The sequence below is a fragment of the Dongia sp. genome, from assembly GCF_041910485.1.
GTDB lineage: Bacteria > Pseudomonadota > Alphaproteobacteria > Dongiales > Dongiaceae > Dongia.
On record NZ_JAYRQR010000044.1, the window covers coordinates 57,672 to 102,298 of the forward strand.

Below are 44,627 nucleotides of genomic sequence, written 5' to 3' on the forward strand. Positions count from 1 at the left end.
AGAGTGATATCCTTGTCCGGGCCGAGCGCAATGAAATAGGGCTGAGCGTACTGATAGCCGGCTCGCCCCGACGACACTGAAAAGCGCGGCTCCAGCAAACCCGTCATTCGCTCGACACCTGGCGCCGGATGCTGGAAATAGGGCGTCCAGAACATCGGCAGCCCCCACATTTCCATCCACGCATTGTGATACGTGATGGTCTGGGCGGTGTCGTCCTGGATAACGTCGCGCGCCTTGACCTGCCAGATCGGCTGGCGGCTGGGGTCGGTCCGACAAGGCAAGCAGGGCGTATAGACGGCGTTCTTGAGCACCATCTTGTTGCCGCCGATACGCTGAGCGGATTGGGCGGCGAGACGCGACTGATCCTTGAAGAGCGCCTTGAACTCCTGAACGATGCCGTCGTTGAAGTCCTCACTGACATCCGCGTAATTGCCGAACATCGTATCGCCGTTCGGCATCAGCATGGCGACATTGCCGTTGGCAGTGACCGTCTTTGAACGCTCGTTATAGGTCAGGGTATCGGCCATGATGATCTTGTCACCGCGCTGCGCCTCAACATGACCGCGCGCGACATAAATGCCGAAATCCTCGTCGTAGCCGACTTCGTCCGCCACCAAGTGAACCGTACCGTCCGCTTTGGCAGGGCTTGAAACCCCAACGGTCACAAGGAGACCGAAGAGGACAGCACCCAGGGCCGAACCCAACAAATCAAACCGCGCCAAAGTCTCTACCCCCAAACGCCCCTGCTGCATGGTCTTTGCCCCGGCTCTTGTTCGGCCGGGAAAACAGGCCGCTAAAGTAGCATGCCGCGCCCATTCGTCCACTTTTTTCAGTAGGTTGGCGCATATTGCCAAGGTTTTGCCAGCCTTGGCGAGGCAATTCCGTTTATGCTAAGGCTTCACGTCACAGCAGCCGCCGACTCGCCCAAATCGCGGGTCCGACGTGTCGCACCCAGACTATTCCGGACCAGCAACCAGGCCCCGCGCCAGCCTGCGCGGAAGCACTGGAAACACGCGAAAAAGCAGGAGAAATCAAGATGAAGGTCACGTTTGCGAAGCCCGAAGTGCCGACGCAGGGCGCCTATATCGTCGGCGTGATGGAAGGTCGCAAGCTGACGGCTGCCGCAACCCAAGCGGAAAAGGCGACCAAGGGGGCCATCTCCCGCAGCCTGAATGCCAGCCGGTTCAAGGGCGGCCACGATGAACAATTGTTGATCTTGGCGCCCCAGGGATTGGAGGTGAGTCGCCTGATCCTTGCCGGTCTCGGCAATCCGGCGAAACTCGATGGCTTTGCCGTGGAGGCCATCGGCGGCCGGCTGATTGCCGCCCTCAATGGCGCCGGCGAAAGAGAGGCGACTATTGCCGTCGAAGCCCTGGCCGGCTGCCCGCTCAACGAGGCGGAGATTGCGGCGCGGCTCGCGACCGGTGCCCGGCTGCGCGCCTATCGTTTCGACAAGTACCGGACCAAGGAAAAGCCCGAACACAAGCCCACCCTGAAGAAGCTCACCATAACGCTCGGCGATCCCAACGCGGCCAAGAAGGCATTCGATCCGCTCGACAAGATTGCTGACTCGGTGATGATGACGCGCAATCTGGTGTCCGAGCCAGCGAACGTCATCTATCCGGCGACCCTCGCCAAGGAAGCGGCAACGCTCGCCGAGCTCGGCGTCAAGATCGAGGTGCTGGGCGAGAAGGAAATGAAGAAGCTTGGCATGGGCGCCCTCCTCGGTGTCGGCCAGGGCTCGGAACGCGAAAGCCAGCTCGTCACCATGCAGTGGAACGGCGCCTCGGACTCAAAGGCCAAACCGATCTGCTTCGTGGGCAAGGGCGTCACGTTCGACACGGGCGGCATTTCCATCAAGCCGGCTGCCGGCATGGAAGACATGAAATGGGACATGGGCGGCTCCGGTGTCGTCATCGGTCTCATGCGTGCCCTCGCCGCGCGCAAGGCCAAGGTGAACGCGGTCGGCGTCATCGGCTTGGTTGAGAACATGCCGTCCGGCACCGCGCAGCGCCCGGGCGACATCGTCACCTCCATGTCGGGCCAGACCATCGAGGTCCTCAATACCGATGCCGAAGGCCGCCTGGTCCTGGCTGATGCCCTATGGTACGCGCAGGAGAACTTCCGCCCCAAGGCGATCGTCGACCTTGCGACACTCACCGGCGCCATCATGGTCGCCCTCGGAACCGACCATGCCGGCCTCTTCTCGAATGACGATACGCTGTCCGATCAGCTGGTCGCAGCCGGCAAGGCGACCGGCGAATTGCTGTGGCGTATGCCGCTTGCCCCCTCCTATGACCGCCTCATCGACTCACCTGCTGCCGACATGAAGAACATCGGCGGCCGCTACGGCGGCTCGATCACGGCGGCTCAGTTCCTGCAGCGGTTCATTCAGAAGGGGACGCCCTGGGCGCATCTCGACATCGCCGGTGTCACCTGGAGCGAGAAGGACAAGCCGACGACACCGAAGGGCGCCACGGCCTTTGGCGTGCGCCTTCTGGAGCAGTTGGTGGCCCGCGAATACGAAGACAAGTAAGCGTCGCCGCCGATGGCGGAGATCCGCTTCTATCACCTGACCAAATCGCGACTGGAGGAGGCGCTCACCCGCCTCCTCCGCCGCATCATCGACCGACAGGACCGGGCCGTCATCCTTGCCGGCTCGACCGAGAGGGTCGAAGCCCTCAATGCGCATCTGTGGACGTTCGACCCGGCAAGCTTTCTGCCACATGGATCGGCAAAGGACGGCAATGCTGCCGAGCAGCCGATCTACCTGACCGCCGCCTTCGAGAACCCGAACAAGGCCAAGATCCTGCTGCTATGCGACGGCGCGGAGCCGCCCAAGGCACCCGATCTCGGCAGCGCCGGTTTCGACATGGCTTGCATCCTCTTTGACGGCCAGGACGAGACGGCCGTCGCCGCCACCCGGACGCAATGGCGCGACTTCAAGGCGGCGGGCCAGCAACTGGTCTACTACCAGCAGGATGAAAGCGGCAGCTGGATCGAGAAAGCACGCCAATAGCGTGCAATACACCTAAAAAGCCGCACACTCCTCACATCATGATGCAGGCACATACGTTCTGCTGACACTCTCGCTGGACTTCGATCAGCGTGAGCGTATTTTTAACGAGTCATGGAATAAATTCGAGATCGCACTTTCTTTTAATATTCCATGCTGTCATCGAGAAAATGAACTGAGTGTGCCGCCATGCGGTTTGCCCTCAACATGCATAAAATTCGGCCCCTTGTGGCCCGCTTTCGGCGTGGCTTTGGCGCTGATGATCGCGGCGTCGCTGCGATCGAGTTCGCCTTCGTTTTTCCAGTGCTGCTGCTGATGACCTTCGGGAGCATCGAAATCGGGTTGATAATGGCGACCCTGACAACGCTTGAAGGCGGGCTGAAGGAAGCGTCGCGCTACGGCATCACCGGCCAGCAACCCAGTGATCTAAGTCGCCAAGAGAAGATCCGCGCCATATTGAAAGAACACACCATCGGTCTGGTCGATTTTGATGAAGCGACTTTCACCGTAAAGACCTACCCGAGTTTTTCGGGCGTCGGGCAGCCGGAACCTTTTGTCGACAGCGCTCCCGGCGACCCGGACGATCCCAATCCCTGCCACAACGACAAATATGACGATCCGAGTACAGGCTGTGTAGAGACCTTCACGGACCTGGATGCTGACGGCGTCTGGGACGAGGACATCGGCAAGGAAGGCGCCGGCATGGGCGGCGAGGTCGTCTCCTATTCCGTCGAAGTGCCGTGGCACATCATGACCCCCATCGTTCCACTTTTGATCGCATCAAAAGACGGGACCTTGCCGCTTCGCGCCACCATCGTCGTGCGCAATGAGCCGAACCTCTATTCACAGCCCAGTTCGGGCGGTGGATCCGGTAGTTGAGCGCTGGTCAATGTCCGCTCTCTCCCTTCGCAGAATGCTTCCGCTTCGCTCCCATCAAGAGCGTGGCTCCGTCGCGGTCGAAATGGCGCTATTCCTCCTTTTCTTTTCGACACTTTTCCTCGGGACATTCGAGGTGCCGCGATACCTCCTGATCGGACAGAAAATGGAGCGCGCGTCCGCCTCGATGGCTGATCTGGTGGCACAGATCGACCCTGCGCTTGGCAACGAACAGGCTAAGATCGACGACCTCTTCCAAGCCGCGTATGGGTTGATGGAACCTTATGATCTGTCGACAAACGGCCGGGTCATCATTACTTCGCTCTCCAATCCGACGGGCACTGCAGAGAAGATCGCATGGCAGGTCATAAGCCCCGGCGACTTTCCAGCTCAAAGCAAGATTGGCGAGACTGGCGGCACGCCGACCCTGCCTGGCGGCCTTGTCATTCGCGAAGGTGAGAACATCATCGCGGCTGAGATCATATTCAAATACGAGCCGCTCTTCGGGAACATCATTTACGACGAGCAGACACTTTATACGCAGTCATTTACGCGACCGCGATTTACCAACCTAACCGACACGCCTGACTGAGGTGAGGGAATAAGATGGCGAAGAAAACACCTATTAAGTCGGCAGGGCGAATGTCATTGGCGAATAGATTCGTGAATGATGAGCGCGGTGTCGTGGCCGTCTGGGTTGGCATAGCCCTGACTGTCTTCATCGGTTGCGCCGGCATGGCAGTCGACACTGCGCGTGGCTACATGATGAAGGCGCGGCTGTCACAGGCTCTCGATGCGGCCGCTCTTGCCGGCGCGAAGTCACTCGGCTCGGACAATGTCGAGGCCGATATCAATATGTTCTTCAACGCGAATTTCCCGGCCGAACAGCTGGATGCGATACTCGACGGCCCCCACATCACGCTCGACGCCAATAGCAACACGGTAGAGGTCAGCGCCAAAGCAACGATCGATTCAACTCTGATGTCTGTCCTCGGCTTTTCAACCATCACCGTTGGCGCATCGGCGACCGCTGTGCGCGGCCTGAATGGGCTTGATGTCGTTATTGCCATCGACATGTCGGGATCGATGTGCTCGCCATGCACGAAGATAGAAGCGGCGGAAACCGCGGCAAAGACCCTGGTTGAAACGCTCTACAGCGATCCAAACTCGAAGACTGTGACCATCAACGGAGTCAATTGGGATCTGCTCAATATAGGCATGGTGCCGTGGAATGCGAAGGTCAATGTCATCTTGAACAAGAAAGTCAACAATCAGACTTTCGATCGAACCAAGACGACTGCACTGACGGTCTTCCCCCCGTTCAACAATCCAGTGACCGGTGTTCTGCAGGACAAGGTCTATGTTACCAATGTCTCTCCCGTGCGGCTTTTAGACAATCCACCTGCTGGATGGACAGGTAGCGTCTATGCCCGCTACATCGACGACTATCGTACAAGTCCGGCAACGCCCAACAATGAAAGCAATGATGCGGACCTGAAGCTGGGTTACGGCCGCTTCGGCAACAAGGATTGGCTTGCCTTCGAGCCGATCCCGCCGCAGGAGGGCGAGCCTGTCAATACGGGCAATTACCCCAATGACAACACTTACAATACCTATGGATCGTGGAAGAATACGGCCAAGAACTGCAGCCAAGCCTATTGGAATGACAATGTGGCTGAACCCAATCGCCCTTGGAACCCTGCTGACAATGGGAATCCGCCAAGCATTCCGGTGCAACCCGCCTATTGGGTAACGGCCAATCCAACCCAGGGCAGCGCGTCGAGCAATGACTGCACGCCAAGTTTGACGCACGGCATTTTACCCTTACATCCGGTTACGGATGCAACCAGCAAGCAATTGGTCTTGGATGCCATCAACGATCTCTACAATCCACCGAACTCAAAACCCAACGGTAACACCAACGCACCACAAGGCCTCTTTTGGGCTTGGGAAGTGCTGATGTCCGGCGCACCGTTCGATGAAGCCAAGGCGTCCACGCCCTTCACTCGTACCCAGGCGATTGTCCTTCTGACCGACGGCCAGATCACGGGTGAGAATGGTGACGCCTATAAAGGTGTGTTCGGCCCCGACAATGGCGCGGGCACGACAAATAAGCACGGCATAATCTCGACCGGCGTGAACAACAACCTCAACAATCGTCTGAAGAAGCTGGCCGCCAACATCAAGGGCGCAGATCCGGCCAAAGGGGTAAAGATCTATGTCGTGCAATATGACGAGCCAAGCGACACCCTGAAGACCTTGCTTCAGTCGGTCGCAACCGAACCCAATGCGCCTTACTACTATCAGGCCAATGACGCAGCTGCTCTGCAGACCGCGTTCAAGAAAATTGCGGCAAGCCTCTCGGTTCTGCGGCTCTCCAAGTAGCGATGCACGTTGGGTGCAATTCAACGCAAATAGAAGGGCAGCCTAAGATTCTGCCCAACGTGCCGATACTCGCAAAACAAAAGGAAAGCAGGCGGCGTCAGTAAGGCGCGACCAACCCCGTCTGACCGGCGACACCGCCAGCGCCTTGAGACGTCGCTTTATTCATATTGCTGACATCCTGAGCGGTTTGGCCTGCAGCAGCGGCTGCAGCAGCGGAGGCATCACCACTGGCACCTCCGGCACCGGCATCAGCCCCTGGCGCCGCACTCGACCCACCGCCCGCCGGACGCACGGATGAATATCGGATGCTGCCCGGACCCAATACCTGGACACAGCGTGACAGGCAATTCCAACTGCGCTCCGTTACCACCGCATCACCGGGCGAGATGATGGAGACGTGACGGTCATCTTCGGGCATGACGACGATAGGCGCATCGAACAAAACGGAATTGTCCGCTCCCAAAACCATCATGTTGGTTTCACCGGGAACCTTGCCGAATACGACGATCTGCCCCGACCCTTCGAGCGTGACATCAATGACCGACGGATCGCCGATAATGATCCCGCTGACACCAGGACCAAAGGACATGATCTGGGCTTTCCGCCATGTGACCTGAACGGCATCATTCGCCGTTGCAAACTTTGATCCGACACCAACAAGCGCCAGAGTAAGCGCTGTGAAGGTCGCCAGCACGAGCGCGCGTCGCATTAAAAGCCCCTATCGTCATTGGTATCGGTATGCTAGCGCCTTTCATCTTAACGCTCAATTAAATTCCCCATGTAATACTAGGATTTAGCACGGATTTGTGAGAAACTTCTTAGCTAGCACTGGATCAGGGGTCGGTTATGTCTTCAATCGAGTTTGCACTTGCCGGCAGGGCCAATCGGACAATGTCCAAGCTTGCCTTGGTCGCCTGCCTCGCCAGCGTGCTTGCCGCCTGCAATGGCCTTCCCGGGACCAGCGATACAGCTAAGTCGGCCGATGGGACATCGGCCCCGGCGGCGGCCAAACCGTCGCAGCTCGATCCTCAGATCAAGATGGCGGCCCTGCAGGCAGAGGCGCAGAACAATTACCTGGAAGCTGCCCAGCACTATCAGTCGCTGCTGACGCGCGACCCGGACAATCTGGACCTGGCTCTGGCCCTGGTGCGCAACCTTCGCTTTGCCGGCAGCACGCCCCAGGACATCGATATCCTCAACTCGCTCATCGCCAAGCATGGCAAGACCCCACAGCTTCTGACCGAGCTGGGCAAGTCTTACATCGCCAGTGACAAGATGAATCTTGCCATTCCCATTCTGCAGGAAGTCACGGCGACGCCTGGCGCGACCTGGGATGCTTTTTCGGCCCTTGGCGTGGCGTACGATTATCAGAATGATTTCGCCCGCGCGCGGGAGGTTTACACCCAGGCGCTGCTGCTATCACCACGCAATCCGGAAGTGCTCAACAATCTTGCTTTGTCTCAAGCGCAGTCGGGCGATCTTGATGGCGCCATTGAGACCTTGGGACAGGCGGTCGATCAGGTCAGCGCCTCACCCCAAGTACGTCAGAATCTCGCCCTTTTGCTCGCCCTGCGTGGTGACACGGCCGGGGCCGAGCGGCTTGCCCGGAAGGATCTGCCCAAGGAAATGGCGGACGAAAATTCAGCCTACTACCAGTACTTGGCCGGCGGCGACTGAAGTGGACTTAACCCAGGCCGTCACTTGAAGGTTGACGAAACCTTGATGACGATCGGCACGATGATGACGATAAACAGAACCGGCAAAAAGAACATGATCATCGGCACGGTGAGCTTCGCCGGCAATGCAGCGGCCTTCTTTTCTGCCGCCATCATTCGTTCGTCGCGGTTTTCCTGAGCGATCGTGCGCAGGCCGACCGCGATCGGCGTACCGTACTTCTCGGCCTGAACGAGCGTCGTCGACAGTGACTTGAAGTTGCGCATGCCGGTGCGCGTCGCCAGATTTTCGAACGCCAGCCGCCTGTCACCGAGAAACGCCAACTCGGCCGCCGTGATGCCTATCTCCTCGGCCAATTCAGGCGCGCTTTCCGCCATTTCTTCGGTGACTTTCTGGAAAGCGGCCTCGATCGACATGCCTGCTTCGACGCAAATCACCATCAGATCAAGCGTGTCTGGAAATGCCCTCCGCAAGGCGGCTTGACGCTTCTGGATCGTGTTCTTCAGCCACAGGTTGGGTGCGAAATATCCGAAAGCCGCGGCGAATAAAGAAATCGCGATATGCATCTCGGTTGAGCTCTTCGGCATCGCCACGCTGACGTAGAGATAGCCGCCGATGAGAAGAACAATCGGCCCCGCAATGCGCGCAAAGATGAAACGCGTCGGCGTCGACGGGTGCCGCCAACCGGCTTGCGTCAATTGGAGACGCAGCTCTTTGGCCTTCAGCAGATTGTCCATCTTGAACAGATTGATGACGGCTCGCATGGCGCCTTCATGCTTACCCGGCATCAAGCGCTTGCGCTGCTGGAACTGCTCCTGCTGCTTGACGCGCAATTCCTCGCGCTTTGCCGCCACAGCCTTCAATCGATTGGAAAAGCTATCGCGTGTGATGAAAGGTAGCGCTACGGCCAATACAGAAGCGAAGGCCGCGACGAACGAGATGACGATGATCAATGAGGGTAGATTGAGACCCAGTTCGATCCCTTGCATGGCGCCCTCAGATATCGAAATGGATCATCTGGCGCATGACCAGACTGCCAATGATCATCATCACGATGCCGATGCCGATCCACAGATTGCCGACATCCGTCGTGAAAAGCAGGCTGATGATATGCGGCTGCAGGACCGCGAGCGCGCCGCTCAAGATGAAAGGCAGAGAGCCGATGATGGCAGCCGACGCCTTGGCTTCGCTCGACATGGCGGTCACCTTGTCGCGCATCCTCTTACGGGAACGCAGGACATCAGAGAGTTTCGCCAGTGTTTCGGCAAGGTTACCGCCGGTCGACTGCTGGGTTATCAACACGATGGTGAAAAAGCGCACTTCCGGGGTCGGTACACGATCGGACATGCGCTGAAGCACCTCGGCCGTCGTCATGCCAAGCTTGATACCTTCGTTGACCAGAGTGAATTCGGGTCCGATCGGCGCAGGTAACTCGCGCGCCACGATGTTCAAACATTCCCCGACCGTCAGGCCCGATCGGACACCGCGAACAATGATGTCGATTGCGTCGGCAAAATACGAGGTAAACTGCTGGATCCGGCGCTTCTTCAACCATGACAAAACGAGCTTTGGGATGCCGAAGAGTCCGATCGGCAGCGCTACGAGCCATAAGAGCGGCGTCGCTCCGAGCGCCCAGGCCAATAGAACGCAGAGTAGGCCTGGTATCAAGGAAAGCAGCATGAACTGCTGCGGTGTTATCTGCAGACCGGCATGAACCAAGGCCTGCCGCAGACGCGCACCCCGCCGTTGCTGGCTGAGCTCTTCTGCCTCTTTCAGCTTCGCGGCAACCTGCTTTTTACGCCCGGAAAGCTGCTGCTCTTTTCCATCAGCCTTCGCAATGCGGGCGCCAGCGGCCCCATCGCCCACGACGGCGGCAATCCGCCTTTCCAGCCGCGCGCGCGGAACCCGCAGAACCGCAATGACAGCCGCAAGAATCAGGACCAACGCCACGCCCGCTGTCAATGCGAGCAACAGAATCTGCGGGAGCAATGCGGCCATCTGGCTAGACACTGCTCTCCTCCATGACGTCCGCCAGCTCGCGCTCCTTGCCGAAATAGCGCACGCGCTCGTAGAAGGCGGGACGTAGACCGGTCGACCGGTGCCGACCGACGATGCGCCCCTGCGCATCTTCACCTTGAACTTCGTATATAAAGAGATCCTGCAAGGTCACGACATCACCTTCCATGCCGACGATCTCGCTGACATGCGTGATCTTGCGGGATCCATCTCGTAAGCGTGAAGCCTGGACAATGACGTTGACGGCACCGGCAATCTGTTCGCGTACTGTCTTGGCAGGCAGAGTGTACCCGCCCATCGCGATCATATTCTCGATACGCGAGATGCATTCGCGCGGGTTGTTGGCGTGAATGGTGCCCATGGAACCATCGTGGCCGGTATTCATGGCCTGCAGCAGATCGAACGCCTCTGGTCCGCGGACTTCGCCGACGATGATGCGCTCGGGCCGCATACGCAAGCAATTGCGAACGAGATCGCGCATCGTTACCTGGCCGACACCTTCAAGGTTTGGCGGACGGGTTTCCAAGCGAACCACGTGCGGCTGCTGCAATTGGAGCTCCGCCGCGTCTTCGCAAGTGATGACGCGCTCATTGCGGTCGATATAGTTGGTAAGACAGTTGAGGAGCGTCGTCTTACCCGAACCGGTACCGCCCGAGATGATGACGTTCAATCGGCAATGCCCGATAATCTCGAGCAGGCGGCCACCAGCCGGCGTAATGGTCCCGAACTTCACCAGCTTGTCGAGCGTCAGGCGGTCGCGCTTGAATTTTCGGATGGTCAATGCAGGGCCGTCGATGGCGAGCGGCGGCGCAATGACGTTGACGCGCGAACCGTCCTGCAATCGCGCGTCGCAAATTGGACTTGATTCATCAACGCGGCGGCCCACCGCCTGCACGATGCGCTGGCAGATATTCATCAGCTGCTGATTGTCGCGGAACTTGACATCGGTCAGCTGGATAATGCCGTTTGTCTCGATATAGACCTTGTCGTAGCCGTTGACCATGATGTCCGCGATATCATCGCGCGCCAGCAACGGCTCCAGTGGGCCCAAACCGAGAATATCGTTGCAGATATCCGTGATCAGCGTCTGTTGCTCCGCAGCCGAGAGCATCAGGTTCCGCATATTGATGATTTCGCCGACGATCTCACTGATCGCCTCGCGGACGGCCTTGTGATCGAGCTTGGCGAATTCACCGAGATCGACAGTCGCCATCAGGTCGTTGAAGACGCTGATCTTCACTTCACTGAGGCGATGGTCCATTTCCGCCGAACGGGTGTTCGGAGCAACATTGACTGCGCCGGCCGATGAGGTGGCCGTGGCGACCGGAAGTTGCGCCGGTTTCTCGGCAACATCGGTCCGCGGCGACGGTTTGTCGCCTGGTGTACCGATGGGAGTATTGCGTTTGCCGAACATGCCAGCTTCGAGGCTCGCTTCTCAAATCAGACTGACTTCAGGTCATTTCGACTTGGCCGGTCGCTTTAACCAGCCAAGCAACTTCGGTGATTGTTTCGGGCCGATGTTTCCGCCCTTGCGGCCACCAAGCACCTGCGCAAACTGGCGCAGCTGCTCATTGAGCTTGTGCGATTTGGCGCCCTCGCCGACCATCTGCCCGTTATTCGCCAACTGGGCGAATAGGCCGGGGTCGAACCCGATGGTCAGGCTGGCCGGAACCCCCAACGTATCTTGGAAATCCTTACCGGACAATTGGTTCCGCTTGGCAATGTCCGCCTTGTTGAGAACCAGGCGATTGAGCAACCCGCCACGCCGAGCCTTCAGCCAGTCGAACAGCAGCTTGGTATCGCGCAGGCTGGCCAGGTCCGGGTTGGCGGTGACAACGATTTCATCCGCCTGAACGAGAACACTATTCACCCAGCCATTCCATTGGCGGGGCAAGTCGACCACTACATACTGTGCCATCGAACGAGTGATATCGATGAGCCGGTCGACAGCCTCGATCGTCGGCTCGGCCATATCCTTCAATGACCCGCTTGTCGACAGGACCGAAAAGTTCGGCCCATGCTCGGTCAAGAATCGCTCGACCAGTACGGGATCGATGCGCTCTGCATCGGTCAGCGCTTCCAAGACCGGCTGTTTCGGATCAAGATTCAGCGACAGAGCCATTGTTCCAAAATTGAAATCGAGATCGATTCCAATCACTTCTTCCTGCAGATTGCTGGCAAGCGTCCAGCCGATATTGGCAGCCAGCGTCGAACTGCCGACACCGCCACGACCGCCGATGAAGGCAATGACGCGCCCCTTCGGGGCGGCACTGGCATCTTTGACGCAACTGTTAATCGCCGCTGCGATGTCAGCCGTCGTAACCGGGCCTACCAGATATTCACTGACGCCCTGGCTAATGAGCTGCCGATAGGCCTGTACATCATTGACCGTGCCGATGACTATGACCTTACGCCCCGGCTCCACCACCTCGGCCAACGCCTCAAGGCCACGATGGATGTCGTCTGAACTGCCGTTTTCCTCAACAATGATGAATTGCGGGCTCGGATTGTCGACATAATGCTTGGCAGCGCGCGGCATGCCGCCGAAATGGATTGTGAGCTTCGATTTGACGAATTCGCGATCGCTGGTCAGCGCTGCAAGCGCTGCTTCAGTCTCTTTCGTTTGCGGAAACGCCTCGATGCTGAAGCGGTGAATCACTTATAGGCCTCCGGTGGTTGTCATCGGAGAGATTGCCGGCGTTTCGGAGGAGGCGCCGATCTTGCCGCCGACAATGTACTTCCCGACAACATTGTCACCGCGCGCAGCCAAGCGCCCGGTCGAGGCTTCAGCGTCGACAAGATCACGTGGGTTCACGACCATGGCGGCAATATTGCGTTGCGTCGCACAGCCGAAATTGTAAGTCGTCTCGTTGACTGGCGTGAATTCCGGCCGGTCCTTCCAGGTACCGCACTCGTCGGCCAGCGCGACATAAATCGGGAACTGCATGACGGCACGACCATACTTGGCCGAGTTCGGATCGGTCGCATAGGTCAGCTGAATCGCTTGAGGCGGCACACCGCGTGACGTCAGCACTTGCGTGACATCGGAAGCGAACGACTGGGCAAGTGGATCGTTCGCACTGTTCGCGCCGATCTGTACGTTGATCAGTCCAGCCGCCTTCTTGCCGAAATCGCTGGCAAACTCTTCAATAGCCGGAAGGTTGGCAGTATTGACTTTGCCGCCTGGCGCCGGCTCCAGAATGAGCAGCGCCGTGCGCGTTTCGACCTTGATGGGGTGCTTCAAGCTGTAGTCGTAATCCGCCATGTTTGCTTCGCACGCCGATAGCGTGGCACCGACAAGCAGGCTCAAGAAAGCAGCGATCAAGTGTCGGTTCATGGGTCGATACTCCCTAGCGAATGATATAGCCGATCGGCCCTTGCAGCTGCGGCACCTGCTCCTTCGCCGCGCCATGCCGATTGGTGTAGATATTCTGTAGCCGGCCCAAGAGATAGAAGTCGAGGTCACCAGCTGGTGCAAATCCATCGGTCGGCAACGAGAGCACGTTCGGATCGGTCGGCTGCACGATGAACGCGCGCGCGACGATGACCAATTCCGTCTCTTGCTGTTGGAACGACGTCGAACGAAACAGTGTTCCAAGAATCGGTATGTTCATCAATCCCGGTACGCCACGCAGAGCGTCGGTGATCTCGTTGTTGAGCAAGCCCGCCATCATGATGCTGCCGCCGCTCGGCAGTTCAACTGTCGAGGTGGCCCTGCGAACGATGAAGCTGGGAAGGACGATATCGCCGATCGAAACCGATTCAGTGAAATTGGCCGCGCTGACCTCAGTGGCGATCTTCAAACTGATGCGGCCCTTATCCAGGACGATCGGCAGGAAAGTCAGTGAAACGCCGAAGGGTTTGAAGGTGACGGTGATGACGCCGTCGTCGGTCGCAGTCGGGATCGGCACTTCGCCGCCCGCCAACATGGTCGCGTATTCACCGGAAACAGCCACCAGGTTCGGCTCCGCCAAATTGTTGGCAAGCCCGTGCTGTTCAAGGATCTTCACGGTGGAGTCGATTGCCCCTGGTCCGTCGATGAAGAGAGCGCCCGCCGGCGTTCCCGTGATGGCGCTGCCGGTCACGAGGTCCGAGAAAAAGCCACCGTCAACCGTTGCTGAGGCACCGCCGGTAACGCCGGCAATCGCCAAATCACCGATCGTCGTTGGGCTGATCAGATTTTCCAGCCCCAGTTCCTTGAGGGCGGACTTTTGCACTTCGGCCACAGAGACCTTGATGAGGACCTGCTGCTCGGCCCCAAGACGCATCATATTAATGATCTGCTGATCATTCGCCACAAAGCGCCGGGCAATATTGACGGCCTGCCGTGAGCTCAAGTCCGAACTGGCCGTGCCGTTCAGAACCAGCGAATCCCCAGCCCCCTCGATCGTAATGCGTTCATTGGGCATGGCCGACCGGATGGCGGCTTCAGCTGCCTTGGCGTCCGGATGAACCGATATCTGGAAATTGTCGATCATCTTGCCGCTGGCATCGAGCAAGAACAGGTTGGTCGACCCGACCGTCTTGCCGGCTATGAACAGCTTGGAGGGCGAGCGGATAATAACATCCGCAATATCCGGATTGCCCAGGATGATATCCCGCACGGGCTGAACCAGATTGACCTCAAGAGTGTTGTTGACCGACACCTCTATGCGTTTGTCGACCGGTGTGGTTGACAGCAGCTGATCGATTGGCGCCCCAGTCGGCGTTGTATCGGCAGTGGCCTGCGCATAGGTGTCGCCGGTCGATATGGCGCTCCCCAGCAAACCAATCCCCGCCGCGAGAAGCACTCTCGCCAAAGTGGACCGCAACGAACATCCCTGTTTCATTTTCGCCCGATCATCACTGCCTGGCCGTCACTGGCCAAGGGTTTCCACTGTCACGGCACCGCCGCGGTTGATCCGAATGGTCTGAGCCACTGTCTTGGACGAAGCAACCGGCTCTGCGCCCTCTTCCGGCATCTGGAAAAGCTCGTCGTCGAGCCCGCCCCGCATCAAATCATCAAGCACCTTGCTGGTGTTCCGATCCGTCACGAACAGAGGTGCTTTGGCATCCGCTTCCGCCGCCTCGTCATTGCGCGCCCAGCTGCGCAACGCCAAGACGATCTGGCCCAGCTGCGTCGCGACCAGAATCTTTTGCGCCTGCTCCGACGTCACTTCCATTGTGACCGTTTGCGCGTTCATACCTGGCCCGGCCCCTTCGGGCCGCGCCAAACTCTGGTTCACGGCAATGACCTTGATGTCGCGCATGATGGCCTCGACCGCCACCTGACTGAGAAGATCGCGACCGACATCATCTGCTACACGAGCAAAATCTCGAATATTGCTGATCATGAAGACGTCAACATGATCGTTCGGCAAAATCAAACCAGCAGCGCCGGAACGCGGTGAAACATCGATCGTTACGGTGCGCATGCCAGGAGCCAGTACCGCTGACGTAACGCCGGCGTCGCCGCGCTTGACGATCGCGGCCTGCGTCATTGGCTCTCCTGCCATGATGGCACGGCGTGCCATCGTATCACGAAAACCGGCCAGCGGGTCTTCGCCAGCGGCGCTCTTGATCACGAAGCGCGCATCAATGGCACCCTTGGGCCATTTCTCCCAGCGGAAATCCGTATCACCCAGCACTTCACCAGGATTGACGTCGCGTGCGGAGACCAGCACTTCCTCGACCCCGGCAATGACGGCGTCCTGAGCCACTTGCGCCGGTGCCTGCTGCTGCTGGACGGAAGCCAAAAATCGCGTGGCGAGGAAGGCCGTGAAGACCGCTGCCCCAAGCGCCACCACGATAAGAACGATAACAATTGGCCGCATGAGGCCCCTCTCTCCCGGCGTGCGAACTCCCTAGTGCAAGCCAGAACGATTCATGCGGGCGATTAATTTCGCCCCATCTGTTCCCCGTAAACCATTATTACCAATTTTTGGTTAAGATGCCAGTCGTTTTGCCCGAAAACCCATGCCGCAGGAGAAAGATTCTGCGCTTGGAGTCAAAATGTTGCAGGCTCTTTTAAAGATTTAACAACAAGGAACCTGTCAGGACATCGACCGGCGGAAAAAATGGTTAAATTTCACGAAGGAAACGCCAGGGCCATTAACGGCTTTCCCAAAAGCCCATGCCGCAGCCAAAAATCGAATCCCGCCAAAGCGATGGCTACTCCATAGGGCAAGTGACGCTTGCCCTCATGCATCCCATAAGCCGGCCAGATCCGGGCGAGACCCAGGACCACCAACCCAAGAATTCCACCGAAAATGGCTATGAGAACGAGGAAGCGCCCCAGGCTGAACCCAAACCCCACCCAAATCGCCAAGGCCGCTATCCATTTCGCATCCCCTCCGCCGATCATGCTGAAGCGGTACGCCAGGAGGCCGACGGCAAGCACCAGGAGGCCGGCCAGCAAATGCCAGACACCGGCCGACACCATCGGCTCAGCGAGCAGCACCCAAGCAATGGCAACAAGGGCAGTGGCAAGGGTCAGCCAGTTGGGGAGACGGAACTGGACAATGTCAAAAGTGGCGCCTGTCACCAATAGCCCGACCAGCAGAATTTCACAGGTGGCTACGCCAATCTCTAGCAAGGGAAAACTCTCAGTACGCTGCGCCGAAAACCGGGAAACTTGCGGTAACAATAGCACAAAATAATAACGCGCCGGCTTTGGGAAGCCGGCGCGTCATCCAACAAAAGCCTAAGGCTTAGTTGTTGCTCGTCTGGGCCTTCTGCGAGGCCGTATCCATCTGCGTGCCGATGACCATGAACAGGTTGTTCAGGCCGTTACCGGCGAGCTGGGCGCCGACGAAGATGGCAAGTGCGACGAAGGCGGCGATGAGGCCGTATTCGATCGCGGTCGCACCGGATTCAGACTTAAAGAGCTTTGCCAATTTGGTCATGAGTTCGTCTCCAACTTTTCGAGTACGTTGCAACCGAGGGGGCGACTTCGTGGCCACCACCAAATTTTCTTATTGTGCCGGGGATTCCAAAAATCCCTCTAGGCACTGGTATTGATCATCTAACGCGACTCGTGGTTAAGCAAGTCATTCTATCGGGGGACCGGCACATAATTGTGTGCAGAAGATTCGCTGCGCCCGTCTTTTTTGAACTTTCATTGTTCGTTGGAACTTCAGCAATAACTTGTTAAGGATTGAAATGTGCAATTGTGTATCTCTCAATTCTTAGCCAGTCAGTAATGATAGCTTCCCTGGGCGGCTGGCGCCGCGTCGCCGACATTACCGTTCTGGTCGCCGCGGCATTTGCACTTCATTTCTCACTTGCTGCGCAGTCCGGCATCATCGCTGCCGGCGGCCTGCAGGATAACGACGGTTATATGCGCCTCATCCGGGTGCAGGAGCTGTGGTACAGCGGCGATTGGTACCAAACGCTGACCTCTTCTCTCGGCGCGCCCGGCAAGCTTTCCCTTCACTGGACCCGGCCGTTGGACATTCTCATCCTGCTGCCGGCGCTATTGCTAAAGATATTTGGGCTCCCAATCGATCGGGCCATCTACTGGTCGGGCGTCGCCATTTCTCCCGTGTTGCAGGTTCTCGCTGCCCTCACCACCGCGCGCGCGGCGCGGCTATTGTGGCCCGAATACGATGCCTGGCGCCTTGCCGCTCTCATGGTCCTCCTCAACGGCGCCGCCATGACCTATTGCCTCCCAGGGCGACCTGATCATCACAGTCTGGGCCTCCTTCTAGCGGCGTTATGCACCGGGCAGGCAATTCGCGCCGCGCTGAACACCAGCGATAGCACTAGCGCCGTGAAAGCGGGGGCCTGGGCCGGTGTCGGCGTATGGGTCAGCCCGGAATCGCTGATCGTCATTGCGCCAACGCTGGTGGCCTTTGGCTTTCTCTGGCTGAAGAGTGCCGATCAGCCGCGTGCTTGGGCGCGGCAGGGTCGAAACTTCGGACTGGGGATGACTGCTGTCATTCTTCTCGCTGTCGCCGTCGAGCAACCTCCTGCACTTTGGCTCCACGCCGAATACGACAAGGTATCCCTGCTCTATCTGGCAATCGCTGTCGCCGCCACGCTCGACTTTTGGCTGGCGGAACGCATGCCCTGGCCCGCGTGGAAACGCTTCATCGCGGCCGGCCTGCTTGCCGGCGCCAGCGCCCTTATCTTGGCTGCTCTCTTCCCACATTTCTATCTTGGGCCGCTTGGCAATATCACGACACCGGAGGCCAAGGACTTTCTCGACAACATCAGGGAAATGTCCCCGATCATCCCGATCAATCGAGCAACGATGAACCAGTTTGCCGGGATGGTCGGCAATGCACTCATAGCTCTTGCACTCATTCCATACTGCCTTTGGAAGTGGCGCGGCCAGCCACGTTGGTCAGCAACCTTGCTGGCTTCGCTCATCTACTTGGCGACCTTTGCTGCCACGCTCGCGCACCAACGGATCGCCGTATTTCTTGCGCCCTATGGCGCCCTCCTTGGCTGCGGTGTCTTTGCCGTCCTGTGCAGTCGGGCGCAGAACATGAGGCCGGTGACCAAGATGACCGTGCGCGTCGGCGCAGCGTTCATTGCCGCCTTCGGGGCGCAACTGTGGTTCCTCGTTGCAAAATCGGATACCGCCAGTGCAGCCTTGAACGCCAGTTGCAACCCGAAGCCCGTGGCCGACTGGCTCAACACGGAACATCCGGGCCTTGCAGCGCCCGATCCCATTGGCGCCGAACGGCACTCTCCGATCATCTTTTCCGAATCGATCAACTACCCACCCGAGTTGGCCTATCGCACGCCCTATAGATTTGTCGCCGGCCCCTACCATCGCGCCATCGACGATATAACGGACATGTATCGCGCATCGATCAGCGAGGATGATTTGACGGCACGCGAAGTAATTGGGCGCCGTCATGCGGATTACCTTCTAATCTGCACAACTGCTGTGCCAAAGCTCATCGGTGAATCCGCCGCGAATTCGTTGTATCATCGATTGCTGAGGGGGGATGTTCCGGGATGGTTGCGGCCGCTGCCGATGTCGGCAGAGGCCAACCGAGAGTTTCGCCTCTTCGCCGTGCAACATTGATTCTTCGCCGTGCAACATTGATTGAGGTAAGGCATTTTGACCTAGGAACGACGATCCTGAGAGGGTAGTATCCTTTGATGGTTTTAATCGTTCCGGTGGCAAGATGTCGGAAAATGAAAACGAGATGGCGCGTGAAAAAGCTCTGATCCTGGTGGTCGACGATTCACCAACCAACCTCGCCATCATGAACGTGGTGTTGCGCGACATTTATCAGGTCATCACTGCCAGCAACGGGACTGATGCCATCTCGCTTGCCGCCGCCGAGGATCCCGATCTCATCATCCTCGACATCATGATGCCGGGGATGGACGGGTATGAGATCTGCGACCGACTGAAGGCCAACCCCTACACGCGCGACATTCCGGTCATGTTCGTGACCGCGATGGATCAGGAGCGACAGGAAGCCAAAGGCCTGGCACTCGGTGCCGTCGATTACATCGCCAAGCCAGTCAGTCCGCCCATCGTGCTGGCACGTGTCCGCAATCAGCTGGAGTTGAAGCGTCAGCGCGACTTCCTGCGCCGCCTCTCCGCTGTCGACGGATTGACCGGCATCGCCAACCGCCGCGCCTTCGAAGAAGATTTCGACCGCGAGTGGCGTCGCGCCGTGCGCTTGAAAACTCATGTCTCGGTCTTCCTGACCGATATCGACAATTTCAAAGCTTACAACGATGCCTACGGCTACCTTGCCGGCGACGATTGCCTCCGCATCCTCGCCCAAGCGATGACCAAGGCCATGTTGCGCCCCGGCGATCTGCTGGCGCGCTACAGCGGCGAGGAATTCGTCGGCCTGATGCCGGATACCGACGCCAGCGGCGCGACTATCGTTTGCGAACGCCTTCTCAATGCCACGCGCGCGCTGTCATTGCCGCACGCGCATTCGGCGACAGCACCCATCGTCACAGTCTCGATCGGTGCCGCCATCTGCCGGCCGGCGCCGCATAGCGACCGGGCAGGTCTCTTCAAACTGGCTGGCGACGCGCTCTATGCCGCCAAAAAAGGCGGTCGCAATCAGTTGCGCGTCTTCGAGATGCCGGACTCGGTTACCGCGATCTAGCGCGCGGCAAGAGACGTCGGCCAAGCTGGCGCCGGTATCGGCGGGTTGCCGGCCAGCCAATCACGCACGATCTCGGCTTCCGGCGCCAAATTGACTCCATGCGGCCAAACGATGTGAAACGAAAGGCCCGTCACCCACGGCCGGTCAACGGGATGTGTCAGCAACCCGCGGGCAACCAGATGATCGGTCTGATGCCGCCACCCAAGGGCGATCCCCTGTCCCTCCAAGGCCGCGCCAACAACCAGCGCATAATCGTTGAGATGGAGGCCTGCCTCGTCGGGCGCCTTGGCAATGCCCATCGCCCGGAGATAGTCGGTCCAACTGGGACGGGGGCGAAAAGGTTCATCCAGATGGATCAGACGCTGCTTCAATAGATCGGCCAGCGTCGCGAGTGTCCCGGCACGCTCCAGATAGGCGGGGCTGCAGATGGGAATGATCGCTTCATCGACCATCATGACGGAATCATAGCCCGGATAGCGACCATCGCCGCGCCGGATCGCCAGGGAAACGCCCTCGGCACCGAGGTCGATGTCCTTATCCGTTGTCTGCAGCCGCAGATCGATGCCGGGATTGTCCTGCCGGAACAGCGAGAGGCGCGGCAACATCCACCAGGAGGCAAAAGCGGTGGAACAGGAGAGCGTCACATGCGTGCCCCCTTGGCTGCGGCGCACGGTCTCGGTCGATCGACGGATATGTTCGAGCGCCAGCGTTACGTCCTGATGATAGCGCCGCCCTTCCTCGGTCAGCTTCACCCGCTGATGTTCACGCCGGAACAGGGCCGTTCCCACCGCCGCCTCGAGCTGCTTCATGGCGTAGCTGACGGCCGCCTGGGTCATATTGAGCTCCTGCGCCGCCTTAGTGAAACTGGCAAAACGCCCCGCGGCCTCGAAAACGACCAGGGCATTCAGGGGTGGCAATTGCATACGCAGCAAGTTCATAAGTTCAACTTATCAACTTCCTGATTTTTTTCCAGGATTACATAGCTGGCACACCAGCTAGCATCATGCACAGAGCTTTACTTCAAGGACGTGACAAGGCCATCCCATGAGCGAGCCCGCCGCCAGCCCCCCGCCAAGCCGCCAGCGCAACCGCACCCGCTCGCGCCCGACCATTGCGGCCCCGGCTTATATCCGTCGCAAGATACCAACCTATGCCTTCCTTGAGCCGGATGGCCTCGACCGCCTTCACACCCAAGCCGAACAGATCCTGGCGGAAATCGGCGTCGAGTTCCGCGGCGACGATGCGGCGTTGGATCTATGGCGCAAGGCGGGGGCCAAGGTCGAAGGGCAACGCGTTCGTTTCGAACCCGGCATGGTCACCGAGATCATCCAGAAGACGACCCCCAAGACCTTCATCCAGCACGGCCGCGACCCGCAGCATTCGGTCGAAATCGGGGGCGATTCGGTGGTCTTTTCGCCCGCTTACGGGTCTCCCTTTGTCTACGATGTAGAACAAGGGCGCCGTTACGGCTCGCTCGCGGACTTCAAGAACTTCGTGAAGATGGCCTGGATGTCGCCGTGGCTGCACCATTCGGGCGGCACCGTCTGCGAGCCGGTCGATGTGCCGGTCAACAAGCGCCACCTCGATATGGTCTATGCCCATATCAAGCATTCGGCGAAACCCTTCATGGGTTCGGTCACGGCGCCGGAACGCGCTGAAGATTCGATCGAGATGTGCCGCATCCTGTTCGGCGCCGATTTCGTCGACAAGAATTGCGTCATCCTCGGCAACATCAACACCAACTCGCCCCTCATCTTCGACGGCGTCATGTCGCAAGGTCTTCGGGCCTATGCCCGGGCCAACCAGGCCGCCGTCGTGGTGCCCTTCATCCTCGGCGGCGCCATGGGGCCGGTGACGACAGCCGGTGCGATCGCCCAGGCCCATGCCGAAGCGATGGTGGGCGTCGCCCTCACTCAGTTGGAACGTCCCGGCGCGCCGGTGATCTACGGCAATTTCCTGAGTTCGATGTCCCTGCGGTCCGGCGCGCCGACCTTCGGCATGCCGGAGCCGGCGATGGCCTATCTCGCCATCGGCCAATTGGCCCGGCGCCTCGGCGTGCCCTTGCGTTGCGGCGGTTCGCTCACGGCCTCGAAGCTCGCGGATTCGCAGGCGGCGCAGGAGAGCGCTGATTCCCTATGGCCGGCACTATTGGGCGGCGCCAATTTCATTCTGCATGCCGCCGGCTGGCTCGAAGGCGGCCTCGTCATGGGCTATGAGAAGTTCGTGCTCGATTGCGACCATCTCGGCATGATGCACAAGCTGATGGGCGGGCTCACCTTCGACGACAACACGCTGGCGATGGATGCCTTCCGCGAAGTCGAGCCCGGCAAGCATTTCCTCGGCTGCGCCCATACGATGGCGAACTACACGACCGCCTTCTACGATTCCGATCTCGCCGATAACGATTCCTTCGAACAATGGCGCGATGCCGGTTCCAACGCGGCCGAAACCCGCGCCGTCAAGCGCTGGAAGGCGTTGCTCGCGAGCCATACCGATCCGGCGCTTGATCCGGCGATCGACGAGGCCCTGTGCGACTTCATGGACCGCAAGAAGGCCTCGATGGCCGACGCCTGGTACTGATTCCAACCGAACCGAAGACCCAAGCCACACATCGGAGATCCGCATGGCCGATCCCTTGCTGCAGCCATATCGCCTGAAGCATCTCAACCTGAAGAACCGAATCTTCTCGACCTCGCATGAGCCGGCCTATTCCGTCGGCGGCATGCCGGCGGAACGCTATCAGGCGTATCACGAGGAGAAGGCCAAGGGCGGCGCCGCCATGACCATGATCGGCGGTTCATCGGTGGTGGCCAAGGATTCGCCGCAGGCCTTCGGCAACCTCTACATTCACGACGATGCGATCATTCCGCATTTCAAGAAGCTCGCCGCGCGCGTTCACGCCCATGACTGTGCCGTCATGTGCCAGATCACGCATCTCGGTCGGCGCACCTCCTGGCACAAGGAAAACTGGCTGCCGGTCATTTCCGCCTCGCATCAGCGCGAGCCGGCGCATCGTTCTTTTCCGAAGACGATGGAGGATTTCGACATTGCCCGCGTCGTGAAAGCCTATGGCGAGGCGACCAAGCGCGCCCGCGCCGGTGATCTCGACGGGGTCGAGGTCGAAGCCTATGGTCATCTCTTCGATGCGTTCCTGTCGCCCCGCACCAACACGCGCGAAGACAATTACGGCGGCAGCCTGGAAAACCGCATGCGCTTCGGCCGCGAAGTGCTGACCGAGATGCGCCGCCAGGCCGGCAGCGATTTCATCATCGGCGTCCGCATGGTGATCGACGAGGCCGAGGCTGACGGTTTGCGCTTCGAGGAAGGCATCGAGATCGCTCGCCAATTCCACGCAGACGGGCTGATGGATTTCCTCAACATCATCGTCGGCACGATCGATACCGATGAAGCGCTGTCGCATATCATTCCGCTGATGGGGACGCCCGCCGGGCCGAATTTTGCCAAGGTCAAGGCGGCGCGCAATCTCCTGCCCGGCCTGCCCATCTTCCACGCCGCCCGCGTCAATGACCTGGCGACGGCCCGCCATTGGATCAGCGACCAGGCCGTCGACATGATCGGCATGACCCGCGCCCATATGGCCGACCCGCATATCGTTGCCAAGATGATGCGGGGCGAGGAAGAGCGCATCCGCCCCTGTGTCGGCGCCGGCTATTGCATCGACCGCATCTATCAGGGTGGTGAGGCTCTCTGCCTCCACAATCCGGCAACGGGCCGCGAAGAGACGATGCCGCACGTTATCACCGCAAGCACCGGCCCGAAGAAGAAGATCGTCATCGTCGGCGCCGGTCCAGCGGGCCTCGAAGCGGCGCGCGTTTCCGCCCTGCGCGGGCACAAGGTCACCGTCTTCGAGGCGACCGACCGGGTGGGTGGCCAGGTGGCCCTCGCCGCCAAGGTCATCCGGCGCAAGGAACTGGTCGGCATCACCGACTGGCTCTATGCCGAATGCCAGCATGCCGGCGTCGAGTTCCGCTTCAACACCTTTGCCGAAGGCAGCGACATCGCCGCCGAGAAACCCGACATCGTCATCGTCGCCACCGGCGGCACACCCAATACCGCCCCCTTTGCCGAAGGCGGAGAATTGGCGCTGTCGACCTGGGACGTGCTGTCAGGCCAGGTGGCACTCTCCGACGACATCATTCTTTATGACGATGAAAGCGGTCACGAGGCCCTGTCGACCGCCGAATATCTCACCAGTAAAGGCATCAAGTTCGAGATCGTGACGCCGGAGCGGATGGTGGGTGCCGAAGTGGGCGGCCTCAACTATCCCGCTTACTACAAGGCCTTCTATCAGGGCGATGTGAAGGTAACGCTCAATCTGCGCATGAAGAAGATCGCCAAGGTGGGCAATCAATTGGTTGCCAGCCTGCACAATCCTTATGACAAATCGACCGTAGAGCGCCGCGCCCAGCAGATCATCGTGGCGCACGGCAACCTGCCGGCCGACGCGGTCTATTTCGACCTCAAGGAACAGAGCGTCAATCGTGGCGAAATCGATATCGACGCCTTTATCGACGGCCGCCCGCAGACGCTCAAATCGAACGCGGCGGGATCCTTCCAGCTGTTCCGCATCGGCGATGCGGTTGCCGCCAGAAACATCCACGCCGCGATCTATGACGGCCTGAGGTTGTGCAAAGTGTTCTAAGCGCACCCCCCTCCCCGCCCCTCCCCCTCAAGGGGGGAGGGAGTTATGCCGAGCGATAGCGACTGTCTCGCTTCAGTCCTCTCCCCCTTGAGGGGGAGAGTTAGAGAGGGGGGGGTATCTCAGCGCCTACACCGTCGGCTTCACGCCGATCAGGTTGAGCGCCTTGGTCAGATCCTTGACACCATCGGCGGCCTTGTTGCCATGACATGCCTTTTCACCGGCCTTCGCATCCTTCTCGGCTGCCGCGAACTTGGCATGATCCTTGTGCGTCTTGGCCACATCGTTCCACTGACCGATCAGCGCGGTGCATTTTTCGGCCGGGGTCGACGCCGCCATCGCCGTACCGGAAACGAGCATCGTGGCAGCCAGGGCGCCCAGAAGCAGACGAGTGTTCATGATCATTCTCCCGAATTTTGAACTTGCGTCGAGCGGTGGTCGGCCGTCCGTCCGGGCGGTCTAGGCCGTCGCTCGTGGGGAGAAATCTCCGGCACGCGGGTAACGCCGGAATGTCAAAAATGCGTGAAAAGTGAAACGGCGCGTATCGCCCCGCGCCGTTGTCACCGACCGTTACAATTTAGTCGAGTTCAGCTGCGCAGGCGGCTGGAACTGGGGTCGAAGGGGGCTTCCTTGAGGCGGCTGGCCGCCACCCGCTTGCCGAGCACTTCGACCTCAAACTGGTCCCCCGCCACCGGCAAGTAGGCCAGTGCGAGTTGCTTGCCGACCGAATGTCCGAAATAGCCAGACGTGACGCGCGCCACGGCCTTGCCGCCGGCGAAGATCGGCTCAGCACCCATGATATCGATCTCCTGGCTGGCAACTTCCAACAGCCAGATCTTGCGGGTGAGCGGTTCCTTGAACTGCTTCTCGGCCGCCGCGCGGCCGATGAAATCGCCCTTGTCGAACTTCACGAAGCGGCCCCAATCGGCTTCCGCTGCATTATAGTCGGCCGTAAAATCTCGGCCCCAGGAACCGTATCCCTTCTCCATGCGCATGGAGTGGAGCGCGCGCACGCCGAAAAGCTTCAGACCGTGTGCGGCACCGGCCGACCGCAGGCGTTCGAAGACGTGGATGAGATTGTGGGGTGCCACGTAGATTTCATAACCCAGCTCACCGGTGAAGCTCGCGCGGATCACCAGCGCGTCGGCCAACCCCACCTGGATCTGACGGGCATGGAGAAACGGGAACGCGGTGTGACCGAGATCGGTTTCGGTGAGCTGCTGCAAAACGTCCCGCGCCTTGGGCCCGGTCAGCGACAAGCCGGAATAGTCCGTCGTCACATTGCGGATGGAAACGCGCTCGCCTTTGGCATGGGTGCCAAGCCAACGCGTGTAATAGATCTCGGCCGCGCCGGAACCAATCATCAGGAAGGTGTCCTCCGCCGTTCGCGTCACGGTGAGATCACCGAAGATGCGCCCGTTGGGCGACAGCATCGGACAGAGGACCGTACGACCGAGAGCCGGCAGCTTGTTGCTGACCATGCGATCGAGGAACTTCGCGGCATCTGGGCCTGAGACTTCGATCTTGCCATAGCTCGACGTTTCCCAGATGCCGACATGCTCGCGTACCGCCTTCACCTCGGCCGCCACGTGGGCAAAGGCATTGGAACGGCGATAGGTTGGCTCTTCCTTGGTGCCCTTGGGGGCGAACCACAGCGGGTATTCCCAGCCGAAGGACGCGCCGAACAGGGCGCCCTCGTCTTTCATCAACGGATAGATCGGCGAGGTCTTCAACGGCCGCGCCGCCGGCAGTTCCTCGTTCGGGAAGGTCATGGTAAAGCGGCGGCGATAATTCTCCGTCGTCTTCTCGATGGTGAAGGCGCGGTTGTTGTGCGGGCCAAAGCGCGCCACGTCCATCGCGAACACATCCATGCCCGGCTCGCCGTCGATAATCCAGTTGGCGACGACCATGCCGACGCCGCCGCCCTGGCTGAAACCAGCCATCACACCGCACGCGGTGAAATAGTTGGTGAGACCCGGCACCGGACCGACCAGCGGGTTGCCGTCGGGCGCGAAGACCATCGGCCCGTTGATGGTGCGCTTGATGCCGCCCTTCTCCAGGCAGGGATAGCGCGTCATGGCGAATTCCAGCGCCGACCAGATGCGGTCGACATCTTCCTGCAGCAGCTCATGGCCGAAATCCTGCGGCGTGCCTTTCAGCGCCCAATGCCGGCAATCATGCTCATAGGTGCCGATGAGCAGCCCCTTCTGCTCCTGCCGCATATAGCTTTCGCCCTCGAAATCGATCGTCATCGGGATCTCGTGATCCAGCGTCTCGACCTCGGGGATCGCGTTGGTGACGATGTACTCATGCTCCATCGGCAGGATGGGGAGATCGATCCCCGCCAGACGTCCCACTTCGCGCGCCCACAGGCCGCCCGCATTCACCACATACTCGGCCTCGATCGTGCCTTCCTTGGTGACGATCAGCCAGTGGCCGTTCGGCTTCTGCTTCAACTCCAGCACGGGGTTGCGCAGCGAGATCGTGGCACCCTTGTTCTTGGCGGCCTTCGCATAGGCATGGGTGACGCTGGACGGATCGACATGACCGTCGGCCGGGTCGAACATCGCCTTGGTGAATTTCGAGGTATCGACCAGCGGGTTGATCTTCTTCACCTCGTCCATGCTGACTTCATGGAGGCCGATCCCGAGATAGTGCGCCTTGGCGAGCTCGGTCTTGAAATATTCGGCGCGCGCCTCGGTACCGGCGAGGTAGAGGCAACCGACCCGGTGCACACCGCAGGATTGGCCCGATTCCCGCTCCAGCTCCTCATAGAGCTTCACGGTATAGGCCTGCAGGTGCGACATGTTCGGATCGCCGTTGATCGTGTGCATGCCGCCGGCAGCGTGCCAGGTCGAGCCGGAAGTAAGCTCCGATCGCTCGACCAGCATGACGTCGGTCCAGCCGCGCTTGGTGAGGTGGTAGAGCACACTGACACCGACCACGCCGCCACCGATGACGACCACGCGCGCCTGCGATTTCATGATACCGGGACCCCTTACACTTCAGTTGGATAGTAGGTGCTTAACTAAGCCACGCAGCCTTAGCCAGTGAAGCCTGGAAAACTCATAATTCAGGTGAGTTTTCGTTTCCCGGTATGAATTGATATTCCGTTTGCAAAACACTCGCATTATTTGTTAGAACAATACGAGTACGAGCAAGGAGGAGGAAGCGAAATGGATGCCGACATGCACCAGCTAATCAGCGCCGCGATCGGGGCCGCAACTCTAGCAGTTTCGACTTATCTCGGAATTACACGGGATACCAAGGGCGTGCGGATAAACCGGATGCATTACGCGTTCGCCATGCTCTTTATCCTCTTCGCCATATGGGTTGGAGGGAACTTTGTCGTCGTCATCCTGGCGATGAATCTTCGTGCCGCAGAAGGAAATGTCCAGCAATCGCAGATCATCATGCAATTGGTTGTGAGCGTACTCATTGGTGTCCCAGGCCTGACGGCATTGATGCGCACCTCTTCAGGAAGGTGCCGCGACGCCGGCTATGGATCCCGCATCGCCTATCTGGGGGCGACGCCTCTATTGCAGATTCTCTTCTGGATCTGGCTGCTGTTTCCCAGATCCGCAGCTAGGCCACAAACGGCCGCAGCATAAGAAAAAGGCCCCGCCGACTCTATCGGCGGGGCCTTGTGATTTGAGCAACCGGTTGGATCAGGCGTCAACCAGATCGAGAGCCGGATAGTCGATATAGCCTTTTTCGCCACCGCCATAGAAAGTCGATGCGTCCCATTCATTGAGCTTGGCGCCGGTGGCAAAGCGCTTCGGCAGATCCGGGTTCGCAATGAACAATTTGCCGAATGCGACTGCATCCGCTCGCCCGCTCGCGAGAATCGCCTCGGCGCCTTCCTGGCTGAAGCCTTCATTGGCGACATAGGTGCCGCCGAAGGCCTTCTTGAGCGACGGACCAAGGCTGTCTTCGGCCACATGTTCGCGGGCAGCGATGAAGGCGAGCTTGCGCTTGCCGAGCTGCTCGGCAACATAGCCGAAAGTCGCCGCCGGATCGGAATCGCTCATGTCATGGGAGTCACGGCGCGGTGCCAGGTGCATGCCCACGCGGTTCGGGTTCCAGACCTTAAGTACGGCATCGGTCGCTTCCAGCATCAGCCGGGCGCGGTTTTCGACCGAACCGCCATATTTGTCGCTGCGCTTGTTGGTTCCATCCTGCAGGAACTGGTCGAGCAGATAGCCGTTGGCGCCGTGCAGTTCGACGCCGTCGAAGCCGGCCTTCTTCGCGTTTTCGGCGCCCTGCGCGTAGGCCGCGACGATACCCGGGATTTCATCGAGTTCCAGCGCGCGCGGCGTCACATAGGGCCGCTGCGGGCGTACGAGGCTGACATGGCCCGCCGGCGCAATGGCACTCGGCGCAACGGGCAAATCGCCATTGAGGAAGATCGGGTCGGAAATGCGCCCGACATGCCACAACTGCAGGAAGATATGGCCGCCCTGGTCATGCACGGCCTTGGTGATCTTGCGCCAGCCATCGACCTGGGCCTCGGACCAGATGCCGGGCGTATCGGCATAGCCGACACCCTGCGGCGTCACTGCCGTCGCCTCGGTCAGGATCAGCCCTGCCGAAGCGCGCTGGCTGTAATAGGTGCGCATCAGGTCATTCGGCGTCCGATTGTCCACCGCGCGCGCACGCGTCAGCGGTGCCATGAAGACCCGGTTGGGCAGGTGCAGATCACCGACTGTAATGGGGTCCAGAAGCTTGGCCATGTGGCTACCTGTCATTTTGGGTTTGAAGATAGGGAGAGGGGAAAGCTGGTCGCGAAGGCCAGACGTGCCCCCGTATCAAACAAGCTAAGGAGGCTGACTGCAGCGCACAATGCGCGCTACTGCGGGGGCTGCATTGCTCTGTGTGCAAATCCAGAATTTACACAAGGTTAGTGGTCAATTTTTAGGCAACTGAACGAAACACTGGTTTCGTTCGTACACACCTTGAAGGGCAACAGGAGCAAATTTCATGACGCCGAGCGAACGAATTTCAAAAAACCACGCGATCTGGGTGTTCCTCGCCCTCATTGCCCTCAACTTGCTCGTTTCGGCGGTTGGCGGCGCCATCACAGCCAGCAGCGTCAATGACTGGTACGCACAATTGGCCAAGCCGAGTTTCAATCCGCCGAACTGGATATTCGCGCCGGTTTGGTCCCTCCTCTACCTGATGATGGCGATCGCCGCCTGGCGCATCTGGCGTGAATCCGGTTTCCGCGCAGCGCGCAGTGCATTGCTCCTTTACGGTGCGCAACTTGCCGTCAATCTGTTGTGGTCAGCCCTGTTCTTTGGTCTGCAGCAGCCCGTTATCGCTCTGGTTGCTTGCCTGGTGCTCTTGGCATTGATTTCAGCAACGGGCTGGGCTTTCCTGCGGCATGACCTTGTGGCTGCAGTCCTGTTTCTTCCCTATATTGCCTGGGTCGCATTTGCCTGTCTGCTGAACGGCGCGATCGTCGCGCTGAGTTGATCTGCCGACCGGTCATCTCTCACATAGAGGATTTGAATGCCGTCTTTCCTGACGCCGCAACTGACACCGATCGTTCTGCTGTGCATTTCGAACGTCTTCATGACGTTTGCCTGGTACGGCCATCTCAAATTCACGGGCAAGCCGTTGTGGGTGGTGGTGCTGGTGTCCTGGGGCATCGCGTTCATCGAATATTGCTTCGCCATTCCGGCGAACCGGGTCGGCCATAGCGTCTATTCGGCCGCCGAGTTGAAGACGATGCAGGAGATCATCACTCTTATTGTCTTCTGCGCCTTCTCCTGGGCCTATCTCGGCGAGGCGATCCGCTGGAACCATGCGGTGGGCTTCGCCCTCATCGCCGCCGCCGGCTTCTTCGTCTTTCATAAATGGTGAGGGATGGTGGCCACCCATGATTGCCGCCCATGATTGCTGCTGGGCCGGCGATCAGGCATCATTGGCCTCAATATCCTGAAAGAGGTTCCATTTTGTCCACCCTCGCCCCGGCCGACCGGGAATTGCTGGCTGCTGCCACCGATTTCATCCGCACCCGCTATGTGGAGAACCGCCATCATATCGGTGCCGCGGTACGTGGCGGATCGGGCCGGGTCTATCTGGGCCTCCATCTCGATACCTATGTCGGGCGCTGCTCCGTCTGTGCCGAGGCTGTCGCCCTGGGCGCGGCCCTCTCCGCCGGCGAGGCAAAGATCGATGCCATCGTCTCGGTGCGCCACCCGCGCCCCAAGGAACTCCATGCCGAGCCGAAAGTCGTCTCGCCTTGCGGCATCTGCCGGGAAATGCTGACGGATTTCGCCCCCGGCAGCGCCGTGATCATGGCGCGGGGAGACGATCTGGTGCGCGTCCCGGTCGGCGAATTGCTGCCCGAAAAGTACCGCCGCGCCCCCTGAAATCGGGCGATTCCGGTTGTTTCCTGGGCATCGGCCTGGGGGCTTTCCTTTTGCGGCGGCGGGACTATGCTCCGGCCGCCCAAAGGTTACGAGCATCATGAGCCAGGTCCTGACACAAGCTGCCCCCGTCCCCAGCACCGCCGGCGCCGCCAGCGCGCGCCGTGCCATTGGCCTGTGGCTCCTTGCCTGCTGCCTCATGGTGGCGGTCATGGTGCTGCTGGGCGGCATCACGCGCCTTACCGATTCCGGCCTTTCCATCATGGAATGGAAGCCGATCATGGGTGCCCTGCCGCCCATGAGCGACGCGGCCTGGGACCATGTCTTTGCTCTCTACAAGCAGATCGCCGAATACAAACACATCAATCCCGACATGACGGTGGAGGGCTTCAAGAGCATCTTCTGGTGGGAATATCTGCATAGGTTGTGGGGCCGACTGCTGGCTGTCGCTTTCCTCATTCCCTTCCTGTGGTTCCTGATCCGTGGCCGCCTGACCAAGGCCGAAGCCCCGCGCCTCCTCGCCTTGTTCGCCCTTGGCGGCCTGCAGGGTTTTGCTGGCTGGTTCATGGTGGCGAGCGGCTTTCAGGACCGCACCGATGTCAGCCAGTACCGCCTCGTCATTCATCTGATGCTGGCGCTCGGCATCTTCGCGCTGATGCTGTGGTTCGCCCTTGACTATCTCGATGCGCGGGCCTTGCGCGGTGTGCGCGACCAGGCGCGGGATCTCGTCCGCCACGCCAAGTGGATGAACGCCCTCATCGCTTTCCAGATCGCACTCGGTGGTCTGGTCGCCGGCACCGATGCCGGCTTTATCTACAACGATTTCCCGATGATGGCCGGACATTGGCTGTCGCCCGATCTTTTCACCACCTCGCCCTGGTATCTCAACTTCACCGAGAATTTGGCGATGGTGCAGTTCCAGCACCGCCTGACCTCCGGCTTCGTGGCGATCGCCGTGATCAGCTTCCTCGTGCGCCTGCGCCGCCGCGATCTCGATCCGACACTGAAACGCCGCGCCATCTCCCTGCCCTTCGCACTTGCCGCGCAGGCGTTCCTTGGCATGGCAACACTCATCCTAGTGGTGCCGATCTCGCTTGCGGTGCTGCATCAGCTCGGCGCCTTCGTCCTGCTGGGTTGCGGTCTTGTCATCCAGCATGGTCTGACGCGGATCGCGCGGAGCTGACGGTCATGGCCGAAGCGCATGTCAATGAACCACCGGCCGAGCGCCTGCCCGTTTCCGTCATCACCGGCTTTCTCGGCAGCGGCAAGACGACCTTGCTGAAGCATCTTCTCGCCCAGCCGGAAATGGGCGAGACAGCCGTCATCATCAATGAATTCGGCGAAGTGGGGCTCGATCACCTGCTGGTCGAAAAGGCCGAGGATGACACGATCCTCCTCGAATCCGGTTGCCTCTGCTGCACCATCCGCGGTGATCTCATCGATGCCATGCGCCGCCTCTTCAAGCGCCGCGCCAAGGGCGAAATCCCGCCCTTCAAGCGCGTCGTCATCGAGACGACGGGGCTTGCCGATCCGGCGCCCATTCTCCATACGTTGATGCAGGATCCGGTCCTCACCTCCGTCTATCGCCTCGACGGCGTCATCGCGACGGTCGATGCGGTCAATGGCGAGACGCAGATGGACCGGCAGATGGAGCCGGTGAAGCAGGCCGCCGTCGCCGACCGGCTGCTCATCACAAAATCCGATTTGACGACCACGGAAGCGCTGGACGCGCTGGAGCGGCGCCTGCGCCGTCTCAACCCGGCCGCGTCGATCCAGCAGATCGTCGGTGGCGCGGTGGCGCCGCAATCGCTTTTCAACGCCGGCCTCTATAACCCGGAAACCAAAAGCCTCGACGTGCAGCGCTGGTTGAAGGAAGAGGCTTACGCCGACCCGCGCGCGCACCATGATCATGACCATCACGACCACGATCATCATGAGCATGGCCTCGACCGCAATCGCCACGACGATCACATCCGCGCCTTCTGTGTCACGCGCGAGGCGCCGCTCGACTGGGCCAAGTTCTGCAACTGGATCGACATGCTGACGGCGACGCGCGGGCCGGATCTTTTGCGCATCAAGGGCATGCTCAATGTCGCCGGCGAGAGCCAGCCGGTCGCCATTCACGGTGTGCAGCATCTTTTCCATCCGCCGGTCCTGCTGCCGGGCTGGAGCGGCGACGATCGCCGCTCGCGCCTCGTCTTCATCACCCGCGATCTCGACCAGGCCTTTTTGACCGAATCCCTGGCGGCCTTCCTGGATGACCAGAATCCTGCGCCCGGCGCGGCCTGAACGCCGACCGACGCTGGAAATAGTCAGTTCCCGCCACGGATTAACGGTCTCCCGCCGTTTTTCGGTTTTGCAATCCCGGGAACATTGCTAGTTTTCGGCTGGATTGGGGAAAGGCGGGCGACCCAGCAAAGATCGTCCGTGCGCCCCCGTCGCCAACATAGGGAGGGGTAAAAAATGTCCTTTAAATCGACACTCGCCGCCACCAGCGTCGCCGCAGGCATCCTGCTTGCCGGAGGCGTTGCCCAGGCCGAGCCGCTGCAGAGCATCGGCGATGGCGAAGGCGAAGTCGCGATCGTCGCCTGGCCGGGCTATATCGAGCGCGGCGAATCCGACAAGAATTACGACTGGGTGACCGGGTTCGAAAAGGAGACGGGCTGCAAAGTGACCGTGAAGACGGCCGGCAGCTCCGACGAAATGGTTTCACTGATGAACGGCGGCGGGTTCGATCTCGTCACCGCGTCGGGCGACGCGTCGCTGCGCCTGGTGAAGGGCGGTACCGTGCAGGAGATCAACACGAGCCTCATCGCCGATTACGGCAAGATCGATCCGCGCCTGCAGAACGCGCCGTGGCACACGGTCGACGGCAAGCATTACGGCGTGCCGTGGCAGTGGGGCCCGAACGTCCTTCTCTATAACGCCAAGACGTTCGAGAACGCGCCGCAAAGCTGGTCGGTCGTGTTCGAGGAGCAGAAGCTGCCCGATGGCAAGTCGAACAAGGGCCGCGTTCAGGCCTATTACGGCACCATCTACCTGGCCGACGCCGCGCTCTATCTGATGGTCAACAAGCCCGAACTCGGCATCAAGGACCCCTATGAGCTCAACCAGGCTCAGTTCGATGCCGCGGTCGAGCTGCTGCGCGGTCAGCGTCAGCTGGTGAACAAGTACTGGTCGGATGCTGCGGCCCAGGTTGACGATTTCACCAACGAGGGCATCGTCGCCTCAACCAGCTGGGCCTATCAGGTCAACACGCTGCGTGCCGCCGGCAAGGTGCCGGTGGGCTCGGTCGTGCCGAAAGAAGGCGCCACCGGTTGGGCCGACACCACCATGATGGCGACCAGTGCGCCGCATCCCAACTGCGCCTACAAGTGGCTCAACCATTCGCTCAGCAACAACGCCCAGGCCGGTGCCGGCTCCTGGTTCGGCAGCGTGCCGGCCGTGCCGTCCTCCTGCGCGGATCCGATCCTGACCGAGGGTGGCTGCATTGCCAACGGCTCGCAGCTCTTCGCCCGTATCCATTTCTGGAAGACGCCGGTGAAGGATTGCGCCAGCCAGAACGGCGAATGCGTCCCCTACAAGGATTGGGTTGCCGCGGTGCAGTCGGTGCAGAGCGGCCAGTAACTTCAACTACATCTACTTTGTGGGGCGGGTCAGTGATGATCCGCCCCACTTCTATATGAGACAGACGGATCTAGATCATGAATTCAACCAACACGGCCGCCGCGGTCACCTTCAACAACGTCTCCCGCCACTATGGTGCGGTGAAGGCGGTCGATGCGGTCAGTTTCGAGATCCGCCAGGGCGAGTTCTTCGCCATGCTGGGGCCGTCTGGTTCCGGCAAGACCACCAGCCTGCGCCTCATCGCCGGCTTCGAACAGCCGACCGACGGACATGTCGTTATTCACGGCACCGACATGAACGGTGTCCCGCCCTATGATCGCGACGTCAACACGGTGTTCCAGGATTATGCGCTGTTCCCGCACATGAACGTGCTGGACAATGTCGCCTATGGCCTGATGATCCGCAAAGTGCCGACGGCCGATCGCCGCCGCCAGGCCGAGGAAATGCTCGACATGGTGGCCCTCGGCGGCTTCGGCGGCCGCAAGCCGTCGCAGCTTTCCGGTGGCCAGCGCCAGCGCGTGGCGCTCGCCCGTGCGCTCGTCAATCACCCCAAGGTGCTGCTGCTCGACGAACCGCTCGGAGCCCTCGATTTGAAACTGCGCGAGCAGATGCAGGTCGAACTCAAGGCTATTCAGCGCCGCGTCGGGATCACCTTCGTCTATGTGACCCACGATCAGGGCGAGGCGCTGTCCATGAGCGACCGCGTTGCCGTCTTCAACCAGGGCAAGATCGAGCAATTGGCAAGCCCAACGGAGCTCTATGAAAGCCCCGCGACCGCCTTCGTCGCCGGCTTCGTCGGCATTTCCAACCTGCTCGAAGGCGCTGCCGCCAGAGCCGTGACCGGTGCCGACGGCGCCTGCTCGATCCGACCGGAAAAAATCCATCTCGACCGCCCCGGCAGCGCCGTTCCGGCCAACGCGATGGGGACGACCGGCCGCGTCAGCGCCATCCTCTATCTCGGCGCCAATACGCGCTATGACGTTGCCTTGCCGAGCGGCGGCGAAATCACCGTCGCGGTGCAGAACCGCGATGCGCATATCGAACCCAAGGAAGGGGACGAGGTGCAATTGTGGTGGGAAGCGCGTCACCTGATGCGCTTTGCCGGCTGAGGGGTGACGCACGCCATGTCGGCTCTCCTGCAAAACCGATCGCTGAGCAACAGCCTGTCCACGTTGCTCTATCGCCATCCGCGCTTGATCCTCACCCTGCTGCTGGTGCCGCCGGTGCTGTGGCTCGGCATCATCTATCTGGGCTCGCTCTTCACGCTCCTCGCCCAGAGCTTCTTTTCGATCGACGATTTCACCGCGCAGATCGTCTACACGCCGACGCTCGATACCTATGCGCGGCTTTTCACGGCGACCAACCTCAGCATCATCCTGCGCACGGTGATGATGGCGGCGGTGGTCACAGTGATCTCCGGCATCATTGCCTTCCCGCTCGCCTATTACGTCGCCCGCTTCGCCAGCGGCCGCATGAAGGCTTTCTTCTATATCGCGGTGATGCTGCCGCTCTGGTCGAATTACCTGGTCCGCGTCTATTCGTGGAAACTGATCCTCGCCAAAGAAGGCGCCATCCACTGGCTCTTCAATGTGCTAGGCCTCGGCCCCATTCTCGACTGGGTCCTCACCCTGCCCGTGGTCGAAGGCTCGTCATTGTCGACATCCTATATCGGCACGACGCTGACCTTCGTCTATATCTGGCTGCCGTTCATGGTGTTGCCGATCCAGGCCGCGCTCGAACGCGTGCCGCGTTCGCTCATCGAAGCCTCGAGTGATCTCGGCGCCCGGCCGAACGAAACCTTCCGCAAGGTGATCTTCCCGCTCGCCATCCCCGGCATCGCCGCCGGTTCGATCTTCACCTTCTCGCTGACACTGGGGGACTACATCATCCCGCAATTGATCGGCTCGTCGCGCCCCTTCATCGGCCAGGCGGTCTATCAGTTCCAAGGTACGGCAGGCGATATTCCGATGGCCGCCGCCTTCGCCATGGTGCCGATCGTGATCATGGCCTTCTATCTGGCCGCCGCCAAACGCCTGGGAGCCTTCGATGCCCTCTAAGACCATCAGCGCTCCCGATCGCTCGAAGGGCACCGCCGGTTGGGGGCTGAAGGCCGCCGCTTGGTTCGGCGTCCTCTACCTCAATCTCCCCATCCTCTTCATCGTGCTCTACGGTTTCACCACCGACGAGGCGAGCTATTCCTTCCCGCCGCCCGGCCTCACCACCGAATGGTTCGCCGTGACCTGGGCCAAGAGCGACTTCTGGGATGCCTTCTGGCTGTCCATCCAGGTGGCGTTCGCGTCGATGGCGATCGCCATGGTCCTCGGCACGCTCGCCGCGGCCGCGATGTACCGTTTCAAATTCTTCGGCAAGGAAGCAGTGACGCTGCTGATCCTGCTTCCCATCGCCCTCCCCGGCATCGTCACCGGCATCAGCCTGCGCTCGGCCTTTGCGCTGGGCGAGATACCGTTCAGCTATCTCACCATCGTGCTGGGTCATGCCACCTTCTGCATCGTCGTCGTCTACAACAATGCGATCGCGCGGCTCAGGCGCTCATCGCCCGCCCTCATCGAGGCGTCGATGGATCTCGGCGCCGATTCATTCCAGACCTTCCGGCACGTCATCCTGCCGAACCTCGCCACCGCGCTGCTGGCCGGCGGCATGCTGGCCTTCGCGCTCTCCTTCGACGAGATCATCGTCACCACCTTCACGGCGGGCCAGCAGGAAACGCTGCCCATCTGGATGTTCCGCCAGCTGGCACGCCCGCACCAGCGCCCCGTGACCAACGTCGCTGCGATCTTCGTCATGATCATCACCTTCGTGCCGATCCTCGCCGCCTATTACCTCACCAAGGACACCGATGACGTCGCCGGCAGCGGAAAGTGACAACCCCGTCGACGGCACCGTCGTCTGGTTCAAGATCGACAAGGGCTATGGCTTCGTGAAGCCCGATGATGGCGGTGCCGACGTTTTCGTCCATGTCGCCGAACTCGCGGCTTCTAACCTGCGCGACCTTGCCGAAGGCCAGCGCATCCGCTTCCGCCGCGACACGCATGGCGACGGACGGTTCTTCGCGGTGCGGATAGAGTTGATCGGTTGAGAGATACCCCCCTCCCCACCCTCCCCCTCAAGGGGGGAGGGAGAAGAAGACCAAACCTCTCAACACGCTCGATGCAATCCTCTCCCCCCTTGAGGGGGAGAGTTAGAGAGGGGGGTGTGCCAGCGCCATCTCAGGCCTACATCTTCCAAAAGAAAGCGGCCCGGGTTCCCCCGGGCCGTTCCGTTTCAAACCGATGCGATTGCGGACTTACTTGTCCCACCACATCTTTTCGCAGAAGTAATATTCCGTCGGGTGCGCTTCGTAGCCCGCCAGCTGCTTGTCGAAAGGCTGGTAGCTCTGGCGCCACAACGGCTGGACGATCGGGCCTTCCTCCTGCATCAGGTGCTCGATCTCCTTGATCACTTCCTTGCGGGCGGTGAGGTCGACCAGACCTTCGGCCTTGGTCAGCAACTCGTCGAACTTGGCGTTCTTGAAGTTGCTTTCGTTCCATGGCACGCCGGTCCGGTAGGCAAGGCCCAGCACCATGATGCCGAGCGGACGGTGCGTCCACACGGTGAAGCCGAACGGCACCTTGGTCCAGACGTCCCAGTACTGGGCCGAAGGCAGAACGTTGAGCTTCACGCGGATGCCCGCTTCCTTCCACTGCTCGACCATCGCCTGGCAGGCCGTCGGTTCCCAATCCGGGTCCTTCTTGGCATGCAGTTCGACGTCGATACCGTCCGGATAACCGGCATCGGCAAGGAGCTTCTTGGCGGCGTCGAGATCACGCGGCATCGGCATGTCGACGAATTCCGGATGCACCGGCGAGACATGGTGATGCTGTGCTGCCGTGCCCAGGTCGCCATAGGCGATCTTGGCAACGGCGGCCGTGTCGATGGCAAGGCGCATCGCCTTGCGGACGCGGGGATCGTCGAACGGCTTCTCGTCGCAATGCATGCGGGCGACGGCCGTCTGGGCCGTATCGATCTTGTGCAGTTCGATATGGCCGAGTTTCTGCACCGCCGGATAGATCTTGATGTCGGCGTCGTAAAGGCCGTCGACCTGCTTGGAGGCGAGCGCCGCCAGTTTGGTCGCCGGATCGTCGCCGAGGTCGATGAACTGCACCTCGTCGAGATACGGACCTTCGCCCCAATATTCCTTGCGGGCCTTGAAGACGACCTTTTTGCCGACCTCGACCTCGACCGGTTCGAAAGCACCGGTACCGATGGACCCGACACCCCACTTGCCTTCATCCTTCGGATGCAGGATCAGGGCCGGGTAGTGGAAGAGGTTTTCCGGAATGGCGAGGGTCGAGACCTGGCCGTTGAGCTTGATGGTATAGTCGTCGACCTTTTCGATCGCATTGGCATCCCACAGCTCGGTGGTCTTCTTCGGGTTGCCCTGCTCGTCCTTTTCGCCGGTCTCGACTTCCTTCAGCATGAAGCCCTGGAAGAGACCCAGCACCGACGAACCGACATTCGGATCGAGCCAGCGCTTGATGTTCCACAGGATATGCTCGGCATTGAGGCCGTCGCCGTTCGACCACTTGACGTCCTTCTTGAGGCGCAGCGTCCAGGTCTTCAGGTCTTCACTCGGCTCCCACGATTCCAACAGGATCGGCACGGTGATGCCGTCGCCCTGGGTGCGCGTCAGGTAATCGTTGGCCTGACGGACGCAGTTGGAATCATAGACCCACGAAAAGGTCGCCGGATTGTCGAGGGCTGGCACGCGGGCACCGATGCGCAGCACGCCGCCCTTCTTGGGCGTCTGTGCCCTGGCGGTACCGATCATATCGCCGCCCATCACCTTGCCGGCGATGGTATAGGCGGTGGCAGCGGACATGCCGAGCAGTGTCGCTGTGCGCAGAAAATCGCGGCGACCGATGACGCGATGTTCCAGCGCTTCGACGAGGCGCGGCATATCGGGATGATAGCCGTCGCCTTTGCCAGATCTGAAAGTCATTAAAACCTCCCTATTGGTAAAACGTCCCTGTAAGGCACGCCCGACACGGGTCGCACCCTTCGCATCTACCGCCCTTGTTGTTCGGAACGCCCACCCTGGTTCGGTCCGCTTAATATTGCCGGCGGTATCCCGTTAATCTTAGTTTCAAGCAGTCTCGACCGAAAATCCTTCCATCGTCAATCGTTCATGCAAAAATCGCATCGTGACCTGAGCCAGGATCATTCTCGACTTCTGCGGTCGGTTATGGGGGCCACTCTTGCGGCCCAGCTTGGGACAGGCTATTGCCCGACTATGTGTGAAAATCACCGCCGGAGTGACGCAAGTGACGAGCAAGCTTGATAGGATTGAAGACGCGATTGCCGACATCGCTGCTGGCCGCCCGGTCATCGTCGTGGACGACGAAGATCGCGAGAATGAGGGCGACCTGATCATGGCGGCGTCTAAGGCCACACCCGAGTATGTCGCCTTCTTCATTCGCCATACCAGCGGTATCCTGTGCACGCCACTGACCCGTACCGATGCGCGCCGCCTGCATCTCACGCCGATGGTGGCCGACAATGTTGCGCCGCACGCGACAGCCTTCACGGTCTCAATCGACTACGCCAAGGACCTCACCACGGGGATTTCCGCACAGGAACGCTGCGCCTGCATCCGGGCCCTCGCCAATCCCAATGTGGCGGCCGAGGATTTCGTCCGTCCCGGCCACATCTTCCCGCTCATCGCCCGCGAGGGCGGCGTCCTCATCCGCTCCGGCCACACCGAGGCGGCAGTCGACATGTCGCGTCTTGCAGGATTGCCACCGGTCGGCCTCATTGCCGAACTGGTGAATGATGACGGAACGGTGAAACGGCTCCCCGACATCCTGACCTTCGCCAAAGAACACAAACTGCTGGTAGTTTCGATCGACGAACTCATCGCCTACCGCCAGCAGCGGGAATCGCTGATCACGCGCGCCTCCGAAGGCAAGGTCGAAACGGCCATCGGTCCGGCCCAGGCGGTCGTCTATTCCACGGCGTTCGACGCCGCCCACCACATCGCGATCGTCTATGGCGATATCTCCGATGGTCGCGACATTGTCATCCGCCTGCAACAGGAGGATGCGCTGGCCGACGTCTTCAACCCGGACCAGAGCTCTCTCAAGAAGTCCTTGGCCCGCATCAAGGCGGCCGGTCGCGGAATCATCATCTATCTGCGCGAAGGTGCCGTCGGCGTGACACCGTCCGCCCCCAACGCCACCGGCAGCGAGGCGTCCCGCCTCGAACAGTGGCGCGAAGTCGGCCTCGGCGCTCAGATCCTCAAGGACCTTGGCGTCAAGTCGATCCGGGTCATCGCCACCAAGGAGCGGCAATATATGGGCCTCTCTGGTTTCGGCGTCGAAATCCTCGGGACGGAGCGGCTCTGAGCATGTCGGGCGGTGGTACATCCGGGGTCGTCTTCATCACCGGCGGCGCCAAACGCCTGGGCCGGGCCATTGCGCTGAAGCTTGCCGCCAACGGCTGGGATGTTGCCATCCATTATCACCGTTCCCGGGCCGAGGCCGAGGCGACGGCAGCCGAGATCAAGGCCCTGGGTCGGCGCGCCTGCATCGTTCAGGCGGACCTTGGGCGCGAGGCGGAAGTGGAAACCCTCCTTCCAGCGGTCACGGCAGAGCTCGGCACCCCCACCTGCCTTGTCAACAATGCCTCGGTCTTCGAGATGGACAAGATCGATACGGCGACCCGCGAAAGCTGGGACCGGCATATCGAGACCAACCTCCGGGCGCCCTTCGTCCTCTCGCAGGCCTTTGCGCGCTCCCTGCCGGACAATGCCGAAGGCAACATCATCAACATGCTCGACCAGCGGGTGTGGAAGCTCACCCCCTATTTCATGTCCTACACGGTCGCAAAGATGGGGCTCTGGACCCTGACGCGCACGATGGCCCTGGCCCTCGCCCCCCGAATCCGGGTGAATGCCATCGGGCCGGGCCCGACTTTGCCAAGTCCCCGGCAATCGGCCGAGCATTTTGCCGCACAGTCTGCGGCGATGCCGTTGGGGCACGGGGCGACGCCCGATGAAATCGCCGCGGCCGCGCTCTATATCTTGTCGTCTCCGTCCATGACGGGACAAATGATTGCGCTGGACGGCGGCGAGCATCTGGGTTGGCAGGTCCCCAACAAGGGATTTCAGCCTAAGGAGTGAATGGCCTGAAAGAATAGCCATGCCCGGCAACGAACCTTATAATGCGCGCCGTATTTATGGGCCCCAGGGTGCGGCCCTCCCTATCACCCCACCACCCCAGAGCGCGGTGGTCGAGCGGTGATCCAAACTGGAAACCGGAGGTCCTGGGACCATGAATCCATTGGAAAAGATCACGCCCTTGCCGAGCGCGGCACCTGTGCGGACGATGCGTGTCTTCATTCGCGATTTGGTGCTGCCTTGCTCGATCGGCATTCACCAGCATGAGCGATTGGCTCAGCAGCGGGTCCAGATCAACGTGGAAATGACCTGCGTCGAACATCCGGCCATCAACGACGATGTCGACAATGTGGTCTGCTACGCGACTGCCGTCATGGGAATCAAGGCGGTGGTGGCCGGCGGGCACATCAATCTGGTGGAGACCCTTGCCGACCGGATCGCCGATATCTGCCTCGCCGACCACCGGGTCCTCTCAGCCAAGGTGCGGATCGACAAGCTGGACGTCTTCAAGGAAGCCTTCAGCGTGGGTGTCGAGATCGAGCGGAACCGGGCTGACCGCTGAGTCGTTTCAGCTCGATTCGACCCTTGGAAATTCTTGACCGATTCATCAAAAGTTAAGCCTTTCAGGACTCTATCGGTCGATTCCTGAGGCAAGTTGTTCACACCGGCTTTGCCGAGTCCGAAGCGCCATTAAGAGTCAAGTCTGAATCCCGATCATGACCGAGTTGTTGCAAGTTCATCTAAATAAATATAACTAAAACAATAAGTTAGTATTTTTGCTTATTTTTTGTGCAGAGTGTAGGAAGTCAAGATTCCCGGACCCGACGGATAAAGCTCCCGGCAATATCGACAGACTTATCCACAGAATTGGTGGATATCCCTGAAGTGACCCGCCCACCCCGTCCGTGGTAGTTTTTGCCCAGCAATCCAGATACCCAAATTGAGTCGAAACGAGGCTCTCAGACGCCCCTCTTCGCACCGTTAGGATTCGTTTCGCGACAAGCCCATGCGCATGATTGACGATCCAGAACATCCACTCGAGGAGGAAAGCGACCTCGAGGAATTCGAGACCCCGGACGATGTCTCGGTCCGTCCGAAGGGGATGAGCCGGCTGGCGCACGGGGTCTCGGTGATCAAGGCCAAGGTCCGCACCCTGCCCAATGCACCGGGCTGCTACCGCATGATCTCGACCGAGGGCGAAGTCCTCTATGTCGGCAAGGCCAAGGATCTGAAGAAGCGGGTGACCTCCTACACCCTGCCCAACCGCCAGGCCATCCGGACCCAGCGCATGATCGCCGAGACGGCGACCATGGAGTTCATGACGACCCATACCGAGGTCGAGGCGCTGCTGCTGGAAGCCAATCTGATCAAGCGCTACCGCCCGCGCTTTAACGTGCTGCTGCGGGACGATAAGAGCTTCCCCTACATCCTCATCACCGCCGATCATCCGGCGCCCCAGATCACCAAGCATCGCGGCGCCCGCAACCGGCCGGGGCAATATTTCGGTCCTTTCGCCAGTGCGGGAGCCGTCAATCGCACCATCGTCGCCTTGCAGCGCGCCTTCCTGCTGCGTCCCTGTTCGGATTCCATCTTCGCCAGCCGAACGCGGCCCTGCCTCCAGTATCAGATCAAGCGTTGCTCGGCGCCCTGCGTCGGCCGCATCTCCGAGACCGACTATGCGGCGCTGGTCGAAGAGACGCGCGATTTCATGATGGGCAAGAGCGACAGCGTGAAGCAGCGCCTCGCCGCCGAGATGCAGAAGGCGTCCGACGCCCTGGAATACGAACATGCCGCCCGGGTGCGTGACCGGTTGCAGGCGCTGGCACTCATCCAGAGCCGCCAGGACATCTATCTCGAAGGCGTGGAGGAGGCCGACATCATCGCCGCCTATCACGAGGCAGGGCATACCTGCATCCAGGTCTTCTTCTTCCGCAATCACGGCAATTACGGCAACCGCGCCTACTTTCCGGCCCATGACAAGAATGCCGAACCGGCTGAGATTCTCGCGGCCTTCATGGCGCAGTTCTACGAGAACAAGACGCCGCCGCGTCTCATCCTGGTCAATGAGATGCCGGCCGAGATCGATCTGCTGACCGAAGCGCTGACCCTTCGCGCCGGCGCCAAGGTCGAGATCGTCGAGCCCAAGCGCGGCGAGAAGGTGAAACCGGTCGAGCACGCCCTGGTCAACGCCAAGGAGGCCCTCGCACGCCGCATGGCGGAGAATGCGAGCCAGGGCCGGCTCATGGCCGGCATGGCCGAGATCTTCGGGCTGGAAACGGCGCCCAAGCGGATCGAGGTCTACGACAACAGCCATATTTCCGGCACCAACGCCTATGGCTGCATGATCGTCGCCGGCCCGGAAGGCTTCATGAAGAACCAGTACCGGAAGTTCGGCATCAAGCAGCCGGAGGCAGGTTCCGGCGAAGCGCCGATCGAACCGGGCGACGATTACGCCATGATGCGCCAGGTGCTCACCCGCCGTTTCACGCGGGCGCTGAAGGAAGATCCCGACGACACGCATGCCAGCTGGCCGGACCTCGTCCTCATCGACGGGGGCCAGGGGCAGCTCGGCGTGGCGCTCGAAGTCTTCGCCGATCTCGGCATCGACGATGTCGCCGTGGCATCGATCGCCAAGGGCCCCGACCGCAATGCCGGGCGCGAGCGCTTCTTCATGCCGGGGCGCGAACCCTTCGGCCTCGATCCCAAGCACCCGGTGCTCTACTACCTGCAGCGCCTGCGCGACGAGGCGCAC

At 60.3% G+C, this 44,627-nt stretch carries 41 protein-coding genes (1 of these 41 only partly in view); 25 read left to right on the plus strand and 16 right to left on the minus strand.

Annotated features, from left to right (window positions below):
- A protein-coding gene (locus tag ACE3PP_RS13980) for an LPS-assembly protein LptD (protein WP_374383308.1) crosses the window boundary here: on the minus strand, positions 1 to 722 show its 5' end (the start). 1,468 nt of this gene lie to the left of the window's left edge; the window shows 722 of its 2,190 coding nt (coding positions 1-722); the start codon lies at positions 720 to 722; the stop codon falls past the left edge of the window.
- A gap of 314 nt (positions 723 to 1,036) precedes the next feature.
- On the opposite strand from ACE3PP_RS13980, the gene ACE3PP_RS13985 reads away from it, so the two are divergent.
- From ACE3PP_RS13985 to ACE3PP_RS14005, 5 genes are all read left to right on the plus strand, one after another.
- Positions 1,037 to 2,536 carry a leucyl aminopeptidase gene (locus ACE3PP_RS13985; protein ID WP_374383310.1) on the plus strand — a complete coding sequence of 500 codons (1,500 nt, stop codon included), beginning with the start codon at positions 1,037 to 1,039 and terminating at the stop codon, positions 2,534 to 2,536.
- 12 nt (positions 2,537 to 2,548) lie between these two features.
- Positions 2,549 to 3,019 carry a DNA polymerase III subunit chi gene (locus ACE3PP_RS13990; RefSeq protein WP_374383312.1) on the plus strand — a complete coding sequence of 157 codons (471 nt, stop codon included), beginning with the start codon at positions 2,549 to 2,551 and terminating at the stop codon, positions 3,017 to 3,019.
- A 186-nt stretch (positions 3,020 to 3,205) separates the two neighbouring features.
- Entirely contained in the window at positions 3,206 to 3,895 is a 690-nt protein-coding gene (locus ACE3PP_RS13995; RefSeq protein ID WP_374383314.1) for a TadE/TadG family type IV pilus assembly protein, read from the plus strand.
- An 82-nt stretch (positions 3,896 to 3,977) separates the two neighbouring features.
- On the plus strand, positions 3,978 to 4,484 hold the full coding sequence (locus ACE3PP_RS14000; protein ID WP_374383316.1) for a hypothetical protein: 507 nt from the start codon (positions 3,978 to 3,980) through the stop codon (positions 4,482 to 4,484).
- Positions 4,485 to 4,498: 14 nt separating this feature from the next.
- Positions 4,499 to 6,277 carry a pilus assembly protein TadG-related protein gene (locus ACE3PP_RS14005; RefSeq protein ID WP_374383318.1) on the plus strand — a complete coding sequence of 593 codons (1,779 nt, stop codon included), beginning with the start codon at positions 4,499 to 4,501 and terminating at the stop codon, positions 6,275 to 6,277.
- A 97-nt stretch (positions 6,278 to 6,374) separates the two neighbouring features.
- Here the strand turns inward: ACE3PP_RS14005 and ACE3PP_RS14010 are convergent, their stop codons facing one another.
- Positions 6,375 to 6,986, minus strand: a complete 612-nt coding sequence (locus ACE3PP_RS14010; protein WP_374383320.1) for a pilus assembly protein N-terminal domain-containing protein — start codon at positions 6,984 to 6,986, stop codon at positions 6,375 to 6,377.
- Between the two features lie 182 nt (positions 6,987 to 7,168).
- Between ACE3PP_RS14010 and ACE3PP_RS14015 the strand changes: the two genes are divergently transcribed.
- Entirely contained in the window at positions 7,169 to 7,954 is a 786-nt protein-coding gene (locus ACE3PP_RS14015) for a tetratricopeptide repeat protein (RefSeq protein ID WP_374383321.1), read from the plus strand.
- A 20-nt stretch (positions 7,955 to 7,974) separates the two neighbouring features.
- Here the strand turns inward: ACE3PP_RS14015 and ACE3PP_RS14020 are convergent, their stop codons facing one another.
- From ACE3PP_RS14020 to ACE3PP_RS14060, 9 genes are all read right to left on the minus strand, one after another.
- On the minus strand, positions 7,975 to 8,940 hold the full coding sequence (locus tag ACE3PP_RS14020) for a type II secretion system F family protein (protein ID WP_374383323.1): 966 nt from the start codon (positions 8,938 to 8,940) through the stop codon (positions 7,975 to 7,977).
- 7 nt (positions 8,941 to 8,947) lie between these two features.
- Positions 8,948 to 9,817, minus strand: a complete 870-nt coding sequence (locus ACE3PP_RS14025) for a type II secretion system F family protein (protein WP_374383325.1) — start codon at positions 9,815 to 9,817, stop codon at positions 8,948 to 8,950.
- A 136-nt stretch (positions 9,818 to 9,953) separates the two neighbouring features.
- Entirely contained in the window at positions 9,954 to 11,381 is a 1,428-nt protein-coding gene (locus ACE3PP_RS14030; protein WP_374383327.1) for a CpaF family protein, read from the minus strand.
- Between the two features lie 42 nt (positions 11,382 to 11,423).
- On the minus strand, positions 11,424 to 12,626 hold the full coding sequence (locus ACE3PP_RS14035) for an AAA family ATPase (RefSeq protein ID WP_374383329.1): 1,203 nt from the start codon (positions 12,624 to 12,626) through the stop codon (positions 11,424 to 11,426).
- Positions 12,627 to 13,304: a CpaD family pilus assembly protein gene (locus tag ACE3PP_RS14040; protein WP_374383331.1), complete on the minus strand. Its 678-nt coding sequence runs from the start codon at positions 13,302 to 13,304 to the stop codon at positions 12,627 to 12,629. It abuts the gene before it with no gap.
- 13 nt (positions 13,305 to 13,317) lie between these two features.
- A complete protein-coding gene (locus ACE3PP_RS14045; RefSeq protein ID WP_374383333.1) occupies positions 13,318 to 14,733 on the minus strand; it encodes a type II and III secretion system protein family protein in 1,416 nt (471 codons plus the stop codon).
- 90 nt (positions 14,734 to 14,823) lie between these two features.
- Complete coding sequence (gene cpaB / locus ACE3PP_RS14050; RefSeq protein WP_374383335.1) at positions 14,824 to 15,780, minus strand: Flp pilus assembly protein CpaB; 957 nt, start codon at positions 15,778 to 15,780, stop codon at positions 14,824 to 14,826.
- Positions 15,781 to 16,034: 254 nt separating this feature from the next.
- Positions 16,035 to 16,541: a prepilin peptidase gene (locus ACE3PP_RS14055; RefSeq protein WP_374383337.1), complete on the minus strand. Its 507-nt coding sequence runs from the start codon at positions 16,539 to 16,541 to the stop codon at positions 16,035 to 16,037.
- A gap of 115 nt (positions 16,542 to 16,656) precedes the next feature.
- On the minus strand, positions 16,657 to 16,851 hold the full coding sequence (locus ACE3PP_RS14060; RefSeq protein ID WP_374383338.1) for a Flp family type IVb pilin: 195 nt from the start codon (positions 16,849 to 16,851) through the stop codon (positions 16,657 to 16,659).
- 542 nt (positions 16,852 to 17,393) lie between these two features.
- Between ACE3PP_RS14060 and ACE3PP_RS14065 the strand changes: the two genes are divergently transcribed.
- Positions 17,394 to 18,986: a hypothetical protein gene (locus tag ACE3PP_RS14065; protein ID WP_374383340.1), complete on the plus strand. Its 1,593-nt coding sequence runs from the start codon at positions 17,394 to 17,396 to the stop codon at positions 18,984 to 18,986.
- 103 nt (positions 18,987 to 19,089) lie between these two features.
- Positions 19,090 to 20,040: a diguanylate cyclase domain-containing protein gene (locus tag ACE3PP_RS14070; RefSeq protein WP_374383342.1), complete on the plus strand. Its 951-nt coding sequence runs from the start codon at positions 19,090 to 19,092 to the stop codon at positions 20,038 to 20,040.
- Here the strand turns inward: ACE3PP_RS14070 and ACE3PP_RS14075 are convergent.
- On the minus strand, positions 20,037 to 20,978 hold the full coding sequence (locus ACE3PP_RS14075; RefSeq protein WP_374383344.1) for a LysR substrate-binding domain-containing protein: 942 nt from the start codon (positions 20,976 to 20,978) through the stop codon (positions 20,037 to 20,039). The two genes, ACE3PP_RS14070 and ACE3PP_RS14075, sit on opposite strands and share 4 nt — an antisense overlap.
- Positions 20,979 to 21,084: 106 nt before the next feature.
- Here ACE3PP_RS14075 and ACE3PP_RS14080 point away from each other — a divergent pair, with 106 nt between their 5' ends.
- Together ACE3PP_RS14080 and ACE3PP_RS14085 are read left to right on the plus strand one after the other, a co-directional pair.
- Entirely contained in the window at positions 21,085 to 22,620 is a 1,536-nt protein-coding gene (locus ACE3PP_RS14080; RefSeq protein WP_374383346.1) for a trimethylamine methyltransferase family protein, read from the plus strand.
- 43 nt (positions 22,621 to 22,663) lie between these two features.
- Complete coding sequence (locus ACE3PP_RS14085; protein ID WP_374383348.1) at positions 22,664 to 24,703, plus strand: FAD-dependent oxidoreductase; 2,040 nt, start codon at positions 22,664 to 22,666, stop codon at positions 24,701 to 24,703.
- A gap of 126 nt (positions 24,704 to 24,829) precedes the next feature.
- Here ACE3PP_RS14085 and ACE3PP_RS14090 read toward each other — a convergent pair whose 3' ends face one another.
- Positions 24,830 to 25,099, minus strand: coding sequence for a hypothetical protein (locus ACE3PP_RS14090; protein WP_374383350.1), 270 nt, complete (start codon positions 25,097 to 25,099; stop codon positions 24,830 to 24,832).
- 188 nt (positions 25,100 to 25,287) lie between these two features.
- On the minus strand, positions 25,288 to 27,684 hold the full coding sequence (locus ACE3PP_RS14095; protein WP_374383352.1) for an FAD-dependent oxidoreductase: 2,397 nt from the start codon (positions 27,682 to 27,684) through the stop codon (positions 25,288 to 25,290).
- Positions 27,685 to 27,876: 192 nt separating this feature from the next.
- Between ACE3PP_RS14095 and ACE3PP_RS14100 the strand changes: the two genes are divergently transcribed.
- The gene (locus tag ACE3PP_RS14100; protein ID WP_374383354.1) at positions 27,877 to 28,311 is read left to right on the plus strand and encodes a hypothetical protein; all 435 of its coding nucleotides are present in this window, start codon (positions 27,877 to 27,879) and stop codon (positions 28,309 to 28,311) included.
- 57 nt (positions 28,312 to 28,368) lie between these two features.
- Here ACE3PP_RS14100 and ACE3PP_RS14105 read toward each other — a convergent pair whose 3' ends face one another.
- The gene (locus ACE3PP_RS14105; protein ID WP_374383356.1) at positions 28,369 to 29,433 is read right to left on the minus strand and encodes an alkene reductase; all 1,065 of its coding nucleotides are present in this window, start codon (positions 29,431 to 29,433) and stop codon (positions 28,369 to 28,371) included.
- 247 nt (positions 29,434 to 29,680) lie between these two features.
- Between ACE3PP_RS14105 and ACE3PP_RS14110 the strand changes: the two genes are divergently transcribed.
- The 10 genes from ACE3PP_RS14110 (at position 29,681) to ACE3PP_RS14155 (ending at position 37,798) form a co-directional block, all read left to right on the plus strand.
- A complete protein-coding gene (locus ACE3PP_RS14110) occupies positions 29,681 to 30,175 on the plus strand; it encodes a TspO/MBR family protein (RefSeq protein ID WP_374383358.1) in 495 nt (164 codons plus the stop codon).
- A 36-nt stretch (positions 30,176 to 30,211) separates the two neighbouring features.
- Entirely contained in the window at positions 30,212 to 30,565 is a 354-nt protein-coding gene (locus ACE3PP_RS14115) for a DMT family protein (RefSeq protein WP_374383360.1), read from the plus strand.
- Positions 30,566 to 30,657: 92 nt separating this feature from the next.
- Positions 30,658 to 31,077 (plus strand): cytidine deaminase, encoded by a 420-nt coding sequence (locus ACE3PP_RS14120; protein WP_374383361.1) that lies wholly within the window; start codon positions 30,658 to 30,660, stop codon positions 31,075 to 31,077.
- 97 nt (positions 31,078 to 31,174) lie between these two features.
- A complete protein-coding gene (locus ACE3PP_RS14125; RefSeq protein ID WP_374383363.1) occupies positions 31,175 to 32,257 on the plus strand; it encodes a COX15/CtaA family protein in 1,083 nt (360 codons plus the stop codon).
- 5 nt (positions 32,258 to 32,262) lie between these two features.
- Positions 32,263 to 33,363, plus strand: a complete 1,101-nt coding sequence (locus ACE3PP_RS14130; protein WP_374383365.1) for a GTP-binding protein — start codon at positions 32,263 to 32,265, stop codon at positions 33,361 to 33,363.
- Between the two features lie 174 nt (positions 33,364 to 33,537).
- The gene (locus tag ACE3PP_RS14135) at positions 33,538 to 34,701 is read left to right on the plus strand and encodes an ABC transporter substrate-binding protein (protein WP_374383367.1); all 1,164 of its coding nucleotides are present in this window, start codon (positions 33,538 to 33,540) and stop codon (positions 34,699 to 34,701) included.
- A gap of 77 nt (positions 34,702 to 34,778) precedes the next feature.
- Positions 34,779 to 35,810 (plus strand): ABC transporter ATP-binding protein, encoded by a 1,032-nt coding sequence (locus tag ACE3PP_RS14140; protein WP_374383369.1) that lies wholly within the window; start codon positions 34,779 to 34,781, stop codon positions 35,808 to 35,810.
- 15 nt (positions 35,811 to 35,825) lie between these two features.
- Positions 35,826 to 36,758, plus strand: coding sequence for an ABC transporter permease (locus tag ACE3PP_RS14145; protein WP_374383371.1), 933 nt, complete (start codon positions 35,826 to 35,828; stop codon positions 36,756 to 36,758).
- Positions 36,748 to 37,584, plus strand: coding sequence for an ABC transporter permease (locus ACE3PP_RS14150; RefSeq protein ID WP_374383373.1), 837 nt, complete (start codon positions 36,748 to 36,750; stop codon positions 37,582 to 37,584). Before ACE3PP_RS14145 ends, ACE3PP_RS14150 begins: the two co-directional genes overlap by 11 nt.
- Positions 37,559 to 37,798 (plus strand): cold shock domain-containing protein, encoded by a 240-nt coding sequence (locus ACE3PP_RS14155; RefSeq protein ID WP_374383375.1) that lies wholly within the window; start codon positions 37,559 to 37,561, stop codon positions 37,796 to 37,798. Before ACE3PP_RS14150 ends, ACE3PP_RS14155 begins: the two co-directional genes overlap by 26 nt.
- 207 nt (positions 37,799 to 38,005) lie before the next feature.
- Here ACE3PP_RS14155 and ACE3PP_RS14160 read toward each other — a convergent pair whose 3' ends face one another.
- The gene (locus ACE3PP_RS14160) at positions 38,006 to 39,700 is read right to left on the minus strand and encodes an ABC transporter substrate-binding protein (protein ID WP_374383377.1); all 1,695 of its coding nucleotides are present in this window, start codon (positions 39,698 to 39,700) and stop codon (positions 38,006 to 38,008) included.
- A gap of 322 nt (positions 39,701 to 40,022) precedes the next feature.
- On the opposite strand from ACE3PP_RS14160, the gene ribB reads away from it, so the two are divergent.
- From ribB to uvrC, 4 genes are all read left to right on the plus strand, one after another.
- Positions 40,023 to 41,102: a 3,4-dihydroxy-2-butanone-4-phosphate synthase gene (gene ribB / locus ACE3PP_RS14165; RefSeq protein ID WP_374383379.1), complete on the plus strand. Its 1,080-nt coding sequence runs from the start codon at positions 40,023 to 40,025 to the stop codon at positions 41,100 to 41,102.
- Between the two features lie 2 nt (positions 41,103 to 41,104).
- Complete coding sequence (locus ACE3PP_RS14170) at positions 41,105 to 41,878, plus strand: SDR family oxidoreductase (protein ID WP_374383381.1); 774 nt, start codon at positions 41,105 to 41,107, stop codon at positions 41,876 to 41,878.
- 151 nt (positions 41,879 to 42,029) lie between these two features.
- Entirely contained in the window at positions 42,030 to 42,437 is a 408-nt protein-coding gene (locus tag ACE3PP_RS14175; RefSeq protein WP_374383383.1) for a dihydroneopterin aldolase, read from the plus strand.
- A 540-nt stretch (positions 42,438 to 42,977) separates the two neighbouring features.
- Positions 42,978 to 44,627: excinuclease ABC subunit UvrC (gene uvrC, locus ACE3PP_RS14180; protein WP_374383389.1), on the plus strand; the 1,650-nt coding region annotated here is incomplete at its 3' end.

Coding starts and splice junctions, on each gene's coding strand:
- ACE3PP_RS13985 (WP_374383310.1), top strand. CDS start 1,037: ATGAAGGTCACGTTTGCGAAGCCCGAAGTGCCGACGCAGGGCGCCTAT.
- ACE3PP_RS13990 (WP_374383312.1), top strand. CDS start 2,549: ATGGCGGAGATCCGCTTCTATCACCTGACCAAATCGCGACTGGAGGAG.
- ACE3PP_RS13995 (WP_374383314.1), top strand. CDS start 3,206: ATGCGGTTTGCCCTCAACATGCATAAAATTCGGCCCCTTGTGGCCCGC.
- ACE3PP_RS14000 (WP_374383316.1), top strand. CDS start 3,978: ATGGCGCTATTCCTCCTTTTCTTTTCGACACTTTTCCTCGGGACATTC.
- ACE3PP_RS14005 (WP_374383318.1), top strand. CDS start 4,499: ATGGCGAAGAAAACACCTATTAAGTCGGCAGGGCGAATGTCATTGGCG.
- ACE3PP_RS14010 (WP_374383320.1), bottom strand. CDS start 6,986: ATGCGACGCGCGCTCGTGCTGGCGACCTTCACAGCGCTTACTCTGGCG.
- ACE3PP_RS14015 (WP_374383321.1), top strand. CDS start 7,169: ATGTCCAAGCTTGCCTTGGTCGCCTGCCTCGCCAGCGTGCTTGCCGCC.
- ACE3PP_RS14020 (WP_374383323.1), bottom strand. CDS start 8,940: ATGCAAGGGATCGAACTGGGTCTCAATCTACCCTCATTGATCATCGTC.
- ACE3PP_RS14030 (WP_374383327.1), bottom strand. CDS start 11,381: ATGTTCGGCAAACGCAATACTCCCATCGGTACACCAGGCGACAAACCG.
- ACE3PP_RS14040 (WP_374383331.1), bottom strand. CDS start 13,304: ATGAACCGACACTTGATCGCTGCTTTCTTGAGCCTGCTTGTCGGTGCC.
- cpaB (WP_374383335.1), bottom strand. CDS start 15,780: ATGCGGCCAATTGTTATCGTTCTTATCGTGGTGGCGCTTGGGGCAGCG.
- ACE3PP_RS14060 (WP_374383338.1), bottom strand. CDS start 16,851: ATGACCAAATTGGCAAAGCTCTTTAAGTCTGAATCCGGTGCGACCGCG.
- ACE3PP_RS14070 (WP_374383342.1), top strand. CDS start 19,090: ATGTCGGAAAATGAAAACGAGATGGCGCGTGAAAAAGCTCTGATCCTG.
- ACE3PP_RS14075 (WP_374383344.1), bottom strand. CDS start 20,978: ATGAACTTGCTGCGTATGCAATTGCCACCCCTGAATGCCCTGGTCGTT.
- ACE3PP_RS14080 (WP_374383346.1), top strand. CDS start 21,085: ATGAGCGAGCCCGCCGCCAGCCCCCCGCCAAGCCGCCAGCGCAACCGC.
- ACE3PP_RS14085 (WP_374383348.1), top strand. CDS start 22,664: ATGGCCGATCCCTTGCTGCAGCCATATCGCCTGAAGCATCTCAACCTG.
- ACE3PP_RS14090 (WP_374383350.1), bottom strand. CDS start 25,099: ATGAACACTCGTCTGCTTCTGGGCGCCCTGGCTGCCACGATGCTCGTT.
- ACE3PP_RS14095 (WP_374383352.1), bottom strand. CDS start 27,684: ATGAAATCGCAGGCGCGCGTGGTCGTCATCGGTGGCGGCGTGGTCGGT.
- ACE3PP_RS14100 (WP_374383354.1), top strand. CDS start 27,877: ATGGATGCCGACATGCACCAGCTAATCAGCGCCGCGATCGGGGCCGCA.
- ACE3PP_RS14105 (WP_374383356.1), bottom strand. CDS start 29,433: ATGGCCAAGCTTCTGGACCCCATTACAGTCGGTGATCTGCACCTGCCC.
- ACE3PP_RS14110 (WP_374383358.1), top strand. CDS start 29,681: ATGACGCCGAGCGAACGAATTTCAAAAAACCACGCGATCTGGGTGTTC.
- ACE3PP_RS14115 (WP_374383360.1), top strand. CDS start 30,212: ATGCCGTCTTTCCTGACGCCGCAACTGACACCGATCGTTCTGCTGTGC.
- ACE3PP_RS14125 (WP_374383363.1), top strand. CDS start 31,175: ATGAGCCAGGTCCTGACACAAGCTGCCCCCGTCCCCAGCACCGCCGGC.
- ACE3PP_RS14130 (WP_374383365.1), top strand. CDS start 32,263: ATGGCCGAAGCGCATGTCAATGAACCACCGGCCGAGCGCCTGCCCGTT.
- ACE3PP_RS14135 (WP_374383367.1), top strand. CDS start 33,538: ATGTCCTTTAAATCGACACTCGCCGCCACCAGCGTCGCCGCAGGCATC.
- ACE3PP_RS14140 (WP_374383369.1), top strand. CDS start 34,779: ATGAATTCAACCAACACGGCCGCCGCGGTCACCTTCAACAACGTCTCC.
- ACE3PP_RS14145 (WP_374383371.1), top strand. CDS start 35,826: ATGTCGGCTCTCCTGCAAAACCGATCGCTGAGCAACAGCCTGTCCACG.
- ACE3PP_RS14150 (WP_374383373.1), top strand. CDS start 36,748: ATGCCCTCTAAGACCATCAGCGCTCCCGATCGCTCGAAGGGCACCGCC.
- ACE3PP_RS14155 (WP_374383375.1), top strand. CDS start 37,559: ATGACGTCGCCGGCAGCGGAAAGTGACAACCCCGTCGACGGCACCGTC.
- ACE3PP_RS14160 (WP_374383377.1), bottom strand. CDS start 39,700: ATGACTTTCAGATCTGGCAAAGGCGACGGCTATCATCCCGATATGCCG.
- ACE3PP_RS14170 (WP_374383381.1), top strand. CDS start 41,105: ATGTCGGGCGGTGGTACATCCGGGGTCGTCTTCATCACCGGCGGCGCC.
- ACE3PP_RS14175 (WP_374383383.1), top strand. CDS start 42,030: ATGAATCCATTGGAAAAGATCACGCCCTTGCCGAGCGCGGCACCTGTG.